50 protein-coding genes and 1 tRNA gene (1 of these 51 running past the window's edge) are annotated in these 57671 nt (G+C 69.3%); 28 read left to right on the top strand and 23 right to left on the bottom strand.

Annotated features, from left to right (window positions below):
• Positions 1-517: the beginning of an MFS transporter gene (locus ACFV8T_RS08110; RefSeq protein ID WP_385325647.1), read on the bottom strand. The gene continues 740 nt to the left of window position 1, outside the view; the window shows 517 of its 1257 coding nt (coding positions 1-517); its start codon is at positions 515-517; its stop codon lies beyond the left edge, outside the window.
• A gap of 57 nt (positions 518-574) precedes the next feature.
• Positions 575-2437, bottom strand: a complete 1863-nt coding sequence (locus tag ACFV8T_RS08105; protein WP_385325645.1) for a YcaO-like family protein — start codon at positions 2435-2437, stop codon at positions 575-577.
• 413 nt (positions 2438-2850) lie between these two features.
• On the opposite strand from ACFV8T_RS08105, the gene ACFV8T_RS08100 reads away from it, so the two are divergent.
• The 4 genes from ACFV8T_RS08100 (at position 2851) to ACFV8T_RS08085 (ending at position 6957) form a co-directional block, all read left to right on the top strand.
• The gene (locus tag ACFV8T_RS08100) at positions 2851-4569 is read left to right on the top strand and encodes an MBL fold metallo-hydrolase (RefSeq protein WP_385325644.1); all 1719 of its coding nucleotides are present in this window, start codon (positions 2851-2853) and stop codon (positions 4567-4569) included.
• 26 nt (positions 4570-4595) lie between these two features.
• Positions 4596-6194, top strand: coding sequence for a DUF692 family multinuclear iron-containing protein (locus ACFV8T_RS08095; protein ID WP_385325643.1), 1599 nt, complete (start codon positions 4596-4598; stop codon positions 6192-6194).
• A 103-nt stretch (positions 6195-6297) separates the two neighbouring features.
• Positions 6298-6462 carry a hypothetical protein gene (locus ACFV8T_RS08090; RefSeq protein ID WP_259930233.1) on the top strand — a complete coding sequence of 55 codons (165 nt, stop codon included), beginning with the start codon at positions 6298-6300 and terminating at the stop codon, positions 6460-6462.
• Between the two features lie 102 nt (positions 6463-6564).
• Positions 6565-6957: an SgcJ/EcaC family oxidoreductase gene (locus ACFV8T_RS08085; protein ID WP_385325641.1), complete on the top strand. Its 393-nt coding sequence runs from the start codon at positions 6565-6567 to the stop codon at positions 6955-6957.
• Between the two features lie 79 nt (positions 6958-7036).
• Here ACFV8T_RS08085 and ACFV8T_RS08080 read toward each other — a convergent pair whose 3' ends face one another.
• The 4 genes from ACFV8T_RS08080 to pdhA (ACFV8T_RS08065) all read right to left on the bottom strand — a co-directional run bounded on the left by ACFV8T_RS08080 (position 7037) and on the right by pdhA (ACFV8T_RS08065) (position 10925).
• Complete coding sequence (locus ACFV8T_RS08080) at positions 7037-7258, bottom strand: DUF397 domain-containing protein (protein WP_385325639.1); 222 nt, start codon at positions 7256-7258, stop codon at positions 7037-7039.
• Between the two features lie 73 nt (positions 7259-7331).
• On the bottom strand, positions 7332-8750 hold the full coding sequence (locus ACFV8T_RS08075; RefSeq protein WP_385325637.1) for a dihydrolipoamide acetyltransferase family protein: 1419 nt from the start codon (positions 8748-8750) through the stop codon (positions 7332-7334).
• A 10-nt stretch (positions 8751-8760) separates the two neighbouring features.
• On the bottom strand, positions 8761-9741 hold the full coding sequence (locus tag ACFV8T_RS08070; protein ID WP_385325636.1) for an alpha-ketoacid dehydrogenase subunit beta: 981 nt from the start codon (positions 9739-9741) through the stop codon (positions 8761-8763).
• 2 nt (positions 9742-9743) lie between these two features.
• Entirely contained in the window at positions 9744-10925 is a 1182-nt protein-coding gene (gene pdhA / locus ACFV8T_RS08065; RefSeq protein WP_385325634.1) for a pyruvate dehydrogenase (acetyl-transferring) E1 component subunit alpha, read from the bottom strand.
• 341 nt (positions 10926-11266) lie between these two features.
• On the opposite strand from pdhA (ACFV8T_RS08065), the gene ACFV8T_RS08060 reads away from it, so the two are divergent.
• The 3 genes from ACFV8T_RS08060 (at position 11267) to ACFV8T_RS08050 (ending at position 13711) form a co-directional block, all read left to right on the top strand.
• Complete coding sequence (locus ACFV8T_RS08060; protein ID WP_266425659.1) at positions 11267-11926, top strand: response regulator transcription factor; 660 nt, start codon at positions 11267-11269, stop codon at positions 11924-11926.
• Between the two features lie 143 nt (positions 11927-12069).
• Complete coding sequence (locus tag ACFV8T_RS08055; protein WP_385325632.1) at positions 12070-12516, top strand: pyridoxamine 5'-phosphate oxidase family protein; 447 nt, start codon at positions 12070-12072, stop codon at positions 12514-12516.
• Positions 12517-12718: 202 nt separating this feature from the next.
• Positions 12719-13711 carry a phosphotransferase gene (locus ACFV8T_RS08050; protein WP_385326232.1) on the top strand — a complete coding sequence of 331 codons (993 nt, stop codon included), beginning with the start codon at positions 12719-12721 and terminating at the stop codon, positions 13709-13711.
• A gap of 90 nt (positions 13712-13801) precedes the next feature.
• Here the strand turns inward: ACFV8T_RS08050 and ACFV8T_RS08045 are convergent, their stop codons facing one another.
• A complete protein-coding gene (locus ACFV8T_RS08045; RefSeq protein WP_385325631.1) occupies positions 13802-15433 on the bottom strand; it encodes a protein kinase in 1632 nt (543 codons plus the stop codon).
• A gap of 294 nt (positions 15434-15727) precedes the next feature.
• Between ACFV8T_RS08045 and ACFV8T_RS08040 the strand changes: the two genes are divergently transcribed.
• The 6 genes from ACFV8T_RS08040 to ACFV8T_RS08015 all read left to right on the top strand — a co-directional run bounded on the left by ACFV8T_RS08040 (position 15728) and on the right by ACFV8T_RS08015 (position 23713).
• The gene (locus ACFV8T_RS08040; protein WP_385325630.1) at positions 15728-17380 is read left to right on the top strand and encodes a protein kinase; all 1653 of its coding nucleotides are present in this window, start codon (positions 15728-15730) and stop codon (positions 17378-17380) included.
• A 241-nt stretch (positions 17381-17621) separates the two neighbouring features.
• The gene (locus ACFV8T_RS08035) at positions 17622-18458 is read left to right on the top strand and encodes a hypothetical protein (protein WP_385325628.1); all 837 of its coding nucleotides are present in this window, start codon (positions 17622-17624) and stop codon (positions 18456-18458) included.
• A 117-nt stretch (positions 18459-18575) separates the two neighbouring features.
• Positions 18576-19190 (top strand): PadR family transcriptional regulator, encoded by a 615-nt coding sequence (locus ACFV8T_RS08030; RefSeq protein WP_385325626.1) that lies wholly within the window; start codon positions 18576-18578, stop codon positions 19188-19190.
• A 172-nt stretch (positions 19191-19362) separates the two neighbouring features.
• Positions 19363-20148 (top strand): ABC transporter ATP-binding protein, encoded by a 786-nt coding sequence (locus ACFV8T_RS08025; RefSeq protein ID WP_385325625.1) that lies wholly within the window; start codon positions 19363-19365, stop codon positions 20146-20148.
• A complete protein-coding gene (locus ACFV8T_RS08020; protein ID WP_385325624.1) occupies positions 20145-22991 on the top strand; it encodes an FtsX-like permease family protein in 2847 nt (948 codons plus the stop codon). Before ACFV8T_RS08025 ends, ACFV8T_RS08020 begins: the two co-directional genes overlap by 4 nt.
• A gap of 173 nt (positions 22992-23164) precedes the next feature.
• Entirely contained in the window at positions 23165-23713 is a 549-nt protein-coding gene (locus ACFV8T_RS08015) for a bacterial proteasome activator family protein (RefSeq protein WP_323180131.1), read from the top strand.
• Between the two features lie 171 nt (positions 23714-23884).
• On the opposite strand, the gene ACFV8T_RS08010 is transcribed toward ACFV8T_RS08015, so the two are convergent.
• The 7 genes from ACFV8T_RS08010 to pdhA (ACFV8T_RS07980) form a co-directional block, all read right to left on the bottom strand.
• Positions 23885-24871 (bottom strand): NAD(P)H-quinone oxidoreductase, encoded by a 987-nt coding sequence (locus tag ACFV8T_RS08010; RefSeq protein ID WP_385325623.1) that lies wholly within the window; start codon positions 24869-24871, stop codon positions 23885-23887.
• A 133-nt stretch (positions 24872-25004) separates the two neighbouring features.
• Positions 25005-26147, bottom strand: a complete 1143-nt coding sequence (locus tag ACFV8T_RS08005) for a potassium channel family protein (protein ID WP_385325621.1) — start codon at positions 26145-26147, stop codon at positions 25005-25007.
• Positions 26105-28090, bottom strand: coding sequence for a molybdopterin molybdotransferase MoeA (locus ACFV8T_RS08000; RefSeq protein WP_385326230.1), 1986 nt, complete (start codon positions 28088-28090; stop codon positions 26105-26107). Before ACFV8T_RS08000 ends, ACFV8T_RS08005 begins: the two co-directional genes overlap by 43 nt.
• A 50-nt stretch (positions 28091-28140) precedes the next feature.
• A complete protein-coding gene (locus tag ACFV8T_RS07995) occupies positions 28141-29001 on the bottom strand; it encodes an NTP transferase domain-containing protein (RefSeq protein ID WP_385325619.1) in 861 nt (286 codons plus the stop codon).
• Positions 29002-29110: 109 nt separating this feature from the next.
• Complete coding sequence (locus tag ACFV8T_RS07990; protein WP_385325617.1) at positions 29111-30601, bottom strand: dihydrolipoamide acetyltransferase family protein; 1491 nt, start codon at positions 30599-30601, stop codon at positions 29111-29113.
• Positions 30601-31632 carry an alpha-ketoacid dehydrogenase subunit beta gene (locus ACFV8T_RS07985; protein WP_385325616.1) on the bottom strand — a complete coding sequence of 344 codons (1032 nt, stop codon included), beginning with the start codon at positions 31630-31632 and terminating at the stop codon, positions 30601-30603. Before ACFV8T_RS07985 ends, ACFV8T_RS07990 begins: the two co-directional genes overlap by 1 nt.
• Positions 31629-32792, bottom strand: coding sequence for a pyruvate dehydrogenase (acetyl-transferring) E1 component subunit alpha (gene pdhA, locus ACFV8T_RS07980; protein ID WP_385325614.1), 1164 nt, complete (start codon positions 32790-32792; stop codon positions 31629-31631). Before pdhA (ACFV8T_RS07980) ends, ACFV8T_RS07985 begins: the two co-directional genes overlap by 4 nt.
• Positions 32793-33055: 263 nt before the next feature.
• On the opposite strand from pdhA (ACFV8T_RS07980), the gene ACFV8T_RS07975 reads away from it, so the two are divergent.
• Entirely contained in the window at positions 33056-33562 is a 507-nt protein-coding gene (locus ACFV8T_RS07975) for an Lrp/AsnC family transcriptional regulator (protein WP_385326228.1), read from the top strand.
• A 67-nt stretch (positions 33563-33629) separates the two neighbouring features.
• Here the strand turns inward: ACFV8T_RS07975 and ACFV8T_RS07970 are convergent, their stop codons facing one another.
• Entirely contained in the window at positions 33630-34223 is a 594-nt protein-coding gene (locus tag ACFV8T_RS07970; RefSeq protein ID WP_356477364.1) for a TetR/AcrR family transcriptional regulator, read from the bottom strand.
• Between the two features lie 123 nt (positions 34224-34346).
• Between ACFV8T_RS07970 and paaN the strand changes: the two genes are divergently transcribed.
• A complete protein-coding gene (gene paaN, locus ACFV8T_RS07965) occupies positions 34347-36047 on the top strand; it encodes a phenylacetic acid degradation protein PaaN (RefSeq protein ID WP_385325612.1) in 1701 nt (566 codons plus the stop codon).
• Between the two features lie 50 nt (positions 36048-36097).
• On the opposite strand, the gene ACFV8T_RS07960 is transcribed toward paaN, so the two are convergent.
• The 3 genes from ACFV8T_RS07960 to ACFV8T_RS07950 form a co-directional block, all read right to left on the bottom strand.
• A complete protein-coding gene (locus tag ACFV8T_RS07960; protein ID WP_385326226.1) occupies positions 36098-36736 on the bottom strand; it encodes a TrmH family RNA methyltransferase in 639 nt (212 codons plus the stop codon).
• Positions 36737-36885: 149 nt separating this feature from the next.
• Positions 36886-38121 (bottom strand): HTTM domain-containing protein, encoded by a 1236-nt coding sequence (locus ACFV8T_RS07955; protein WP_385326225.1) that lies wholly within the window; start codon positions 38119-38121, stop codon positions 36886-36888.
• Positions 38122-38123: 2 nt separating this feature from the next.
• The gene (locus ACFV8T_RS07950) at positions 38124-38885 is read right to left on the bottom strand and encodes a DUF5819 family protein (protein ID WP_385325611.1); all 762 of its coding nucleotides are present in this window, start codon (positions 38883-38885) and stop codon (positions 38124-38126) included.
• Positions 38886-39000: 115 nt separating this feature from the next.
• On the opposite strand from ACFV8T_RS07950, the gene paaA reads away from it, so the two are divergent.
• The 6 genes from paaA (at position 39001) to ACFV8T_RS07920 (ending at position 43927) form a co-directional block, all read left to right on the top strand.
• Complete coding sequence (paaA, locus tag ACFV8T_RS07945) at positions 39001-40035, top strand: 1,2-phenylacetyl-CoA epoxidase subunit PaaA (RefSeq protein ID WP_385325609.1); 1035 nt, start codon at positions 39001-39003, stop codon at positions 40033-40035.
• Complete coding sequence (gene paaB / locus ACFV8T_RS07940) at positions 40032-40322, top strand: 1,2-phenylacetyl-CoA epoxidase subunit PaaB (RefSeq protein ID WP_093548044.1); 291 nt, start codon at positions 40032-40034, stop codon at positions 40320-40322. Before paaA ends, paaB begins: the two co-directional genes overlap by 4 nt.
• Positions 40319-41020, top strand: a complete 702-nt coding sequence (gene paaC, locus ACFV8T_RS07935; RefSeq protein ID WP_385325607.1) for a 1,2-phenylacetyl-CoA epoxidase subunit PaaC — start codon at positions 40319-40321, stop codon at positions 41018-41020. The genes paaB and paaC overlap by 4 nt, the downstream gene beginning before the upstream one ends.
• Entirely contained in the window at positions 41014-41520 is a 507-nt protein-coding gene (paaD, locus tag ACFV8T_RS07930; RefSeq protein ID WP_385325605.1) for a 1,2-phenylacetyl-CoA epoxidase subunit PaaD, read from the top strand. Before paaC ends, paaD begins: the two co-directional genes overlap by 7 nt.
• Positions 41521-42579 (top strand): 2Fe-2S iron-sulfur cluster-binding protein, encoded by a 1059-nt coding sequence (locus tag ACFV8T_RS07925; protein ID WP_385325603.1) that lies wholly within the window; start codon positions 41521-41523, stop codon positions 42577-42579.
• A 148-nt stretch (positions 42580-42727) separates the two neighbouring features.
• The gene (locus ACFV8T_RS07920) at positions 42728-43927 is read left to right on the top strand and encodes an acyl-CoA dehydrogenase family protein (RefSeq protein WP_385325601.1); all 1200 of its coding nucleotides are present in this window, start codon (positions 42728-42730) and stop codon (positions 43925-43927) included.
• Positions 43928-44013: 86 nt separating this feature from the next.
• Here ACFV8T_RS07920 and ACFV8T_RS07915 read toward each other — a convergent pair whose 3' ends face one another.
• From ACFV8T_RS07915 to ACFV8T_RS07900, 4 genes are all read right to left on the bottom strand, one after another.
• Positions 44014-44358, bottom strand: a complete 345-nt coding sequence (locus tag ACFV8T_RS07915; protein ID WP_385325599.1) for a rhodanese-like domain-containing protein — start codon at positions 44356-44358, stop codon at positions 44014-44016.
• A gap of 46 nt (positions 44359-44404) precedes the next feature.
• A complete protein-coding gene (locus tag ACFV8T_RS07910) occupies positions 44405-45460 on the bottom strand; it encodes a J domain-containing protein (protein ID WP_385325598.1) in 1056 nt (351 codons plus the stop codon).
• A gap of 58 nt (positions 45461-45518) precedes the next feature.
• Positions 45519-46970, bottom strand: coding sequence for a DUF2252 domain-containing protein (locus ACFV8T_RS07905; RefSeq protein WP_385325596.1), 1452 nt, complete (start codon positions 46968-46970; stop codon positions 45519-45521).
• Positions 46971-47118: 148 nt separating this feature from the next.
• On the bottom strand, positions 47119-48273 hold the full coding sequence (locus ACFV8T_RS07900) for a hypothetical protein (protein ID WP_385325594.1): 1155 nt from the start codon (positions 48271-48273) through the stop codon (positions 47119-47121).
• A 90-nt stretch (positions 48274-48363) separates the two neighbouring features.
• Between ACFV8T_RS07900 and ACFV8T_RS07895 the strand changes: the two genes are divergently transcribed.
• Positions 48364-48834, top strand: a complete 471-nt coding sequence (locus ACFV8T_RS07895) for a MarR family winged helix-turn-helix transcriptional regulator (RefSeq protein WP_385325592.1) — start codon at positions 48364-48366, stop codon at positions 48832-48834.
• A gap of 243 nt (positions 48835-49077) precedes the next feature.
• Here the strand turns inward: ACFV8T_RS07895 and ACFV8T_RS07890 are convergent.
• A tRNA-Leu gene (locus ACFV8T_RS07890) sits at positions 49078-49160 on the bottom strand.
• Positions 49161-49477: 317 nt separating this feature from the next.
• On the opposite strand from ACFV8T_RS07890, the gene ACFV8T_RS07885 reads away from it, so the two are divergent.
• The 6 genes from ACFV8T_RS07885 (at position 49478) to pknB (ending at position 57539) form a co-directional block, all read left to right on the top strand.
• Positions 49478-50347 (top strand): FhaA domain-containing protein, encoded by an 870-nt coding sequence (locus ACFV8T_RS07885; protein ID WP_385325590.1) that lies wholly within the window; start codon positions 49478-49480, stop codon positions 50345-50347.
• 10 nt (positions 50348-50357) lie between these two features.
• A complete protein-coding gene (locus ACFV8T_RS07880) occupies positions 50358-50873 on the top strand; it encodes an FHA domain-containing protein (protein ID WP_072487556.1) in 516 nt (171 codons plus the stop codon).
• A 129-nt stretch (positions 50874-51002) separates the two neighbouring features.
• On the top strand, positions 51003-52511 hold the full coding sequence (locus ACFV8T_RS07875; RefSeq protein WP_385325589.1) for a Stp1/IreP family PP2C-type Ser/Thr phosphatase: 1509 nt from the start codon (positions 51003-51005) through the stop codon (positions 52509-52511).
• 23 nt (positions 52512-52534) lie between these two features.
• Complete coding sequence (locus ACFV8T_RS07870; RefSeq protein WP_385325588.1) at positions 52535-53935, top strand: FtsW/RodA/SpoVE family cell cycle protein; 1401 nt, start codon at positions 52535-52537, stop codon at positions 53933-53935.
• A complete protein-coding gene (locus tag ACFV8T_RS07865) occupies positions 53932-55389 on the top strand; it encodes a peptidoglycan D,D-transpeptidase FtsI family protein (RefSeq protein WP_385325586.1) in 1458 nt (485 codons plus the stop codon). Before ACFV8T_RS07870 ends, ACFV8T_RS07865 begins: the two co-directional genes overlap by 4 nt.
• A 167-nt stretch (positions 55390-55556) precedes the next feature.
• Positions 55557-57539, top strand: coding sequence for a Stk1 family PASTA domain-containing Ser/Thr kinase (gene pknB / locus ACFV8T_RS07860; RefSeq protein ID WP_385325584.1), 1983 nt, complete (start codon positions 55557-55559; stop codon positions 57537-57539).
• The last annotated feature ends 132 nt before the right edge of the window (positions 57540-57671 follow it).

The following is a 57671-nucleotide window of genomic DNA, read 5'->3' as shown; positions in this document are numbered from 1 at the left end:
TGGCGATGTCCACCAGAAGGGTCTTCGGCGGTGAGATCCCGGCGAGCATGACCCCTGCCAGCAGGGCCCCGGCCATCGAGCCGATCCGCTTGGTGGACACGTCCAGGGCGTACGCCTGCTGACGCAGGTCCTCCGGCACCACCTGAGTGAGGGCCGCACGATGAGCCGGCTCGTACAGCGCTGCGCCCGCTCCGGTCATCGCCGCGGCGGCCAGCAGCAGCGCAAGCGGCCCCTGCGAGGCGAAGAAGAAGAAGCCGCCGATCCCGGCCAGGCGGAGGACATCCGCGACGGCCATCACGAGGCTGCGGGAATATCTGTCGGCGACCACCCCGCCGGCCAGCAGCAGGACACCCATGACGGCGGACTCCACTGCCAGTAGCAGACCGAAGGTGCCGGGGCCGCGGTCCGGCACGACCAGGGCCGCGAGCACCACGACGGTGAGCTGGTTGCCCACCGTGCTCGTCACCTGCCCGAGCCAGAAGGCCAGGTATCGCCGGCTACGTAAGAGAGCGCGCATTTCAGGTTGCGACATAGTCTTTCTCACCAGAATGGAGGGAGAGCGAGGCTACGGCCATCACCCGAGGGGATGTGGCCACCGTGCGTCGACATCGAGTTCGGGCCCCAACACCTCGGCCGCACGGCTTCGGAAGGCCGGCGTCGCAGTACCGAAGTCGACGACGAGCAACCGTTCGGATGTGGCTCGGGCAATCTTCCATCGCCGTTCATCCGGTCCTTCCACCGAGAGGTCCTCGACAGTGATCGCCGACCTCAGAGTCTCGATGCCTGTGCTGCCGCATCGCAAGGCGCGTGGGGAACCGGCGCTGAGCAGGAAACGCGTCTGATCCACCGGGACCCGTCGATGTGCGAACCACGCCTCGTGCTCCCATGGTTGACTCAACGTACTGGTGACGGGGTTCTCCTCGCTGAAGACCGAAGTCTTTCGCAACACCAAGCGGTACACCAGCGCTTTGGCAATCTCCCGCAACGCCCGGGCCGCAGCCTCGGGCTCGTCGGCGCCGGCCCCGGAGGACGTGATGATTCCTCCGTGCCCCTCGGCATGGACCACGGCCATTACCGCTGGAACACCATAGACCGGGTCAGCGATGTCCAGCAGGCTCAACTCCACGCCCCCCGAGCGGCAAAGGGACAGAACAGCGTCGGTGAGCGGGCTGCTCGGCGGCTGCAGTCCCGGTGGCGTCTGCTGCGTCAGCCAGGTACGCAGGAAGCAATGGCGCTCGTACAACTCATACATCGCCGCATCGGCCGCCGCCGAGTAACGGGTGTGCGCGGCCATGCCGTTGCTGTTGCCGAGTCGGCGGCGAGAGCCCAAGAGGGCAAGCCGTTCGGCGAGTTCCCCCTTGGCTCGAAGGCGCGCACCGTCAGCACTGGTGTCCACCCCGAAGCCGCATTCCCGGCCGCCATCGGTCTTCGGCCCGTAGGCGTTGGCGTAGTACAAGGACTGACCGTTGGCCAGGATGCACTTGACCTCTTCGGCCTTGACCCAGTCAGTGCCGGAGGAGCTGCTGTCCGCAGGAACTGCACCCACGGCATAGAGGGGTACGGTGCCTTCGCCCAGGTCGAGATGGTGTGCCACCGCACGGTCGTCGAAGCCGCCGAAAGGCCGGCAGTCCATACCAGCGGTCCCCAGCACCTGGATCAGCGCCTGCGCTGCATGGCCGGCTTCGATCAAGGCATATCGGTACCCGCGAGGGCCGTACTTGGCTGTGGCATCGGCCAGATCCGCCACCAGCCAGAACCTCGTCGCCACGGCAGCGAGAGTCGGGTCCAGTCCCAACTCATCGGTACAAGACGCAGCTTGGCGCGAGACAAGTCGTCCTGACGAAGGATCGAACGCGATCAACTTGCCCCTGGCCCCGGCTGCACCGCTTTGCTCGGCGACCAGGTGTACGGGATAGAGGGCACCGGCGGACGGATAGAGCCGACTGTCCGGATCGTGCAGGGTCTGCATGACGGACCAAAGCCGCCCCTGGTCCACCGCCTTCGCACGAGGGCCGCCGAAAGGCGCGAAGCTCGGCGCGCGACGTAAGGAGAGCGGCAGGTCAAGGCCGTCGGAGACGCCCCCGGGCAGGAAGCGCCTTGCGTGACCGCGCTTTTGATACTGCATCAGTTCATCGGGCGTGTAAGCGAGACCACGATTGATCGGAACCGATGATTCGGCATGCATGCGCAGGGCCTGCAGGTGCGCCGCATGGGCGCCCCGCGTGACAAGGCCGTACTCGCTCAGGGACAGGGCGACGTCTCGGGGAATCTCGCTCGCCGATACCGGGTTCTCGGTCATTTTCAGCAGACGGCTTCGGAGCTCCGAATCCGGAACACGGACTCTCATCCGAAGTTTCGGCGAACGGAATGTAATCAGCGCGTCCTCAGCGGTAACCGAAACACCGGGCGAGTACTCAAACCATCCATCCTGGTCCATGGGGGGCACCCTCCGGGTTTGCAGTAGTGGTATAGCCACGGGGCCCGCTGTGGCACCAGAGAACTGGGGCCACAGCGGGCAGAGCCCGTTTCTCCGATTACTGGCAGCGAGAGTTGGCCGGCATCAGGAACTCGGCGTCGAACTCCTCGATCTCTTCGATGACGATCTCGGTGTTCGAGTTCTCGTTGACCTTCGGCTCCATGATTTTCCTCCTATTGATGGAGAGCGATCCCGACGAGGTTCCCGACGAGACTCCGGTACGAACCGGATGGCATGACTTGACCACGCCCGACAGCCCTCGGTCAATAGACTCAGACGTCTTCGGCTGTACCCGGATCAGGGGACTGGTGGACCTTGATATCGAGGTCGACAATGGTCTGGAAACTGCTGCTTCCGAAGGTATGAGGTGAACCATGCGGGTCACGAGGGTCCAGCACACGTGCTTCGTCTTCGATACCGAAGACGGACGGCTCGCCGTTGATCCCGCGTTGGATTACTTCGGAAACCTCTGGAGTCCCAGAGGCAGGAACAGGATGGCAAGTCAACTGCTTGCGGACGTCTCGGCCGTGGTCATCACCCATTCCCACAGTGATCACTTCCATCTGCCGACACTGTTGCACTTCGACCGAGACACTCCGGTCGCCGTACCCTCCAGCGACCGGTCGTCGGATTTCCCGATGGCAGCGGAACTTGCCGAGTACGGGTTCACGAACGTCATTGAAATAGAGCCGATGCAGACTGTTCGGCTTGCTGGTATTGACGTGACCTCTGTCCCAGCACCCGACTCGATCGAGGGCGTACCTCAGCAGTCCCTTTTGCTGGAGAGGGAAGATCTACGAATACTGCACGGCGCGGACACGTTGGAAGATTTTGAGACTCTCGAAAAAATCGCACGCGATCGGCCCGTACGCATCGCCATGCTCCCCTTGAATTGCAGCCTGAACTACCAGAATCTGCGAAATCAGATGTCACCCGGCACTTTCCTGGAGGCCGCAAGAATTCTCCGGCCCGAGGCAATGGTCCCGCTCGGCGTGAACGAAGGTCCACGACGTGGCATCACGGCGACGGACGTGCCGTGGTTCCCGCACGGCGAAGCGTTGTACCGGGACCGCGCCTTTCTCGCCGCCCACCCCGAGGGCTCCCGGCTACTGGCGATCGAGGACGGCCAGTCCCTGCACGTGCACGAAAGCGCTCCGCTGGAATCCGTCGAAAGCCTGGTCGAAGCGGCGGACAACGGTTCCAGCGACGTAGAGATCGTCCTGGGCAGGTTCTGGTCGCTCCTGATCGACGTGCATGTCCGTGACCGGCACTACTTCGGACTGGTCCTGGACCGGGAACACGGACAGTGGCGCGATGCCTGGCTGGAGTGTCGCTCACGGCTGGAGGAACTGCTGGCGGACTGGGACAAGGTTCTGCTCGGCGCGGTCGAGGGCCTTCCCGAAGGACGCGTCAAAGCACCGGTACTGCGCTACTTTCCGCGCACCGTCGGCAGGTTGACCTCCCAGGGCGACAGTCTCGCGCAGCTCGTTCTCGACAGCCTGTGGCTGCTGGAACCCGGCCTCAGCGAGCAGGACTACGTACAGGCGCTGTACGGCCTGCTGGCGGCGCGGGTCAGGTCCGACCCTTCGGACCTGTGGCACTGCCGCAGGGAGTACTCCGGCTGGCTCCAGGGACGTCAGGAGCGGAAGCGGCCGGCATTGCCGCGGGGATTCGACGAGAACGCCGCGGACCAATGGCTGCGCCGCCAGGCAGCTGCTGATCGCCGTTCGGCGGACTATGTCCATCCTCGGATCAATCCGATCTTCGGTCCCTTCGACGTGTCCGGAGTGCCCAGCCTCAACGGCGAGCCGTCGCAGGACGGACCTGTACTGGCGCTGCACACCACGAGGCGCCAGAACGGGCGCGCCAAATCAGTCGCCACCGTGCTGCGGGGGGCGGAGGCGCGGCTGGCCGAGGCCGTCGTCCAGGCCGACGGAACCGCCTCGATCGCCGAACTCTGCGACCGGCTGGACCTGTCCACCTCGGACTTCGAACAGTTTCAGCTGCGGCTGGGAGGTTTCGATCCGTACTGCCTCGAAGGCCACTGGTACCCGAGCGAAGCACTGGCCTGGCGACCCGACTTCCGGGCGTGAACTCCGCTAGCAGGAAGGCTGATCCGATGTCCTTCGGACCCGAATACTTCTCCACCCTGCCCCGCTACGGAGTGGGCTTGGGGGTCAATCCGTCCGATATGCACGAGAACTACCTCGATCGCGCCCGGATCGATCTGGACTTCTTCGAGGTCACGTCACCGGCTGTGCGACACCAGGGCCCGGTGAACTACCGGGAGATCCAGCGCAGGCGGACGGCGCCGGCGGGCTTCCGGCATCTGCGTATCCCCGAGTTGGCCGCGGACCATCGCGTTCTGGTGCACAGCACGGATCTCAACCCCGTCTATCCGCAGGCCCCCGAGCAGGATGGCCTGGACAGCCTGCGTTCGCTCGTCGCCGTCGCCGACGCCCCATGGGTGACGGAGGATCTCGGCGTGTGGCTGATGAGTGAGCGGCACGTCTACCCGTACTTCATGCAGTTCCCGGTCACGGACACCACCCTGGCAGTGACCGTGGACAACGTCCATCGCATCCATCAGGGCCTCGGTGTCCCGTTCAACGCCGAGTTCCCGCCGATGACGATGGAAGTCGGGGACATGCACGCGTTCGACTTCTTCCGGACGCTGGTGAGCGAGACCGGCGCGGGAATGTGCCTGGACATCGGGCATGTGCTCAGCTACCAGATCGCCCGGGGCGCGTCTCCCACCGCAGATTTCCACCGTCTGCCCTGGGACCACATCACCGAGATCCATCTCGCGGGTGGCGGAATCGATCTGCATTCGCATGGTTACCAGTACGACGACAGCCATGGTGATGCCCCCGTCATCTCTGTCTGCTTCGACATGCTGGACGAGATCGTCAAGGCCGCGCCCAACCTCCGCGCCATCACACTGGAGGTCTTCGGAGCCAAGGTGCCCAGGAAGGCCTTGGCCAGTTTGCGGACCATCCGAGAACGCCCCTCCGTCGCAGCCTGGTTGGAAGGCCTGAACGAACCTGCCACGCCTCTGCCCCCGCTTGCCGAAGCACGTGCCCGTACGCGCGAGGCGGTCGTCGGCATGTACGACCTCCTGCACGGCGGTGAGAAGGTGTCCGGCAAAACCCTCGCTGCTGCGGGCGAGCCGGTGCTTCAGTCCTTCGCACAAGCCGAACAGAAGCGGTGGGAGTACGACCGGATACAGCGTCTGCGGATGCACGGAACGAACGTGTCGAGCTACTTTCCGCTGACTGCCGGCTGGCTGATGCACCGCGAGCAGATCGAGGAGATAGAGCTGTTCGAACGCCTTGTTCCTCGCCTGGGAGGTTCCGAGGTCACCATGTGGGACAAGGTCAATACGACGTTCGAGGCGCTGGTCACAGAACGGCCGGACGACCGGGTCGGGCCTGAACTGTTCCGTGCCGAACAGTGGATGAACGCATGCGCCGCCGCTCGGAGCAAGGACGAGACAGCAGAGTTCACCGTGCGTGTCCAGCGCGTCATCACGGGCTTGAAGACGGGCTGTCTCGCACCGAACCGGCTCCTGTCGGACGAGCCAGTCACCATGCGGCACCTGGGCGAATGCCGCTTCGAGATGGTCGGGGGCGAGTCCGACCTGCATGACGTTCCAGCCGTCGGCACCGCACCCCACCCCACTGAGCCCGGCCGTGCTGCCTGCTGCAGTGGTCAGTGACAGGGGAGTTGACGGCGTTCGTACGATGGTGAGGAAACGCATCAACGCCCGCCCCGAGCCGTGAGCCGGGCGGGCCGAGCGGGGGAAGAAAGGTGCGTGCCCGGTGTCTGTCGGGCTCCTCTCCACGATTGCCGCCGTGTTCTACGGGGGCACGGTCTCCGTCCTCGCTCTCACCGCGACCTTCGCCCGGCGTCGCACACTGCGACGTGAAGCGCGCAGCACGCTCGCCCTGTTGGTACCGGGGAGGGCGGTGGAGTCGGAGCGTTAGCCGGCCCGGCCGGGTCGGTCCGACGACCGGACCAGCCCGGCCCGAACAATCTCGCAGCCGGGCCTTGACCTCAAGTCCGCTTGAGATCCCAGAGTCGTCCGCATGAACACCGAAACCGCAGACATCAAAGCCATCGAACAGGTCGTCGCCACCGTCGAGCGCGCTCAGCGCGCCAAGGACGTCGAGGGCTTCCTCGCGCTCTTCCACCCCGACGCCCTCTGGACGACCGGCCACGGCAAGGTCCTGATCGGCTTCGACGCGATCGCCGAGTTCACCCGCACCGTGCTGCCCGCAGCCAGCTGGGAAGGGGAGATCACCTACGAGGCCGTGCACACGCAATTCCTGCGGCCCGACGTGGTGGCCGTCAAGGTCCGGCAGGTCTACCACTCACCGGAGGGCGAAACGGAAGGCGCTCCGCTCTACGTCATGACGAAGCAGGATGACGGAAGGTGGCTGCTGCACGCCTGCCAGAACACGGCGGTGTGGGCCGGATAGACATCCCGGAGCCACGGACGGCGGCGGCGCGGAGGATGTCGCAGGCACCCTCCTCGCCCTCACCGTTCCACCGCCGCGCCTACGGTTGCCGGCGCAGGTCCGCCGTGAAGGTGTCCCACGCGGCGGGAGCGAGCACGAGAAGCGGGCCGTCGGGGCGCTTGGAGTCGCGGACCTGCGCGCGGCCGGGGACGACGAGTGCTACGGGCGGGGGCTCGTCATCGTCGCGGGGATCGCGGACCACTGGGGCGTCGAGCCGCGCACCGTCGGCAAGACCGTGTTCGCCGAACTCGCCGTGCGGCAAAGGCCGGACATGCCGATGGGCCCGCGCGAAGTCGTTCGCGCGGGCCCATCTCGTACAGGTACCGAAGTGACTGCTACGCCCAGGTGATCAGGCGCTTCGGCTGTTCCAGGATCGCGGCGACATCCGCCAGGACCTTGGAGCCGAGCTCGCCGTCGACCAGGCGGTGGTCGAACGACAGGGCCAGCGTGGTGACCTGACGGGGCTTCACCTTGCCCTTGTGGACCCACGGCTGGAGCTTGATCGCACCGACCGCGAGGATCGCGGACTCGCCCGGGTTCAGGATCGGCGTGCCCGTGTCGACGCCGAAGACACCGACGTTGGTGATGGTCACCGTGCCACCCGCCATCGCGGCGGGGGACGTCCGGCCCTCGCGGGCCGTGGAGACCAGCTCGCCCAGGGACGCGGCCAGCTGCGGGAGCGTCTGCTCGTGCGCGTCCTTGATGTTCGGCACGATCAATCCGCGCGGGGTGGCGGCGGCGATGCCCAGGTTCACATAGTGCTTCTGGACGATCTCCTGGTTGGCCTCGTCCCAGGCGGCGTTGACGCCCGGGTTCCGCTTGATCGCGACCAGGAGCGCCTTGGCGATGATCAGGAGCGGGTTGACCCGCACCCCCGCCATCTCCTTGTCCTCCTTGAGCTCCGCCACCAGCTTCATCGTGCGCGTCACGTCGACGGTCACGAACTCGGTGACATGCGGAGCCGTGAAGGCGCTGCCGACCATCGCCTGGGCGATGGCCTTCCGTACGCCCTTGACCGGGATGCGGGTCTCGCGGGCGCCCGCCGTGGCGACGACGGCCGGAGCCGGGGCCTCGGCCTCGGCCGCCACCGGAGCGGCGGCGATGGGCGCCGGGGCCTGCGCGGGTACGGGCTTGGCCGCCGCGTGCACGTCCTCGCGGGTGATGATCCCGCCCTCGCCGGTCGGGACGACCGTGGCCAGGTCGATGCCCAGGTCCTTGGCCAGCTTGCGGACCGGCGGCTTGGCCAGCGGCCGGCTCTCCGGGACCACGGCGCCGTGGCCGTTCATCTCGCCCTGGATCGCCGCCGCGGCGGCCGGTACGGAAGCGGCCGTACCCTTGCGGGCCCGCCGCTTGGTCGAGCTCTCGGCCACGCCGTACCCGACCAGGACCGGCTGACGGCCCTTGGGAGCCTCCGGCTCCGGTTCGGCCGCGGCGACCGGCGCGGGAACGGCAACCGGCGCCGGGGCCGCGTCACCGCTGCCCGGTGCCACGTCCACCGCGATGATCACCTGGCCGACGTCGACCGTCGTGCCCTCGGGGAAGCGCAGCTCGTGCACCACGCCGTCGAACGGGATCGGCAGCTCCACGGCCGCCTTCGCCGTCTCGACCTCGCACACGACCTGGCCGTCGGTGACGGTGTCGCCGGGCTGGACGTACCACTTGAGGATCTCGGCCTCGGTCAGTCCCTCGCCCACGTCGGGCATCTTGAACTCACGGAAGCGAGCAGCGTTGGAAGTGTCGGTCATCGTTGTCACGTCCCAGTCCTCAGTACGCCAGCGAGCGGTCGACGGCGTCGAGCACACGGTCGAGACCCGGCAGGTACTCGTCCTCCAGCCGCGCCGGCGGGTACGGGGCGTGGTAGCCGCCGACCCTCAGCACCGGTGCTTCCAGATGGTAGAAGCAGCGCTCGGTGATCCGGGCGGCGATCTCGGCCCCGGAGCCGTAGAACACCGGCGCCTCGTGGACCACGACGAGCCGGCCGGTCTTCTCGACCGAGGTCTGGATGGCGTCGAAGTCGATCGGGGACATCGAGCGCAGGTCGAGGACCTCGATCGACTTGCCCTCCTCCTCGGCGGCCGCGGCGGCTTCCAGGCAGACCTTCACCATCGGGCCGTACGCGACGAGCGTGAGGTCGGTGCCGGTACGCGCCACCGAGGCCTTGTGCAGCGGGCCGGGGATGGAGTCGGTCTCGACCTCGCCCTTGTCCCAGTAGCGGCGCTTCGGCTCGAAGAAGATGATCGGGTCGTCGCTCTGGACGGCCTGCTGCATCATCCAGTAGGCATCGCTCGCGTTCGACGGCGAGACCACCTTCAACCCCGCGACGTGCGCGAACAGGGCCTCGGGCGACTCGCTGTGGTGCTCGACGGCACCGATGCCGCCGCCGTACGGGATCCGGACGACGACCGGCAGCTTGATCTTGCCGAGCGCGCGGGCGTGCATCTTGGCGAGCTGCGTGACGATCTGGTCGTACGCGGGGAAGACGAAGCCGTCGAACTGGATCTCCACGACGGGCCGGTAGCCGCGCAGGGCCAGGCCGATCGCCGTACCGACGATGCCGGACTCGGCGAGCGGGGTGTCGATCACCCGGTCCTCGCCGAAGTCCTTCTGGAGTCCGTCGGTGATCCGGAAGACCCCGCCGAGCTTGCCGACGTCCTCACCCATGATGAGGACCTTGGGGTCGGTGTCGAGAGCCTTGCGCAGCGACTCGTTGAGAGCCTTCGCAATGGACATCTTTTCCATGGCCATGGCTACTTGCTCTCCTCGGCGGTGTCGGCGAACGATGCCTGGTAGGCGGCGAACTGGGCGCGCTCCTCGTCGACGAGCGGGTTCCCGTCGGCGTAGGCGTGGTCGAAGATCGCGATCGGGTCGGGATCGGGCATCGCCCGTACCGCCTCGCGCACCCGCTTGCCGAGCGCTTCGCTCTCCTCGTCCAGCGCCGTGAAGAACGCCTCGTCGGCGGCGCCCTCCTTCTCCAGGTACGCGCGCAGCCGCAGGATCGGGTCCTTGGCCTCCCAGGAGGCCCGCTCCTCGTCCGCCCGGTACTTCGTCGGGTCGTCGGAGGTGGTGTGCGCGCCCATCCGGTAGGTGAACGCCTCGACCAGGGTGGGCCCCTCCCCCCGGCGGGCCCGCTCCAGCGCCGACCTGGTGACGGCCAGGCAGGCGAGTACGTCGTTGCCGTCGACCCGGACGCCGGGGAAGCCGAAGCCCTGCGCGCGCTGGTAGAGCGGGACGCGGGTCTGCTTCTCGGTCGGCTCGGAGATCGCCCACTGGTTGTTCTGGCAGAAGAAGACGACCGGGGCGTTGTAGACCGCGGAGAAGGTGAAGGACTCGGCGACGTCCCCCTGGCTGGAGGCGCCGTCGCCGAAGTACGCGATCACGGCCGAGTCCGCGCCGTCCTTGGCGACGCCCATGGCGTAGCCGGTGGCGTGCAGGGTCTGCGAGCCGATGACGATCGTGTACAGGTGGAAGTTGTTGCTGTTCGGGTCCCAGCCGCCGTGGTTCACGCCGCGGAACATCCCGAGCAGATTGGTCGGGTCGACACCCCGGCACCAGGCGACACCGTGCTCGCGGTACGTCGGGAAGACGTAGTCGTCGTCGCGCAGGGCCCGGCCGGAGCCGATCTGCGCGGCCTCCTGGCCGAGCAGCGAGGCCCACAGACCCAGCTCGCCCTGGCGCTGGAGGGCGGTGGCCTCGGCGTCGAAGCGACGGGTCAGGACCATGTCCCGGTACAGACCGCGCAGCTCGTCCGCGGTCAGGTCGATCGAATAGTCCGGATGCTCCACGCGCTCGCCCTCGGGCGTCAGCAGCTGTACGAGCTCGGGCTCGGAACTCTGTGGCGTCTTCGCGGACGTCTTCGCGGTCGTTTTCACGGCGCTGGTCCGCTTGCTGCTGCGTCGCGGCTTGCGCGCGGCAGTGCTCTCCACGGTCACGTGCGTGCTCCTCCGTCGGTCCGGCCCCCGGGGTCTGCCGGGAAAGCCAGTGCGGCTCGCCTGTGTCCGTACCCGTGCACGGGGTGGGTGCCGCTCGGTCCGGGAACAGGCGTGACAGGTGCCCCGGCGAGCGCCCTGCCAAAAGCACGTTACCCAGTACGCCGCATAACTGCGAAACCCTATCTGACCTGCGATTTTGCTTGGATTTCCAAGTAAATCGAAAAAGTCGGGAACTCTCGCTGGTCACAGCACTGGTAACAGCCTTGCAGGCCGCCGGAACAACGGCACGTTATCCCGCCGTTCGGCGGCAGGGAAGAGGTGAGTGTGTGAGACTGCGTTTTGTGCGCGAACAAGGAAAAATCACCGTTTTTCTGTTGGACGACCACGAAGTCGTCCGACGCGGAGTCCATGAATTGCTCTCGTCCGAGGACGACATCGAGGTCGTCGGCGAGGCCGGCACCGCGGCGGACGCGCTGGTCCGTATCCCCGCGACCCGGCCCGATGTGGCGGTGCTCGACGTACGGCTGCCGGACGGGAGCGGGGTGGAGGTCTGCCGGGAGGTCCGTTCCCAGGACGACAACATCAAATGCCTGATGCTCACCTCGTACGCCGACGACGAGGCACTCTTCGACGCGATCATGGCGGGTGCGTCGGGCTATGTGCTGAAGGCGATCCGGGGCAACGAACTGCTGAACGCGGTACGCGACGTGGCGGCCGGGAAGTCGCTGCTGGATCCCGTGGCGACCGCCCGGGTGCTGGAGCGGCTGCGCGACGGCAAGAAGGGCCGGGGCGAGGACAAGCTCGCCGGTCTCACCGACCAGGAACGCAAGATCCTCGATCTGATCGGCGAGGGGCTGACGAACCGGGTGATCGGCGAGCGGCTGCATCTCGCCGAGAAGACGATCAAGAACTATGTCTCCAGTCTGCTCTCCAAGCTGGGCATGGAGCGGCGTTCGCAGGCCGCCGCGTACGTGGCCAGGCTCCAGGCGGAGAAGCGCTGAGCACCACGCCCCGGGCGGCCGGGACGACCCAGGCGCAGAGCCCGAGGGGCCGCGCGCCCCGGTGATCTTCGGGACTTTGGTCCCGGACCAACCGGGGCCGCGGCCTCTTTCTGCGAGCTCCCGGGTGGCGGAGAGTGGAGGCCATGTCCTCCGAGGAACTCCAGGCGATCGAACTGCTCGGCCGCGTCCGCTACGGCCGGCTGGCGACGAGCATGCGTGCCCTCCCGTTTCTGTCGGTGGCCCGCCACGTCGTGATCGACGGCCGTGTGGTCCTGCGGATGCACAGCGGTTTCGGGTACCACAACGCATGCGACGGCACGGTCGTGGCGTACGGCGCGGACAACTTCGACGCCGCCGGTCCGGGGAGCGGTCCGGGGAGCGACGGCGGTCTGTGGGCCGTGCAGTTCACCGGCACCGCCGAGATCGTGCGCCCGGCGCCCGGCCAGCGCGAGCTCTTCGGCGACGGTCCCGCCCGGGTGAACGGGGAACCCTTCGACCCGGCGTACCTCAGGATCGAACCGCACTTCGTCTCCGTGCACACTCTGGGCTTCGACGCAAGTCAGCCGATTCAGCCACACAGCGTGATCTAACATCTGGTGAGTGCCGCGCTCATTTGTCACCCTTCCGCCCGCTCCGTCGGCCGGCGAGGTGCTGTTCCCGTCCGTGCCCGCTCAGCCCGTGTCCCCGGTGGACAAGGCGCTGTTCCGGTCCGTGCCCGCTCCACCGGTGTCCCCGGTGGACAGGGTGCTGTTCCCGTCCGTGCCACGGCCGCCCGTGCCCCCGGTGAACGAGGTGCTGCGCCACTATCCGGACGCCGGTGAACCCCTGAGCTGCAAGCCCATCACCAAGGGTCTGCTCAACCACGGCTACCGCGTCTCCACCACCCGCGGCTCCTACTTCCTCAAGCACCACCTCGACGACTCCACCGGTGACCGCGCCACGATCGTCCGCCAGCACCGCGCCACCCAGCGGCTGCAGTCGCTGGGCGTGCCCGTCGCCCCGCCCGTGCAGGACACCGAGGGCGACACGGTCACGGAGATCGGTGGCCGGTGCTACGCCCTGCACCCGTGGGTGGACGGGCTGCACCGGGCGGGCGCCCAGCTCAGCACCGCCCAGTCGGAGCGGCTCGGGGCGCTGCTCGGGGCCGTGCACACCGGGCTCGAACAGGTCATGGGGGCGGGCACGGGGCTCGCGCACCGGTCGGTCGGGTACCGGAGCCCCGACCCCGCCGACACCTTCGCGCTGATCGACGACCTGCTGACGGCCGCGCGCGGGCGCCGCCCCCGGGACTCCTTCGACGAACTGGCCGAGCACCGCCTCCTGGAGCGGCGCACCCTGCTGGAACAGCACGCCGACCGCAGGCCCCCCACCCCCGACGCCCCGGCCACCGGGTGGGTGCACGGCGACTTCCACCCGCTGAACGTCCTGTACCGGGGCACGGACCCGGTCGCGATCCTCGACTGGGACCGGCTGGGCGTCCAGCCACGGGCGGAGGAGGCGGTTCGGGCCGCAGCGATCTTCTTCGTACTGCCGGCCGGGAAGCTGGAGCTGGAGAAGGTGCGGGCGTACGCGCGGGCCTACCGGCAGGCGGCCGGGGCGGGGGCGGCGGAACTGGCCGCGGCGGTGCACCGGGTGTGGTGGGAGCGGCTCAACGACTTCTGGATACTGCGCTGGCGGTACTGCCTGCACGACCGGAGGGCCGACCCGCAGTTCCCTGCGGTGTCGGCCCTGGCGGTCTGGTGGACGCGCGAGTACGAGACGGTGCGCGAGGCGTTCACGGGGTGATTCCGCCCGTGGACGGCCGGGCCGGTGCGCGAGGCGTTCACGGGCCGGGGCCCGGTCATCGCCGGGGCGGTGGCTTGGCCGTCGGTCGGGTCAGGACGTGGTGCCCGTACCGGGCCCGGCCGCCGCGGATGTACCGGTGGTGGCGCCGCTGCCGCCCTCCGTACCCGTACTGCCGCCCTCCGTACCCGTGCTGCCGCCCTCCGTACCGGTGCCGCCGGTGTCCGTGGTACTGCCGGTGTCCGTACCCGTGCTACCGCCGTCCGTACCGGTGCCGCCGGTGTCCGTGGTGCCGCCGGTGTCCGTACCGGTGCTGCCGTTGGCCGGGGTGGACGGTTCCTTCGACGGTGGTTCGGACGGCTGGGTCGGGGTGGTCGACGGGGAGTAGCTCTGCCGCGGCGGCGTGTCCTGCTGGTTGCCGGTGGAGTTCTCCGGCGCCTGGGTCTCCTGGCTCTTCTCGTCGCTCGGCCCGGACGACGTCTTCGACGGGGACGGCGAACTGGTGGTCTTGTCAGGCTTCTTCTCGTGGGTCGGACCGGTGTCGTTCGCGGCGTTGACCGCGATGGCGACACCCGCCCCGATCGCGATCAGCGCGAGCACGACGAACAGCCACAGCTTGCCGCGACCGCCGCCGCCCTGGTGCCCGCCCTCGTAACCGCCGTCGTCGGGGTTCATCGGCGGCAGGATCGGACCCTGCGAGGTGTCCCCGTGATGCGGGTGGCCCATCGCCATCGTGGCCCCGGCGACACCCATGGACGGGGTGTTCCCGCCTTCGTGCATGGCGACCGCACCGGTGTTCCACGTACCCGTGTGGCCGCCCTGCACCTGAAGCATCTGGAGGCTGTACTGGATGAGGCCGCGCATCTCCTCGGCGCTCTGGAACCGGTCGTCCGGGTCCTTCGCGAGGGAGCGCATGACCAGCCCGTCCAGCTCCGGCGGCACCGCGTCCAGGACCTCGGACGGCGGGACCGGAATGTCCTGGACGTGCTGGTACACGACGGACAGCGGCGTCTCCCCCGTGAACGGGGGCCGCAGCGCCAGGAGTTCGTACAGCAGGCAGCCGGTGGCGTAGAGGTCGGAGCGGTGGTCGACGGCCTTGCCCAGCGCCTGCTCGGGGGAGAGGTACTGCGGCGTGCCCATGACCATGCCGGTCTGGGTCATCGTCGACTGCGCGCCGTGCAGCGCACGGGCGATGCCGAAGTCCATCACCTTGACCGCACCGGAGTTGGTGATGATCACGTTGGCCGGCTTGATGTCGCGGTGCACGATGCCGTGCTGGTGCGAGTACGCGAGTGCTTCGAGCACGCCGGAGACGATGATCAGCGCCTGCTCGGGCGGCGGGGCCTCGGCGCTGATCAGCAGATCGCGGATGGTGCGGCCCTCGACCAGCTCCATCACGATGTAGGGGACGGTCTGCCCGCCCACGACGTCCTCGCCGGAGTCGTACACGGCGACGATCGCGTGGTGGTTGAGTCCGGCGACCGACTGCGCCTCGCGCGTGAACCGGGCCTTGGAGACCGGGTCCTCGGCGAGATCGGAGCGCAGGAGCTTCACGGCGACCGTGCGTCCCAGCCTGACGTCCTCGGCCGCGAACACCTCGGCCATGCCGCCCCGGCCGAGGCGGTGGGTCATCCGGTAACGTCCGTCACCGACGACACCGCCGATGCCCCAGGAGTCGGTGCCATCCGAAACTCCGCCGCCGTTTGCTTCGGAATCGGGTGCCATCAGTCCTCGCCGTCGTATCTGTCCGCGCGTCCGCGGGTTCTCACGGTGTCTAGCTGCATTGCCACGTCACGCTACAGCCTCTTTCGGACGCACCGTTTCCGAGAGGGACCGGTTATCCAACCGCCCGGCGTGCCGTCCACGCAAATTTCATGCGGTTCCTGTAACGCTTCCGAGACGCTTCTTGTGCGTAGGGTCACGGAACGGGCACCTGGCTTGACGTGTCGTACCCCTCGGGCAGACTTGGCGCGTAATAGGGATGATCGCGTGAGTCGCGCGCCGAGGGGGAAGCTAGTCATGAGCCAGGACGGCGCACACGGCGCTCAGGGTCGCTACGCGGGCGGTTCCGTCGCCGGCGGGCGCTACCAGCTTCGCGACCTGCTCGGCGAGGGCGGGATGGCGTCCGTATACCTGGCGTACGACACCGCCCTGGACCGACAGGTCGCAATCAAGACATTGCATACGGAGCTGGGCCGCGAGCAGTCCTTCCGCGAACGCTTCCGGCGCGAGGCGCAAGCCGTTGCCAAACTGCAGCACACCAACATCGTCTCGGTCTTCGACACCGGCGAGGACGAGCTCGGCGGCGCGCTGATGCCGTACATCGTCATGGAGTACGTGGAGGGGCAGCCGCTCGGCTCCGTGCTCCAGGCGGACATCCAGCACCACGGCGCGATGCCGGCCGACCGGGCGCTGAAGGTGACGTCCGACGTACTGGCCGCGCTGGACACCAGCCACGAAATGGGTCTGGTCCACCGCGACATCAAGCCCGGCAACGTGATGATGACCAAGCGCGGTGTCGTGAAGGTCATGGACTTCGGCATCGCCCGCGCCATGCAGTCGGGCGTCACGTCGATGACGCAGACCGGCATGGTCGTCGGCACCCCGCAGTACCTCTCCCCCGAGCAGGCCCTGGGCCGCGGCGTGGACGCCCGCTCCGATCTGTACTCGGTCGGCATCATGCTGTTCCAGCTGCTGACCGGGCGGATCCCCTTCGACGCGGACTCCCCGCTGGCCATCGCGTACGCGCACGTGCAGGAGGAGCCGGTCGCGCCCTCCACCATCAACCGGTCGATCACCCCGGCGATGGACGCGCTGGTCGCCCGCGCGCTGAAGAAGAACCCGAACGAACGCTTCCCGAGCGCGGCGGCGATGCAGGACGAGATCGCCCGCGTGCTGGCCGCGAGCGGCTCCACGGGCGCGCCGGTGATCATCGCGGGCGGCGGCGCCCCGGCGAACAGCGGCTCGGGCGTCGGCTCGGCGGTCTTCCCGCCGGTCGACCAGTCCGGCGGGATGCCCCAGAGCGTCCAGACGCCGTACCAGCCGGGCCCGTACCAGCCGGGCGCCCAGCCGGGCCCGTACGGTCCGGCGACCCAGGCCCCCACGCCGGCACCGTCGTACGGCTACCCGCAGTCGGCCCAGGCGTACCAGAGCCAGGCCCCGATGCAGCAGCAGACGCCGCCGCCCTACACGGTCTCGCCCCAGACCCGGACGCAGTCGCACTCCGGCTCGGGCGGGGGCGGCTCCAAGCGGAACATGCCGGTGATCGTGGGCTCGATCGTGGTCGCGCTGATCGCGATCGGCGGGCTGATCACGGTGCTCTCGCTGAAGAACGACGACTCGAAGGGCGGCACGACCGCGAACGAGTCACCGGCCGCGGGCGAGCACAAGGATCCGGAGCGGAACCGGACGATGGACACGGAGGACTGCACGGACGCGATGGAGGACGGCGACGACCCGAAGAAGGTGGACGCGCCGAAGTTCTTGTACAAGGACTACCTCTCCGCGAAGGCGTGCGCGGACGCGGCCGGCTGGACCGTCAAGAAGGTCAAGGTCCCCGGGAACGCGTACGCGGAGGATCAGGTCATCGACCAGTTCCCGTCGTCCGGCACCGCCGTGGACAAGACCGGCGCTCACTTCGAACTGCGCGTCGCGACGGGCGACCCTGCCTGAGTCCAGACCTGCCCGGCCTCGTGCGGCTCGTACTTCGGCGGCCCGTACCCGCACGGCTCGTGCGGCGGCTGAGGTGACGGGCCGGTGCGTGCGCGGGTTGGATGACGGGCCGTCGCACGCGGGTGAGGCACGAGTGAGGGCGGCGCCCGGAGCGCCATGCGTCCGAGATGCCGGACATACCGTCACATGTGACGCTGCCCCCATGGCTCCAGGACTTCTCCCCTCACGACCCACGAGGCGCGTGGCCTGCCTGATATTGACGGCGGGTGCGGCGCTGGGGACTGCGGCAGGCGGGACGCAGGCCGTCCAGCGCGCGCTCGACCGGCCAATAGGCCCGTTCAGCACCCCGATAACACCGCCCCCGCACACCTCGGCCGGAGCCTCCGCCCGGCCTTCCGGTATACCCGGTGCCGATCCGTCGGACGAGGAGCCGGTCACCCCTACGGCCGCCCCCTCGGCCATACCGACGGCCGTTCCCTCGGACGGCGGAACGGCCGCCCCCGCACCTCCCGGATCCCCGGCCCCCTCCTCTCCGGCCTCCAGCTCCCCCTCCGGCCCGGCATCGGCCTCGCCCTCCGGCTCCCCGGCCACCTCCGACTCCGACTCCGACTCCGACTCCGACTCCGACCCCGACCCCGAGTCCGAGTCCGAGTCCGACTCCGACCCCGAGTCCGCTTCGGACCCCGACCCCGAGTCCGCTTCGGACTCCGACCCCGACTCCGCTTCGGACCCCGGCTCCGACGAGGAGCCGCCGCAGCCCGAGGTGCAGCCCCCGCTCGCCGGGCGCGAGGCCGGGGAGGGGCGGTTGCGCCCCGGACGGCAGCTCTTGCCGTGGGAGCTCGCGCGCGCGGACAGTTCGCGCCCGCGGCCCGACCCGCCCCCCGCGGCGACCGATCCGGGGCCCGCGCCGGCCGCGATACCCGCGGCGAGCACGTCCCCCGGGACCGGCCCGCTCTCGCCGCAGGCCCTGAACGCGCCAGCCGTTCAACAGATGAAGCGGGTGTCGCTGGGTGCGGGAATCACACTGATCGGGCTGGGACTGGGCTTTCTGGCGTTCCGTATGCGCCGCCCGGACTGAGCCGCCCACGCCTTCCACGGATCCTCCACGGATCTCCCACAAACTGGGCCTCTCACCGCCTCCCACACGCCCGGCGGAGATTTGCACCGAGCAACATACTCGGTATACATACTGAGTATGTCGATCCGTCACGGGCTGCTGGCCCTTCTGGAACGGGGCCCCCGATACGGCTCCCAGCTCCGTACCGAATTCGAATCGCGCACCGGCTCCACCTGGCCGCTCAACGTCGGCCAGGTGTACACGACGCTGAGCCGGCTGGAGCGTGACGGTCTGGTCGTCCAGGACGACGAGGACGACCAGGGGCACGCCCTGTACGCGATCACCGACGACGGACGCACCGAACTGCGGAACTGGTTCGAGACGCCCGTCGACCGCAGCAACCCGCCCCGTGACGAGCTGGCCATCAAGCTCGCCATGGCGGTCGGCGCACCGGGGGTCGACATCCGTGCCGTCATCCAGTCCCAGCGGCACCACACCCTGAAGGCGATGCAGGACTACACCCGCCTCAAGGCGCGGTCGCTCAGCGACGTACCGGCCAACCGCGACGAGGTCGCCTGGCTGCTCGTACTGGAGCAGCTGATCTTCCAGGCGGAGGCCGAGACACGCTGGCTGGATCACTGCGAGACCCGGCTGGTCCGCCTCGCCGAGGCCGCCGCCACGGAGCCGGAACCCGAGGTCCGTACGACCGGCCGCACCGCGCCCCGCACCGCCCGCCCGCGCAGCCGGCACTGACGCGAACCGCAGCCGGCGAACCGCTGGCCGCAGACGCCAAGCCGCTGACCGCGAACCGCAGACGGCGAACCGCTGGCCGGGAACCGCGAACCGCAGACGGCGAACCGCTGGCCGGGAACCACAGACCGCGGGCCCATCGACTCACACCCGTTCCGAGGGGGAACCACTCACCATGTCCTCGCACGCCCCGTCCCGATCCGCGGCACCGGCCGGCTCGCCGACACCGGCCGGTGAACCGGTGCTCGAACTCCGGGCGCTCACCCGCACCCATGGCTCCGGCATAGCCGAGGTGCACGCCCTGCGCGGCATCGACCTCTCCGTGCGCGCCGGCGAACTCGTCGCCGTGATGGGCCCGTCCGGCTCCGGCAAGTCCACCCTGCTGACCATCGCGGGCGGTCTCGACACCGCGACCAGCGGCCAGGTCGTCATCGAGGGCCAGGACATCGCCGGGCTCGGCCGCAAGGGCATCGCCGCCCTGCGCCGCCGCAGCGTCGGCTACGTCTTCCAGGACTACAACCTCATCCCCGCCCTCACCGCCGCCGAGAACATCGCCCTGCCGCGCGAGCTCGACGGTATCTCCGTCCGCAAGGCCCGCAAGGAGGCTCGGGCGGCGCTTGAGGAGATGAGGCTTCTGGAGGTCGCCGACCGGTTCCCGGACGAGATGTCCGGCGGCCAGCAGCAGCGTGTCGCGATAGCCCGCGCGCTGGTGGGGGACCGGCGCCTGGTGCTCGCCGACGAACCGACCGGAGCGCTCGACTCCGAGACCGGCGAGACGGTGCTCGCCCTGCTGCGCAGCCGCTGCGACCAGGGCGCGGCCGGTGTGATGGTGACGCACGAGCCGCGGTACGCGGCCTGGGCGGACCGGGTCGTGTTCCTGCGGGACGGTTCGATCGTCGACCAGACGCTCACCGACAACGCCGACGTCCACTCGCTCCTCGCCGCCGAGGCCGCCGAGTGAGCGTCTTCACCGGCTGGCGCGCCGCCCTCCGGATAGCCCGGCGCGACGCGATGCGGTCCAAGGGCCGCAGCGCACTGGTGATCGCGATGATCGCCGCCCCCGTGGTCGGCGTCACCGCCCTCGACGTGACGTACCGCAGCGTGACATCGACCACGGCCGAGCAGCTGACCGCCGCGATGGGTTCCGCCGACGCGCTCTTCAGCGATCAGCAGATCGGCCCCATCGAGCAGATGCCCGAAGCGGAGAGGTACGACCGGGTCGACGAGAACGCGCCGGTGGACGACACCGGCCCGTCGATCGACATCAGCACCACGTTCCCCAAGGGCTCGCGGGCGATCAGCATCCAGTCCGTCCCGGCGAGCGTCACCACCGGCTACGGCATCGCCAACACCGAGATCTACGAGTTCCGGACATCGGACAAGCTGGCCCGCGGCAAGATCGACCTCGTACGCGGTGACTACCCGCACGGCCCGGACGAGATAGCCGCCACCGAGCCGTTCCTGAAGTCGACCGGCCTGCACATCGGTTCGGCCACCACCGTGCGCAACTCCGGCGAGAAGTACACGATCACCGGCGTGGTCGAGCAGCCGGACATGCTGAACACCGAGGCGCTGTACGCCGATCCGGGAGCGGTCATCGCCCCGTGGCAGGCCAGGGCCGACCACGACAAGAACGTGCTGCCGCCGAACGTCGGCTCCAAGAACTGGCTGGTCAAGGGCCCCGAAGGGGTAGGGGTGACCTGGCCGGACGTCATGGCGGCCAATAAGTCGGGCATCCTCGTCAAGTCCCGTCAGGTCGTCCTCGACCCGCCGCCGCTCTCCGAGGTCCCGCTGGCCAGGAAGAACCGCGAGACGTATTCGGAGGACTCCGGGTCGCTGAGCGCTGCGCTCGTCACCGTGGTCGCCATGGCGGTCCTGGAGATCGTGCTGCTCGCCGGACCGGCCTTCGCGGTCGGCGCGCGCCGCTCCCGCCGCCAGCTCGGCCTCCTCGGCACCTGCGGCGGGGACAGACGCCACGTCCGGGCCGTGGTGCTCGGCGGCGGTCTGGTGCTCGGCGGCATCGGAGCCGCGACCGGTGTGGTGCTCGGGCTGGGAGCCACCGCTGTGTTCCGCCCCGTGATCGAGGAGTGGGCCGGGCAGCGCTTCGTCTCTCTTGCCCTGAACCCGAAGGAACTGCTGGCCATCGCCGTGATCGGCCTGATCACCGGTCTCCTGGCGGCGTTCGCCCCGGCGATCGTGGCAAGCAGGCAGTCCGTGCTGGAGTCGCTCACCGGCCGCCGCGGCGTCCGCCGCTCCTCCCGGGTGCTGCCCGTTCTGGGCGCCTGCGTACTGGCCATCGGTATCGCCGTCGCCATCTACGGCGGCACCGACGGGGACTCGACGCTGGTCGCCGGCGGCTCGGTGACCGCCGAGCTCGGGCTGCTCGCCTGCATCCCGGTGATCGTCGGCTTCCTCGGGCGGCTCGCCCGCTGGCTACCGCTCTCGCCCCGGCTGGCGCTGCGCGACGCGGCCCGCAACCGCGGCCGTACCGCTCCCGCGGTCGCGGCCGTGATGGCGGCCGTCGCCGGTTCGGTGGCCATCGCCACGTACATGTCCAGCGCCACGGCCGAGGCCGAGTTCAACTACGTCCCCTCGCTGAACGAGGGGACCGTCGTCCTCTCCTCCTCCGATGCCGAGGCTGCCGCCCGGCTCCCGCTGGCACGGGCCGCCGTCGAGCGGAACATGGCCGTCACCGGGGGGCACGCCGACTTCCGACGGGTCTGGGCGGGCAGCGACTGCGGCATCTACGGCGACGAGGAGAACCACTGCGGCTCGCTCGAACTGGTCAAGCCCGCCGACCGGGCCAGCTCCTGCCCGCTCACCGGCAAGGGAGCCAAGAAACTCGCCGCGCGGCTCACCGCCGACGAGCACAAGAAGCTGATGCATTCCCCCGCCTGCCTGGTCGAGCTGATGTCGTCGGGCCTCTTCAACACCGAGGCGAGCAGCATCGTCGTGGCGGACGAGGCCATGCTCAGCACCTATGTGAAGCTCGACGACCCCGCGGCCGCCAAGGCACTGGCGGCCGGCACACCGGTACTGCTCAACAAGGTGTTCGCGAAGAACGGCGAGGTCACCGTCAAGGCGGTCCACCGCTACAGCAAGAAGGACAAGCAGAACCGGAAGCTGCACCCGGGCAGCACCCGCACCGCCACGGACAGGCTGAAGGTGTACGTGGCACCTGAGAAGTACGCCGCCACCCCCGGGATCAACATGATCCTGCCGCAGCGGACCGCGGAACGGCTCGGCCTGCACACCGAAGCGGGAGGAAGCGTGTACGCGGTGACCCACACGCCGACGGGCGCCGAGGAACAGCGGACCTACGGCGCGATCGAGCAGGCCGGCGGCGGCATCTGGACGCAGTACGAATCCGGCCCCGGCCGAACCGACGACTCCATGCTGCTGATCCTGACCCTGTTCGCCGGAATGGTGACGCTGGGCGCCGCCGCGATCACGACGGGCCTCGCCAAGGCGGACGCGGAGGCCGATCTCAACACGCTCAGCGCGGTGGGTGCGCCCCCGAGCGTGCGGCGGAAGCTGTCCGGCTTCCAGTGCGTGGTGGTGGCACTCACGGGTGTGGTGCTCGGCACTCTGGCGGGACTGGTGCCCGCCGTGGCACTGCGGATGGTCGATCTGAGCGAGGCGCTGCACATGATGCGGCTGGAACCCACGGAGTCGGCGTACACACCGATCGTGCTGCCCTGGACGACCCTCGGCCTGCTCGTCGTGGGCGTCCCGCTGCTGGCCGGTCTGCTCGCGACGGCACTCACCCGCTCCCGCCTCGCGCTGGCCCGGAGGGCCGAGTGATGTCGCCGTCGGCGGGGGCGGTACGGGCGTAGTCGCCGGTGCGGTCGATGTCGGCGGTGCGGTCGATGTCGGCGGTGGGCTGACCGGCTGACTCGGTGCCCTCGGAAACGGTGGATCAACCGTTTGCGGGGGCACCACGGTGTTGTACGGCAGGTGTGCGAGACAATGGCGCCATGGAGATGCCGAGGAATGAACGGTCGCAGGAGCACCCCCAAGTCCTCGTGGTGGGGCAGGACGGCATGGCGATCGGCGGCGGTGGCACTGACGACGAATCGCGTGAGGTCCCGGTGACGGAGATGGTCGAGCAGCCCGCAAAGGTCATGCGCATCGGCAGCATGATCAAGCAGCTCCTGGAGGAGGTCAGGGCGGCTCCTCTCGACGAGGCGAGCCGGGTCAGGCTCAAGGAGATCCACGCCAGTTCCGTGAAGGAGCTGGAGGACGGCCTCGCGCCGGAGCTGGTGGAGGAGCTGGAGCGCCTTTCCCTGCCGTTCACCGAGGAGTCGGTGCCCTCCGAGGCGGAACTCCGGATCGCGCAAGCCCAGTTGGTGGGCTGGCTGGAGGGCCTTTTCCACGGCATCCAGACGGCGCTCTTCGCCCAGCAGATGGCCGCTCGGGCCCAGCTGGAGCAGATGCGCCGCGCCCTTCCGCCGGGCAGCGCGCACGAGGACGAGGACGGCAGCGGGGACCCGCACGGGGCCATCAGGTCGGGCCCGTACCTCTAGTCGCCCGGTCCTTCCGGTCCCTCGGTCCCGCACCTCCGATATCCCTGGTGTGTACGCCCCTGACCACGAAAAACACCGAGGCCCGGCACACATGGTCCACGACCTGTGCGCCGGGCCTCTCCGCGTGGTGGGTCGGGCAGGGGCGAGGCGGGCAGGGGCCGGGCCGGGGCGTCAGCCCGCAGGAGCCTGCAGCAGCACCTTCCCGATGTGCGCGCTGGACTCCAGTACCCGGTGGGCCTCGGCGGCGTCCGGCATCGGCACCGTGCGGTCCACGATCGGCCGCACCACGCCATCGGCGATCAGCGGCCAGACATGCTCGCGCACGGCGGCGACGATGGCGGCCTTCTCGGCGAGCGGGCGGCCGCGCAGCGAGGTCGCGGTGATGGCGGCCCGCTTGTTCAGCAGGGCGCTCAGATTCAGCTCGCCCTTGACGCCCCCCTGAAGGCCGATGATGGCCAGCCTGCCGTTGACTGCGAGCGCCTTCACGTTCCGGTCCAGGTACTTCGCGCCGACGATGTCGAGAATGACATCCGCACCGGCCCCGTCGGTCGCCTTGCGCAGTTCCTCGACGAAGTCCTGCTCCCGGTAGTCGATCAGGATGTCGGCCCCGAGCTCCGCGCAGCGCGCCAGCTTCTCCGGCCCCCCGGCGGTGACCGCGACCCGCGCGCCCACGGCCTTGGCGAGCTGGATCGCCATCGTGCCGATGCCGCTGGACCCGCCGTGCACCAGCAGCGTCTCGCCGGGGCGCAGATGGGCCACCATGAAGACGTTGGACCAGACCGTGGCCGTCACCTCGGGCAGCGCCGCGGCCAGAACCGGCTCGACGCCGTCCGGCACGGGCAGCAGCTGCCCGGCGGGCACGACGACCTTCTCCGCGTATCCGCCGCCCGCGAGCAGCGCGCACACCTCGTCGCCGACCGACCAGCCGGTGACACCGGGCCCGATCGCCGAGATCCGGCCCGAGCATTCGAGGCCGGGGTACGGGGACGCGCCGGGCGGCGGGCTGTAGAACCCCTGCCGCTGCAACACATCGGCGCGATTGACCGCGCTGGACACGACATCGACTAGGACCTCGCCCTCACCGGCTACCGGATCGGGCACCTCGGCCCAGACAAGTGCCTCGGGACCGCCAGGCTCAGGGATCGTGATCGCATACATGGCGGCGAGGCTACTCCGTGGCAGATGAAGGACCATGAAGGACGCCGCCCGGGATCGGATCAGCCGCGCGGAAGCCCCTGACACCAGCCGCGCGGGCGCTGCGTGGGACCGGCCGTGCGAGTACCGCCCTGGATCAGTCGCGCAGGCGCGGGGTGCCCATGGACGGGGTGTCCGGCGGCAACTCGTTCGAGGCGCGCACGATGGTGATCAAACGGTCCGTCAACTGGAGCGGACTGGCCGCCGGATCGTCGTAACCCAGCAGTCGATGTCCCCGCAGCACGCTGACCACGAGATCATCGGTCTCCCGGACGCTCTTGCCCACCTCGGCCTTTATCACCGGCCGTTCGACGAGATCGAGTCCGCTGCCCTGCTGGATCAGGTCCTCCATCACCGTGCCCGCGCTGGGGCTGAGGACAGAGAGGCCCAGCAGCCGGCCCGCCGCACTGGCACTGGTGATCACCGCGTCGGCGCCGGACTGCCGGAGCAACGGGGCGTTCTCCTCCTCGCGCACCGCCGCGACGATCTTCGCCCCGCGATTGAGCTGCCGGGCCGTCAGCGCCACCAGAACCGCCGTGTCGTCCCGCTGGGTGGCAATGATGATCTGACGCGCCTTCTGGAGCTCGGCCCGCAACAGCACCTCGCTGCGCGTCGCATCACCGACCACGCCGACGAACCCCTCGGCGTTGGCGATCTCGATCACCTTGGTCGCCGGGTCGACGATGACGATCTGTTCCTTCTTCAGGCCGGTGGCACACAAGGTCTGGATGGCCGAACGGCCCTTCGTCCCGAAGCCGACGACAACGGTGTGATCACGCAAGTTGGCTCTCCAACGCTTCAGTCGAAAGTCCTCCCGGGTCCGTTCGGTAAGGACCTCAAGAGTGGTGCCGACCAGGATGATCAGGAAGAGCACCCGCAGTGGTGTCACGAGCACCACATTGGTGAGCCGGGCGCCGTCCCCGTACGGGGTGATGTCTCCGTAGCCGGTGGTGGAGAGGGTGACCGTCGCGTAGTACACCGCGTCCAGCAGATCGACCCGGCCATCGGCGGCATCGTGGTATCCGCCGCGGTCCAACCAGACGATCAACACCGTTGCGGCCAGCACCAGAAGCGCCATCATCAGCCGCTTGGCGACCTGCCGCGCCGGACCGTTGACCACCCTGCGCGGGAGCAGCACCCGTGTGGGTAGGACATGCTCGTCCGCGCGCCTGGCCATCGCATCGTGGCCGGGAAGTTTCACGTGAAACACCCTTCCGTCCACGGCATCGCCGAGGCCCACGGTAGATCGAGGATCTCCACCTCGGTGCCGGACCGTACCCCGCCCGGCGGTACGACGGCCAGCCCGTCAGCGGCAGCGATCCCGCGGAGCATCGCCGGACCGTTGTAATGCAGCGGTACGACGCGCTCGGCACCGCTACCGGTTCCCCCACTGCCGTCGCTGTATCCGCTGCCGTCCCCGTACCCGCTGTATCCGCCGCCTGGCCTCTCGGCAGCGCCGCCCGCTCGGTGGATGACGGGCACCAGACGGGTGTCATGCGGGTGCCCGTGCACCTCGTCGCGTACGAGGGCCCGGTACGGCGCCTCCGGCTCCCGGCCCGCCAGCCCGCGGAGCAGAGGCTCGGCGAGTGTGAGGAGCCCGGAGACGGCGGCCAGGGGATTGCCCGGCAGCCCGACGAGATACGGGCCCTCGCCCCGCGCCTCACCCCGGCGCTCCGATGACCTCGCCGCCGAGTCCGCCTTCCTGAGCCGGGCCAGCAGCATCGGGTGGCCGGGTCGGACGGCGACTCCGTCGACCAGCAGCTCGGCGCCGATCTCGGCAAGGACCGGGTGGACATGATCGACGGGGCCCGCAGCCGTTCCACCGGTGGTGATGACCAGATCGGCATCGGAGGTGGTGAGCGCGCGCCGCAAGGCCGCCGCGTCGTCGCCGAGGCGCTGCGGGGCCGAGACCTCGGCACCCAGCGTGCGCAGCCAGGGGCCGATCATCGGGCCGAGCGCGTCACGGATCAGCCCGTCGTGCGGCAGACCGCCGGTCAGCAGTTCGTCACCGAGAACGAGGACGTCGACACGAGGACGAGGCACCACGGCGAGCGTGTCGTACCCGGCCGCGGCGCCCAGACCGAGAACGGCGGGCGTCACCAGCGCTCCGGCGGGCACGAGCTGATCGCCGGCACGGCACTCCTGACCACGGGGCCTGATGTCCTGGCCGGGCAGCACCCGATGCTTCGCGTGGAGCAGCCCCCTGGCCTCGTCCACGCGAGCGTGCTCGCTGCGGATCACGGCGTTGGCATCCACCGGGATGCGGGCGCCGGTGGCGATCCGTACGGCATCTCCGTCGGCAAGCGTGGCGGGGGCGCTCCGCCCGGCGAGGATGCCCGGATCCCGGGTTGAGCCGGCATCGGCCCTCTTCTTGTCTCCGGCCCCGGTGGCCTCGCGGATGTTCCACGGCCCCGGTCCGGAGACGACCCAGCCGTCCATGGCAGAGGTGTCGAAGGACGGCAGATCGGTGAGCGCGACGAGCGGCTCGGCGAGTACGTGCCCGAGCGCCTGGTCGAGGGAGAGACGGCTGGCCCGGACCGCAACGGCACGCCCGGACCGAACGGCGAGCGCACGCGCCTCCCGCCAGGAGGCTGCATGCCTGTGCCGATGCCTGCCCATGTCCGTGCCCGTGTGCTTGTCCGTGTCTGTGTGCGTGTGCTTGTCCGTGTCTGCGTGCGTGTGCTTGTCCGTGTGCCGGTCATGCCCGGGGGCCGCGTCGGGGCTCCGGTCCAGGGTCAGCGAACGGGGTGCTGCCGCGGGTTCGTCCGCGAGGCGAGGCCGGCCCATGGAGTGCGGCTGCCTCTCGGCATGGGACCCACTCACGGGGTGAGGTTCACCGGACGACTGTCGCCCGACCAGAGCGGGGGCCTGCTCAACGGCCCGGTCCTCCTCGGCCGCCCGCACCTCTCCCGGAGTCGGACACCGCTCCCCGCTCCGGGGAAGGTCGTCCTCCGAACGCGAGCCGACGGGCGGACGCGATCCGACGGGCGAGGACGGACCAACAACCGAAGACGAACCAACAACCGAAGACGCGCCGACGACCGAAGGCGAGCCGACGGGTGACTCATGCTCGACGTCCACAGACGAGTCGGCCGAGTGTGCGCCGACCGCCAAACGTGCGCCGGCCTCCGAACGTGCGCCGGCCGCCGAGGGCGATCCGGCCGCCGAGGCCCCGACGCCCATCGATGCGGTATTCGCAGCCGGAGGCCGATCGGACTCGCCGTTACGGATGGTCATTGCGTCTCGTTCTCGTCCGCCCAGCGAAGGGCGAGCGCAGCAGCCTTCCGGGCGGCCTCGGCCACCGCCGTGGCACCGTCGCCGTCGCCGCCTCCTTCACTGCTTGCCTTGGCCGCCGCGTACCCGACCAGGAAGGTCGTCAGCGGCGCGGCGGGCCGGGCGACGCCGTGGGCGGCGTCACGGGCGAGATCGAGCAGGACATCGGTGTCGACGTCGAGTTCGATGCCGAGTTCGTTCTTGACTGCGGTGATCCATTCATCCAGCACGGTCCCATGCTCTCTGATACGGGCTCGGGCCGACGCAATGTCCTCCCAGGTGTCGCAGTCGAAGGAGGCGAGAGGATCGGCCTCCACCCGGGCAAGGTCGAGTTCCTGTGCCAGCAGACGCAGGGGGAGCCCGGACAGACCGCCGTGCTCGGCGGCGAGCAGCGCGAGCTCACGGCGCAGTGGTTCGGCACGGTAGACGGCGACGAGAGGCTGGTCGCGACCCTGCTGATCGATGCACAGAGCCCCGTCCCGCTGCCCTTCCCCGGCGGCGGCCAGGAGCGCTTCGACAGTGCCCGCCCCGAGAAACGGCAGGTCGGCGGAGAGCACGAGAACCCGTTCCGCCGTGGTCCGCCGAACCCCGGCGTCGAGCGCGGCCAACGGACCGCCGCCCCGAGGCTCTTCGCGCGTCCAGATCACCGGCCGCACGGTGGACCGGCGCCCGCCCACCACCACCGTCACCGAGGCGTCGGCGCAGGCCGCGAGCACCCGGTCGATCAGCGCACGGCCACCGACCCGGATCCCGGGCTTGTCGGCACCGCCGAGCCGCTTGGCGGCCCCTCCGGCCAGGACGATGGCTTCATACGCGGTCATGCATCCGAGTATGCGGGCCGCGGGCTCCCGTTGATCCTCCCGGTCGGTGATCGAGCCGATCGGCCGGATCGAGCGAGGGGAGGAAACGGGAGCCCACGCCTGTTCTCGCCTACAACGAGCGCAGCAGCACCGCCGGTTGTTCCACGCAGTCGGCTATGTAGCGCAGGAAGCCGCCCGCCGTGCCGCCGTCGCAGACCCGGTGGTCGAAGGTCAACGAGAGCTGGACCACCTGGCGCACGGCCAGCTCTCCCCGGTGCACCCAGGGCTTGGGCACGATCCGGCCGACGCCCAGCATCGCCGCCTCGGGGTGGTTGATGATCGGGGTCGATCCGTCGACTCCGAACACCCCGTAGTTGTTCAGTGTGAACGTGCCCCCGGTCAGCTCCGCCGGGGTCAGCCGCCCGGCCCGCGCCGCCTCGGTCAGCCGGAGGATCTCGGCCCCGATCGACTCGGCGTTCCTGGCCTGTGCGTCCCGCACGACGGGGACGACCAGGCCCCGCTCGGTCTGCGCCGCGAACCCGAGATGGACCTCCGGCAACCGCACGATCTCCCGCGCCTCCAGGTCCACCGTGGAGTTGAGCTCGGGGAACCGGGCCAGCGCCGCGGTGCAGATACGAGCCAGCAGGGCCAGCACCGACACCTTGGGGCCGGCAGCCGAACCACCGGCGCTGTTCATCGCGGATCTGGCCGCCATCAGCTCGGTGGCATCGGCATCGACCCAGCACGTGGCGTCGGGGATCTCCCGCCGGCTGCGCGCCAGCTTGTCGGCCACCGCGCCCCGTACACCGCGCAACGGAATCCGATGTGCGGCCGGTCTCGCCGCCGTCAGCGACTGCCCCACCACCCCGGAAGCCGATCCCCGCACCAATCCCGAAACCGACTCCGGAACCGACTCCGTTACCGCCACGGACTCCGCCACGGCCCCCGGCGTCGGGACCGGGGCCACCAGGGGAGCGGCCCTTCCCTCTGCCAGCGCCCTGATCGCGGATTCGACATCGGCCCGCAGGATCAGCCCGTCCGGTCCGGAGCCCGCCAGCTGCCGCAGATCAAGCTCATGCTGCCGCGCCAGCTTCCGTACCAGCGGGGAGACGACCGCCACCGGCCCCGGCACCGCATCCGGCACGGGATCGGGAACCGGCGCCGGAGCCACAGGTGCCCGTGCGGGAACAGTCGCGGTCACGGCTGCGGGACGGACCCGCCGACGGCGCGCCACCGGCGCACCCGTCCCGTATCCGACCAGCACATTGCCGGACGCCTCCACCTCACCGGCCCCGGACCCACGCGAAGCGGACCCTGCTCCCTCGTCCGCCCCCTCGTCCGCGCCTTCGACCGACCCCACCGGCTGCGCCGATCCCACCGCGACCGCCACCGTCAACAGAGGTGCACCGACCGGTAGTTCCGAGCCTTCTTCGCCGAACCGTGCGGTCACCACGCCCCCGTACGGGCACGGCACCTCCACCATCGCCTTGGCCGTCTCGACCTCGACGACCGGCTGGTCGATGGCGACGACATCGCCGACCTCCACCAGCCAGCGCACGATCTCCGCCTCGGTGAGCCCCTCGCCGAGGTCCGGCAACTTGAATTCGAGTACCTGGGGCATCAGCTCTCCGCCTCCCACTGCAAGCGGGCGACCGCGTCCAGCACCCGGTCCACGCCCGGGAGGTGGTGCTTCTCCTGCATCGGCGGCGGATACGGAATGTCGAACCCGGCGACCCGCAGCACCGGCGCCTCCAGGTGGTGGAAGCAGCGCTCGGTGACCCGGGCCGCGATCTCACCGCCCGGACCGCCGAAACCGGAGGACTCATGGACGACGACGGCACGCCCCGTACGCCGGACGGAAGCGGCAACGGTCTCGTCGTCGAACGGCACCAACGAGCGCAGGTCCACGACCTCCAGGTCCCAGCCCTCTTCGACGGCCGCTTCCGCCGCCTCCATACAGACGGGCAGCGAAGGCCCGTACGTGATCAGCGTGGCGCTGCGGCCGGGCCGGCGGACGACGGCCCGGCCGATCGGCTCCACCGCCACCGGCGCGTCGGGCGACCAGTCCGACTTCGACCAGTAGAGCCGCTTCGGCTCCAGGAACACCACCGGATCGTCGGAGGCGATCGAGGCCCTCAGCAGCCCGTACGCGTCCTCGACCGTGGCGGGCGTGACGACATGGAGGCCAGGTGTCGCCATGTAGTAGGCCTCCGAGGAGTCGCTGTGGTGCTCGACCCCGCCGATCCCGCCGCCGTACGGCACCCGGACCGTGATCGGCAGCGGCATGGCGCCGGCCGTCCGGTTCCGCATCTTCGCGACATGGCTGATGAGCTGCTCGAACGCCGGATAGGCGAAGGCGTCGAACTGCATCTCCACCACGGGCCGCAGCCCGTACATCGCCATGCCCACGGCCGCCCCGAGGATGCCCGCCTCGGCCAGCGGCGTGTCCGTGCACCGGTCCTCGCCGAACTCCTTCGCCAGCCCGTCGGTGATCCGGAAGACCCCGCCGAGCGTGCCGACGTCCTCGCCGAGAACGTGCACCGTCGGGTCCTGTTCCATCGAGTCGCGCAGCGCGCGCCCGAGTGCCTGCGCCATCGTGGCGGGTTTGGCCTTCGCCGTCCGCTCTCCGGCCGTCGCCGCTGCGGTGGTCATCGCCCTTCCTCCACGTCTTCATGGCCGTGCTGGTCCTGCTCGGCGTCCAGTTCGACACGCAACCGTGCTGCCTGCTCCCGCAGTTGTGCGGTCTGTTCCGCGTAGACATGGGAGAACAGATCCATCGGGTCAAGCACCGGATCGGCGTTCATCCGATCGCGCAGAGCGGCTGCCATCCGCTCCGCGGCCACGCGCGCCTCCTCGATCCCGTCGTCGCCGAGCAGCCCCCGCCCGGTCAGCTCCCGCTCAAGAAGCTGGATCGGGTCATGCGCACGCCAGGCCTCCACCTCGCTGTCGACGCGGTAGCGAGTGGCGTCGTCGGCGTTCGTATGGGCATCCATGCGGTACGTCACCGCCTCGACGAGCGTCGGCCCGCCACCGCGGCGGGCCCGCGCCACCGCCTCGCCCAGGACCTGGTGCACCGCGGCCGCGTCGTTCCCGTCCACCAGCCGGCCCGGCATCCCGTACCCCACGGCCTTGTGCGCCAGGGACGGCGCGGCAGTCTGCTTCGCCAGCGGTACGGAGATGGCGAAGCCGTTGTTCTGCACGAGAAAGACGACCGGGGCACGCCAGACGGCCGCGAAGTTCAGCGCCTCGTGGAAATCGCCCTCGCTGGTCCCGCCGTCACCGACCATGGCGAGCGCCACCACGTCGTCGCCCTGGAGGCGCGCCGCGTGTGCCAGCCCGACGGCATGCGGCAACTGGGTGGCGAGGGGGGTACAGAGCGGTGCGATGCGGTGCTCACGCGGGTCGTAACCGGTGTGCCGGTCGCCACGCAGCAGGGTCAGTGCCTCGACCGGGTCCAGGCCTCGCGCCACCGCCGCGAGCGTGTCCCGGTAGCTGGGAAAGAGCCAGTCCCGCTCCTCCAGCACCAGCGCGGCCGCTATCTCGCAGGCCTCCTGGCCCGTGCTCGACGGGTAGACGGCGAGCCGGCCCTGCTTGGTGAGGGCGGTGGCCTGCGCGTTGTACCTCCGGCCGCGGACCAGCTCCGCATAGAGCCGCAGCAGCAGCTCGGGGTCGGCATCGGCCACGGCATCCGTACCGAGCACGCGGTACGGCTCGGGGTCCGGGAGCAGCGGCGCGGGATCGGTGAGCGGCTTCCAGGCCGGGGGCGGCGTGGGCCGGTAAGCGGCCGCGCCGGGCAGCTCTTGGACCGTCATGACAAGCACCTCCTGGCATCGAGGGGTTTCGAGCGGCGTCTGTCGGCATCGGGGGATCGTCCGGTGCCGAGGGGTGTCGAAATACATCGAAATGTCGAGCGCTGCCGAGGCACGGATGTGGTGTGCCTCACCTACCGATTGTTCGGTCGTGAGCGCATTTTGGCTACAGGCACCTTCAGCCTGTGGACAAACGGTTCTCCACAGCCTGGGATGGAGACAGGTCGTCCAGGACAGGGAGGCGGGGGCACATGTCAGCTGAACAAATGGCCGACGGGGGCGAGGACCCGGGCCAGGTTCTGCCCGCGCGCCCGCTCGACGCCATCGATCGCCGCATCCTGCGACTGCTCCAGACGGACGGCCGCGCCTCGATACGGTCGGTGGCCGATCGGGTCCATGTGTCCCGGGCCAACGCCTATGCCCGGATCAACCGGCTCATCGACGACGGCGTGATCCGTGGCTTCAGCGCGCGGGTGGACCACGAGCGGGCGGGGCAGGGAGCCTCCGCGTACATCACTCTCAAGATCGTCCAGAATTCCTGGCGCACGGTGCGCGAGCAGCTCCAGGCATTGCCAGGGGCGACTCATATCGCGCTGGTCAGCGGCGACTTCGACGTCCTGCTGCTGGTGCACACCCGGGACAACAGGTCGTTGCGCGAGCTGGTACTGACGAGGATCCAGGCCATCCCGGAGGTGCTCTCCACCCGCACGCTCCTGGTGTTCGAGGAGACGGACCTGGCCCCGGGCCCGGACAGGCCCACCGAGCTCACCTGAGGGCTGTCCCGCAGCGGCGCCAGGAATCCGGGTCAGGACCGGGATTCCTTGTGCGGCCGTCAACGGTTCAACGGCTGGACCGCATCCCCTCGAAGGCCACGCGAACGAGCGTGTCCGCCAGCCGCTCCCCGTCGACTCCGCCGTCGGGCAGCGGCCGGTACCACTCCACCAGGGAGTTGACCATTCCGAAGAGCAGCCGGGTCACCAGCCGTATGTCCACGTCGGAGCGGAGGTCACCGTCCGCGACCGCCGCCTTGAGCAGATCGGTCACCCGCTGGTCGAACTCGCGCCGCCGCTCCATGGCCCAGCGCTCCGTCTTCGTATTGCCCCGTACGCGCAGCAACAGCGTGACGTAGGGCAGCTCGGCTATCAGCACGTCGACGGTGCGCCGGGTGACGTACTCGACCCGCTCGATCGCACGCCCCCGCGTCGCCCCCGGCTCGTCGAGAATTCCGAAGAGCCCGTCCAGCGCCCGGCTGACCGCGCGGCGCAGGAGCTCCTCCTTGCCCGCGACATGGTGGTAGATGGACGACTTGGAGATGCCCGCCGCCTTGGAAAGGTGCTCCATGGACGTGCCGTCGTAGCCGCGCTCGTTGAAGACACGGACGGCAACGGTGAGCAGAGTCTCCGGGGTGTACGTGTCCCGCTTGGCCGTGGTCATGTCCGCGATCCTCCCCTACGAGTTGTCCACAGGTTTGGCGGGCCCCCTTGTCCCGACCGATCGTTCGGTTACTCTAACTCTGTCCGCCCGTCCCTGCCCAGCTCGATGAGGAGTTGGTCCGTCATGGCCGCCGAGCTCTCCCCGCACCTGCTGTCCGAGAAGCACCGCCCCACGCTCGACCAGGCCCTCGACGCGATCCGTACGCGTGCCTACTGGTCCCCGCACCCCGAGCATCCGAAGGCATACGGCGAGGGCGGCGCCACCGGCAGCCTGAGCGCCGCCGAGGGCAAGGCCGCCTTCGACGCCGTGCTGAACACCCGGCTCGACCTCGGCCAGCCCGGCACCGACGGCTGGACGGGCGGGGAGGTCTCTCCGTACGGGCCGGAGCTCGGCGTCGAATATCCGCACGCCGACCTGGACGTCCTGCTTCCGGCGATGCGCGCGGGCATGCCCGCCTGGCGTGCGGCGGGCCCCGAGACCAGGGCCCTGGTCTGTCTGGAGATCCTCGCGCGGATCAGCGCCAGGACCCACGAGTTCGCTCACGCCGTGATGCACACCAGCGGCCAGGCCTTCATGATGGCGTTCCAGGCGGGCGGCCCGCACGCCCAGGACCGCGGCCTGGAGGCGGTGGCGTACGCGTACGAGGAGCAGATCCGCACCCCGCGGAGCGCCGACTGGTCCAAGCCGCAGGGCAAGCGCGACCCGCTCCAGCTGCAGAAGTCGTTCACCGCGGCGCCACGCGGCCTCTCGCTGCTGATCGGCTGCAACACCTTCCCCACGTGGAACGGCTACCCCGGCCTCTTCGCCTCCCTGGCCACCGGCAATCCCGTCCTGGTCAAGCCGCACCCACGCGCCGTGCTTCCGCTCGCGCTCACGGTGCAGCTGGCCCGCGAGGTGCTCGCCGAAGCCGGCTTCGATCCCAACCTGGTCGCCCTGGCCGCCGAGCGACCGGGCGAAGGCATCGCGAAGACGCTTGCCCTCCGCCCCGAAATCAAGATCATCGACTACACCGGGTCCACCGCCTTCGGCGACTGGCTGGAGACCCACGCCCGCCAGGCCCAGGTCTACACGGAGAAGGCCGGCGTCAACACGATCGTCCTCGACTCCACGGACGACTACCGCGGCATGCTGTCCAACCTGGCGTTCTCCCTCTCCCTGTACAGCGGCCAGATGTGCACGACCCCGCAGAATCTGCTGATCCCCCGGGACGGCATCACCACCGACGCCGGCGAGAAGACGTACGACGAAGTGGTCGCCGACATCGCCGCCGCCGTCACCGGCCTGCTGGGCGACGACACCCGGGCGAACGCACTGCTCGGCGCCCTGGTCAACCCCGATGTGAAGGCCCGTCTGGAAGCCGCCGCGGATCTGGGCGAGGTCGCCCTGCCCTCCCGCGAGGTGGCCAACCCGGAATTCCCCGACGCCGTGGTCCGCACCCCCACCGTCGTCAAGCTGGACGCCACCAAGCCGGACGACGAGGAGCACTTCCTGTCGGAGTGCTTCGGCCCGGTCGCCTTCGCGGTAGCGGTCGACTCGACGGCCGACGCCGTTGAGCTGCTTCGCCGCACGGTGCGCGACCAGGGCGCGATGACGGTCGGCGCGTACACCACCTCACCGGAGGTGGAACGCGCGGTGGAAGACGTCTGCCTGGACGAATCGGCCCAGCTGTCGCTGAATCTGACCGGCGGGGTGTACGTCAACCAGACCGCGGCCTTCTCCGACTTCCACGGCTCGGGCGGCAACCCGGCAGCGAACGCGGCGCTGTGCGACGGAGCCTTCGTGTCCAACCGCTTCCGGATGGTGGAAGTCCGCCGCCAGGCATGACCCGGCGAGGGTTGGGGGCGGAGCCCCGCCCCCAACCCGGACCGGACCGCTTAGCTTCCCGCCTCGGGAATCTCCGCATACCTCTGCACCCATGCGTGCATGGCGATGGCGGCCGCGGCCCCCGCGTTGATCGACCGCGTCGACCCGAACTGCGCGATGGAGCACACCATCGCCGCGTGCTTACGGGCCTCCTCGGTGAGCCCTGGACCTTCCTGCCCGAAGAGCAGTACGCAGCGCCGCGGCAGCTCGGTCCGCTCCAGCGGCACCGCGCCCGGCAGATTGTCGATCCCGATGATCGGCAGGCCCTCGGCCTCGGCCCACGCGGTCAGCGACTCGGTGTCTGGGTGATGCCGCACATGCTGGTAGCGGTCGGTGACCATCGCACCGCGCCGGTTCCAGCGCCGCCGCCCCACGATATGGATCTCCTTGGCGAGAAAGGCGTTCGCCGTGCGCACCACGGAGCCGATGTTGAAGTCGTGGCCCCAGTTCTCGACCGCGACATGGAAGTCGTGCCGCCGTAGATCCAGATCGGCGACGATCGCCTCCCGGGTCCAGTACCGGTAGCCATCACCCACGTTGCGCCGGTCGCCGTGGGCGAGCAGCTCGGGGTCGTACCGCTCGTCCACGGGCCACGGCAGCGGGTGGGGGCCGACGCCGATCTCCGTCCCGAACCCGTCGTCGTACTGCATCGGTTCCGCCGAGGCACCGGGCTCCTCCGGCAGACCGCGCTCCGTCCCCGCTACGGATGCGAGGGGCGCCCCGGGCCCGACGGCCTCCTCGTTCAACGATTCGCCGCCGCTACTGCCCGCGCGGCCCGTGCTGCCACTCTCACTACTGCTCACCCGACGAGCGTATGACCCCCGTCGCCGCTGTGCTGCGGGGCCTCCTCGTCATCGGCGCCACGCCGCTGCCCGGGAACCTCGACCCTGCCCGGGAGCAGCCGCTCCCGGGCGAGGGTCACCCGGCCGCCGAGCCACACCAGGAAGACGGTCGGCAGGAAGACGGAGTCGGCGGCGATCATCGCCAGGGAGAAGAAGGGCAGCCCGAGCAGCAGGGCGATGCCGGCGTGCTCACACATCATCGCGACGAGCAGGACGTTCTTGACCCGCCGGTTGAACAGGGTGAAGGGAAACGCGACCTGAACGATGACCGTGCCGTACGTAAGCAGCATCACCATCACACCGCTGGAGGCGAGGATGTCCGACAGTCCGGGCCAGGGCGTGAAGTAGTCGAGCTTGAGCGGGTAGTACAGCGCCGTACCGTCCTGCCACCGCGAACCCTGGATCTTGTACCACCCCGCGGTGGCGTAGATCAGACAGACCTCGGCCATGATCACGACGAGGGTCGCATTGTGGGCGAGGTTGGCGACGACATCGAGCAGGGTGCGCGATTCGCTGTGCGGTGCGTATCGGTTCACAGCCCACCAGGCGCCCTCGCCGACCCAGAGGATCCAGAGAAGAGTCGGCAGCCACCAGGTGCCGCCGAGCCCATCGGTCATGCCGGCCACGATCAGAACGACGCCGAGCACCACCCAGAGGACCGTCCCGGCCGCATTCCCCCGCACCGGGCGCCGAGGATCGTCCGCTCCCGCACGCGCCCGCCGCGCCGCACGCCGGGCGTCCAACGACCAGACCCGCCCGCAGCGCGTGAGCATCAGGTAGATCGCCATGAGATGGATGACGTTGTCGCCGCCGTCGCCCATGAAGATGCTGCGGTTCTGCAGGGAGAGCACTCCGGCCATGAAGAGGACCGACATGGCGCGGGTGTGCCAGCCGACCATCAGCAGCGCCGCGGAGATCAGCGCGACCGCGTACACGATCTCGAACCAGACCGTGCTGTCCGACCACATGAGTGCGGTGAATGCCTGATTGCCGGATATGAGCTGCTGCGCCATGTCCCAGCGCCACGGGGCGTCGGGTCCGTACATCTCGTGACGGTGCGGCAGTTCGCGCAGCAGGAAGAACAGATAGGTGGCCGAGAAGCCGATCCGGATGACGGCACTCTGATACTGGCCGAAGGACGTGGAGGTGACGCGCTGGATACCGCGGGCGATCTTGCGGTCGACGGCGAACATGCTCACTTGTCCGCCCCCTTGGCGCTTTCGGGAAGGTCCGCGTCAGTTACCGTCCACCACGGCAGTACCCGGTAGGACGGCCTCGTACTGATCTTCTCCTCGCTCCATGCGGGCGCCGCGACGGACCGCACCTCGGAACGGACCTGGATGCGCTCGACGGTGCCGCCGTAGTCGTGTTCGCCGAGGCGCAGCATCACGATGCGGCGGATGTAGCGCTCGGAGAGCTGACCGCGAAGGCCGTTGGCCCGGTTCTCGTTGTCGTGGGAACTGAGGTAGAAGTCCCAGCCGCGTCGGAGTTCGTTCTGATGGACGTGACTGGGGAGAAGACTGCCGCGTATCGCCTTGCCGTCCTCGCCGGAAAGACTCATCCAGGAGGTGGTGCGGCGCCCGTCGGCGCCGGCTATCTCGGCTCGTACGTGAATGGCGATGTTCTGCTGAAGCGGGTTCGGGGCGAAGAGCTTCCAGTTCTGCTCGAACTCGGGATAGATCCACTTGTCGACCGCTTCGCCGTGCTGCTTGGTCATGGTGTTGGAGGGGGCGACGTGCAGAAACACCATGGCCAGCTGTCCACAGGCGACCAGCCCGATGACGGACAGCGCGACCGCGGCAACGATCTGGTACGGAAGCGACAGGGCGGCCATTCCGCCACGAGGACCTGATTCAGGCCCCTGACCAGCGCCGGAAGATATTTCTTCACGCTGATCCGGCCCTGGCTCGGCAGCCCCGTTCCCGCTTTCGGCGCCCCTGTCGTCGTACGAATCCATCCCGCCCCGATCCCCGTCGATCCCCGGTCAGTTATCCACAGGGTTGACACCCTACGGGCCGCCGACTCACCATTGAAGACATTGAACCGAACGATCGGTCGGTAGGGAGCCCGGGATGGCGGCAGTGACTGCGGACCAGACAGCGCAGGCGGGAGCGGACAGGCCCGAAGGGGCGCACGAGGCCCTGGAGGCGGCATTCGACGCCGCGGTGGCCGCGGACGAGCGCATCGAGCCACGCGACTGGATGCCCGATGCGTACCGCGCCTCGCTGGTCAGGCAAATGGCCCAGCATGCCCACTCCGAAATCATCGGCATGCAGCCGGAGGCCAACTGGATCTCGCGGGCGCCCTCGCTGCGCCGCAAGGCGATCCTGATGGCCAAGGTGCAGGACGAGGCGGGCCACGGGCTCTACCTGTACAGCGCGGCGGAGACCCTCGGCACCGGCCGCGAGGAGCTGCTCGACAAGCTTCACGCGGGCCGCCAGAGGTATTCATCGATCTTCAACTACCCGACGCTGACCTGGGCGGACGTCGGCGCGATCGGCTGGCTCGTGGACGGCGCCGCGATCACCAACCAGGTGCCGCTGTGCCGCTGCTCCTACGGCCCGTACGCGCGCGCGATGGTCCGCATCTGCAAGGAGGAGTCCTTCCACCAGCGCCAGGGGTACGAGCTGCTGCTCACCCTCAGCCGCGGTACCCCGGCGCAGCACGAAATGGCGCAGGACGCGGTGAACCGCTGGTGGTGGCCGTCCCTGATGATGTTCGGCCCGCCGGACGACGCATCGGCCCACTCGGCGCAGTCGATGGCCTGGAAGATCAAGCGCCACTCCAACGACGAGCTGCGGCAGCGCTTCGTGGACATCTGTGTCCCGCAGGCCGAGGCGCTGGGTCTCACCCTCCCGGACCCGGACCTCCGGTGGAACGAGGAGCGCGGACAGCACGACTTCGGGGCGATCGACTGGAAGGAGTTCCAGGAGGTCCTCAAGGGCAACGGCCCGTGCAACGAACAGCGCCTCACCCAGCGCCGCCGGGCGCACGAGGAGGGCGCCTGGGTCCGGGACGCGGCGGCTGCCTACGCCGAGAAACACACAGCAGCACAAGCACACGCAGCACCACACACAGCAGCGGGGAACGGGGAGGCGACAGCATGAGCAGCTCGACCGAATGGCCACTGTGGGAGGTGTTCGTGCGTTCGCGCCGCGGCCTTTCCCACACCCACGCGGGCAGCCTGCACGCCCCGGACGCCGAAATGGCCCTGCGCAACGCGCGCGATCTGTACACGCGCCGTTCCGAGGGCGTCTCCATCTGGGTGGTCCCGTCCGCACAGGTCACGGCGTCCTCGCCGGACGAGAAGGACTCCTTCTTCGAACCGGCCGGCGACAAGCCGTACCGGCATCCGACGTTCTACGAGATCCCGGAAGGGGTGAAGCACCTGTGACCGCGGCCCTCGCCCTGGGCGACGACGCGCTGGTGCTCTCGCACCGGCTGGGGGAGTGGGCGGGCCATGCGCCCGTACTGGAAGAGGAAGTGGCCCTGGCCAACATCGCCCTTGACCTGCTGGGGCAGGCCCGGATACTCCTCTCCCTGGTGGGGGACGAGGACGAGCTGGCGTTTCTGCGCGAGGAACGCGCCTTCCGCAATGTCCAGCTGGTCGAGCAGCCCAACGGCGACTTCGCCCACACCATCGCCCGCCAGCTCTACTTCTCCACCTACCAGCGGCTGCTGTACGAGCAGCTGGCATCGGGCGAGAACGCGTTCACCGGCCTGGCGGCGAAGGCCGTCAAGGAGGTCGCGTACCACGAGGACCACGCGGAGCACTGGACACTGCGGCTCGGCGACGGCACGGACGAGAGCCATGACCGGATGCAGCGCGCCGTGGATGCCCTGTGGCGGTTCACCGGCGAGCTGTTCGAGCCCGTCGAGGGGGTGGAGGTCGACTGGCAGTCGCTGCACAGCGGCTGGCTGGAGTCCGTCTCCGCGGTGCTGGAGCGGGCCACGCTGACACTGCCGACCGGTCCGCGGTCCGGGGCGTGGACGGCGGGTGCGGGACGCCAGGGCATCCACACCGAACCCTTCGGCCGCATGATCGCCGAGATGCAGCATCTGCATCGCAGCCACCCGGGGGCGTCATGGTGACCGAGACCGTCCTGGAGAAGGAGCTGCACCGCCTCGCAGGCTCCGTACCCGATCCTGAACTGCCCGTGCTGACCCTTGACGAGCTGGGGGTGCTCCGGGGCGTGGACGTTCTCGCCCCCGGCAAGGTCACCGTGCGTCTCACCCCGACCTACACCGGCTGCCCTGCGATCGAGGCGATGTCCTCCGACATCGAGCGGGTGCTGCACGACCACGGCATACCGGAGGTCTCCGTGGTCACCGTGCTCTCACCGGCCTGGTCCACGGACGACATCAGCGCGGAAGGACGGCGCAAGCTGGCCGAGTTCGGCATAGCGCCCCCGCGCCCGCACGATGCCACAACCGGCGCGGGCGGTCCGGTGCCGCTCACGCTCTCGGTGCGCTGCCCGCACTGCGGCTCGACCGATACGGAGCTGCTGAGCCGGTTCTCCTCCACCGCGTGCAAGGCGCTGCGCCGCTGCGTGACATGCCGCGAACCGTTCGACCACTTCAAGGAGTTGTAGATGTTCCATCCGCTCCGGGTCCGCACGATCGAACGGCTCACGGACGATTCGGTGGCCGTCGCCCTCGCCGTGCCGCCCGAGTTGCGCGAGACCTTCCGCCACAAGCCCGGCCAGCACCTCAATGTGCGGTACACGGTCGACGGCGAGGAGATCCGCCGCTCGTACTCGATCTGCTCCCCGGCCACCGAGGAACCGGACGATCCGGTACTGCGTGTGGGCATTCGGCTCGTCGACGGCGGCGTGTTCTCCACGTACGCCCTGAAGGAACTCGCCGTCGGTGACCTGGTCGAGGCGATGCCTCCGATGGGCCGCTTCGTGCTGGCGCCCCGCGCCGGACATTTCGCGGCGATCGTAGGCGGCAGCGGAATCACGCCGGTCCTGTCCATCGCGGCCACGCTGCTGGCGCGGGAGCCCGATGCCCATTTCTGCCTGATCCGCAGCGACCGGACCGCGCACTCGACGATGTTCCTGGACGAGGTCGCCGACCTCAAGGACCGCTACCCGGAGCGGTTCCAGCTGGTCACGGTGCTCTCCCGGGAGGAGCAGCAGGCAGGTCTCCCCTCCGGCCGGCTGGACCGGGACCGTCTCACCGAACTGCTGCCCGCGCTGCTGCCGGTGACCGAGGTGGACGGCTGGTATCTCTGCGGGCCCTTCGGACTGATCCAGGCCGCAGACCAGGCGCTGCGCTGCCTCGGCATCGACCGGCCCCGCATCCACCAGGAGATCTTCCATGTGGACGACGGGCCGAGCACATCCGACCGCCCCCGGGCCGAAGCACCCGCTCACAGCAGGCTCACCGCCACCCTGGACGGCCGTTCCGGCACCTGGCCGGTGGAGGAGGGCGAATCGCTGCTGGAGACCGTGCTGCGCAGCCGCGCCGACGCACCGTACGCCTGCAAGGGCGGGGTGTGCGGGACCTGCCGGGCGTTCCTGGTCTCGGGCGAGGTGCGGATGGACCGCAACTTCGCGTTGGAGCCCGAAGAGACAGATGCGGGTTATGTACTGGCGTGCCAGTCGCATCCGGCCACCCCGGAGGTGGAGCTCGACTTCGACCGCTGACCGCGCCCCCTCGCCTCTCCCTGCCTCCTGATCCTCCCCTGCTGCTTCTCCCGCTCCTTCTCCTGTTCCCTTCTCATAGAACCTGTTCTATCTTGACGGCCCGTCACATTCGGGCACAGGGACAATCGGTCAGCGGGAGGCCAGGGCAGTGGACTTCACCTTCACCGAGGAACAGCAGGCGGCCACGGAGGCAGCACGGGCGGTCTTCTCGGGAGTCGCACCGGACGGGGTTCCCAGCCCCGCTCTCGTGCCGGGCGCGGTGGCCGAGGACATCGACCGCCCGCTGTGGGCCCGGCTTGCCGCGAGCGATCTGCTGAGCCTGACGCTGTCGCCGGAGCACGGCGGGGCCGGGCTCGATCTCGTCGCGCTCTGCCTGGTGTTGCGCGAGTCGGCCAAGGTGCTCGCGAGAGTGCCGTTGCTGGAGACGTGCGCGGTCGCGATGACGCTCCAGCGGTACGGGGACCCACGGCTGGCCTCCCAGTTGCTGCCCAAGGTCGGCCGAGGGGAGCTGGTCCTCACCGTCGGGGCCAACGGCCGCTCCGGCCACGATCCGGCCGAACTCGCCGTCACTGCCCGCCGGGAAGCGACAGCAGGAATCGTCCCGACGGACGAAGCCCCCGGCACAGCCGTCCGCGGCGGCGCCGGAGATCTTGCCGGCTGGGTGCTCGACGGGACGCAGTCGGCGGTTCCGTGGGCACAGGCCGCGGACTGGATCGCGATTCCGGCCCACACGGACGAGGGCCGGGCAGTGGTCGCCCTGATCCAGACCACCCAGGACGGCGTCACTCCGGCAGAGCAGGTCTCCACCAGTGGTGAACGGTTCGCCGAGGTCCGGCTGGAGTCGGTACGGATCGACGGCAGCGCGCTGATCGACGGAGCCGGGGCCTGGGAGTCGCTGCGCGCCCTCCTCACCGCCGGAACGTGCGCGCTCGCACTCGGCCTGGGTGAGGCCGTGCTCGCCATGACGAGCGAATACACCGGCAAGCGCGAGCAGTTCGGCTTCCCGGTGGCGACCTTCCAGTCCGTCGCGGTACAGGCCGCGGACCGGTACATCGACCTACGGGCCATGGAAGTGACGCTCTGGCAGGCGGCCTGGCGGATCTCCACCGGAGCCGACGGGATGCTGCCTGCCGAGGGCGACATCGCCGTGGCGAAGATCTGGGCCTCGGACGGTGTCCGCCGGGTCGTGCAGACGGCACAGCATCTGCACGGCGGTTTCGGAGCGGACACGGACTATCCGCTGCACCGCTTTCACGCCTGGGCCAAGCAGATCGAGTTGTCCCTCGGTCCGGCAGCGGCACACGAGGAGGCACTGGGCAGCCTTCTGGCCGCACACCTCCTCGGCTGACACCGGTCAAACGGCAAGCGCACCGACCGAACGGCCAAGCCGCCGCACAAGCACGAACCAGCTCCCCGGCGAAGCGGCTCCCCGGCTCAGAGCACGAAGGCCGGGTTGCCGTCGTCCGTGACCATCGGGCGTCCGGCGCCGTCCCAGGCCAGCATCCCGCCGTCGATGTTCACGGCGTCGATGCCCTGCTGCACCAGGTACTGGGTGACCTGGGCCGACCGGCCACCGACCCGGCACATCACATGCACGCGCCGGCCGTCGTCGGCGGCCTCGGTCAGCTCACCGAAGCGGGCCACGAAGTCACTCATCGGGATGTGCAGAGCGCCCTCGACATGCCCGGCCGCCCACTCGTTGTCCTCCCGGACGTCCAGCACAAAGCCGTCCGACGGCACCGCCGCGACATCCACCGAGGGCAGCGGGGCGAAATTCATGGGTCATGCCTTCTCTCGTACGTACGCTCCTGAGTCACCTGAAACGCTACTGCACCATGGCCGCCAGCTCCGCCTCGCGCTGCGCGACCTCGCCCAGCAGCTGCTCGGCGATCTCGTCGAGCAACCGGTCCGGATCGTCCGGCGCCATCCGCAGCATGGCCCCGATGGCGCTCTCCTCCAGCTCCTGGGCAAGCACCGTCAGAAGTTCCTTGCGCTGGGTCAGCCAGTTCAGCCGGGCGTAGAGCTCCTCGCTCTCACTGAGCTCCGCCTCCGGAGCCGCCGGGCCCGCCGCCCATTCCTGCGCCAACTCGATCAGGAGAGCCTCGTCCCCCCGCCCGTACGCGGCGTTCACGCGGGCGATGAACTCGTCCCGGCGGGCCCGCTCCGTCTCGTCCTGCGCCAGGTCCGGGTGGGCCTGGCGTGCCAGGTCGCGGTAGAGCTTGCGCGCCTCCTCGGTCGGCCGGACCCGCTTGGGCGGCCGGACCGGCTGCTCGGTCAGCATCGCCGCGGCCTCGGGGGACAGCCCGTCGGAGTCGATCCAGTCGTGAAACAGCTCGTCGACGCCCGGCATCGGCATGACGATCGCCCGTGCCTCCTGCGCCTTGCGGATGTCCTCCGGATCACCCGTCCTGGCGGCCCGAGCCTCCGCGATCTGCGCATCCAGCTCGTCGAGGCGGGTGTACATGGGCCCGAGCTTCTGGTGATGCAGCCGGGAGAAGTTCTCGACCTCGACCCGGAAGGTCTCCACCGCGATCTCGAACTCGATCAGCGCCTGCTCCGCCACCCGAACCGCCTTCGCGAGCCGGGCCTCGGGCCGCTCCCCCTCCGCACGACCGCCCGTCCCCCCGCCGGCGTCCCCGCCCGCTGCCTCGTCGGGAGCCCCGGCTCCGGCGCTGCCCGCGGCGGTGCCGGAGCCACCTTCGACACCGGCCCCGGGACCGGCGCCGGTGTCCGTACCGGCACCGGCCGGCCGACCGTGCTGCTCTGGCGGCTCGCCCTGCCCGTACTGCTCGTTCCGGGCATGCTGCTCGTGCTGCCGGTCGTTGTCCTGCCGGTCATCGTCGTTCCGGGTGGTCGGCACCCCGGCGGCTTCGTGGGTCACCCGTCCAGCGTATGGCCACGGCCCACGTCCCGAAGACGCACGGCCGGCCCGATGCCCCTCAGACGCCCAGTTCGGCGGCTATCCGCCCCGAACCGATGGCCCGCACCAACTCCGCGTGGTCCGCCTCCGTACGGTCCGCGTAGGTCACCGCGAACGCCGCCACCGCCTCGTCCAGTTCCTCGTTCTTGCCGCAGTAGCCCGCGATCAGTCGCGGATCCGCGCTGTGCGCGTGGGCACGTGCCAGCAGCGCGCCGGTCATCCGGCCGTAGTCGTCGACCTGATCGGCCGCCAGCGCCGCCGGATCCACGCTGCCCTTGCGGTTCCTGAACTGCCGTACCTGGAACGGGCGTCCGTCCACCGTCGCCCAGCCCAGCAGGATGTCGCTGACGACCTGCATCCGCTTCTGCCCGAGCACCACCCGGCGCCCCTCGTGCGCCACCTCCGGCACATCGAAGCCGACAGCCGGCAAGTACGGCGCCAGCACCGAGGGCCGCGCCTCCTTCACCTGCAGCACCAGGGGCTCACCGCGGTGATCGAGCAGAAGCACCACGTACGACCGGGTGCCGACGCTCCCGGTGCCGACCACCCGGAACGCCACGTCGTGGATCGCGTACCGGGCGAGGAGCGGAACCCGGTCCTCCGAGATCGTGCCCAGGTAGTCGCCGAGTCCCGCCGCGACCGCCGCGGCCTCCTCGTCCGGCACCCGTCGCAGCACCGGAGGCGCGTCGATGAAGCGGCGTCCGCCGTCTCCGGAGTCCTCGGTGGACTTGGCCGCGAAGCGGGCGCTGGTGTTGTTGCGGGCCTTCTCCGAGACCCGCTCCAGAGTGCCGAGAAGATCCCGCGCGTCCGTGTGCGAGACCAACTTCTCGTCCGCGATGGCGTTCCAGGCGTCGAGCGCGGGCAGTTTGGCCAGCAGCCGCATCGTCCGCCGGTACGCGCCCACCGTGTCGTACGCGCCCTGCCGGCAGGTCTCCTCGTCCGCCCCGGCCTCACGCCCCGCGAGCACCAGCGAGGTGGCCAGACGCTTGAGGTCCCACTCCCACGGGCCGAACACGGTCTCGTCGAAGTCGTTCAGATCGATGACCAGGCTGCCCCTCGCATCGCCGTACAGCCCGAAATTGGCCGCGTGCGCATCGCCGCAGAGCTGGGCACCCACCCCGCTGACCGGCGTGCCCACCAGATCATGGGCCATCAGCCCGGCCGAGCCGCGCAGAAAGGCAAAGGGGGTGGCCGCCATCCGCCCCACCCGGATCGGGGCGAGGGAGGGCACTCTGCCCAGGCTCGACTCCTCGACCGCCCGCACCGCGTCGGGCCGCCCGGCCGGAAGGTCCAGGAACGCGTGCGAGGCCCTGGGCACCCGCTCCCGCACCGCTTTGCCCGCCTTCCTCGACGGCCGCTCCGCGCCCCCGTCCGCCCCGGCCGCCCTCCGCGCGAATCCGGGCACGACCGGAATACGCGGATCACCCGGCACGGACCGCTGAACCGGCACTGTCGCTTCGATGTCACCCATGGCGCGCAGCCTCCCCCGCCCTCGCCCTGCGCTCCCGGCCCGACGCCCTGTCGCAGATCAATTGCGACGAAGGTACCGCCGTCGGCCGAATCCCGTCTGCCCCTGTGGAAAACGCACCTTGCGACCTGTGGAAAACGATCCGTCCTGGTCAGACGCCGACGGTCTCTTCCATCTCCTCTTCGATCTCCCCCTCGATCTGCGGCTCGGCACCCGCCCCGGTCCGGGTTCCGGCCCCAGTCCTGGCGGCGTGCTTCGGCCCATGGGCTCCGCCGGCCTCGACAGAACCGGCGGCGGCGTCGGTGCCGGCCGCCGCCTCCACCGCGGCCTGCCGCCGCCTCGACTCCGCCAGCCCCGTCAGGGCCAGGCCCGCCACGAACCAGAACGCGAGCACCAGCACATGTCCGCCCAGCGCGTGTCCGCCGAAGTACACATGGCTGCGTACGCCCTCGACGAAGCCCGCGCCGTTCCAGAAGGAGTGCAGCGAGGCGAAGAAGCCGGGCTGCAGTTCGGGCCGGAAGATGCCACCCGAGCTGGTGAAGTTGAGCATCACGAACAGCACCATCAGCCCGAGCGTCGTCCAGTGCTTGAGGAAGGTGTGCAGCCCGACGCCGATCAGCAGGATGCCCGCGGAGTAGAGCCAGGCCATCGCCCACAGACCGCCGAGCCCCTGGTCCACCAGGCCGAACAGCGGCCCCGCGAACACCACTCCGATCACGCTCACCACCAGCGACGCGGCAACAGCCAGTGCGGCCCTGATCCTCAGCGCCAGCACGGCGCCCGCGCCGCCGATGACCGCGACCGAGGCGTACGAGCCGATACTCACCGCGACCAGCAGGAAGAAGATGCCCTGGCCGGTCGGATCGCCCTCCGCGGTCGGTGCCGTGTCCGTCACCTTCAGCGGGTCGCCCTGTTCGGCGGCAACCTTGGTGAACACCTTCTCGACCACCGTGGCGCTGGTGTCGGAGGACGCACTGGCCACGAGCAGCTCGGGGTGCTTGCCCGGCAGGTAGGCGCCGTAACTCGCCTGCGTCCTGAGGTGGTCCACGGCCGCGGCGCGGTCGGGAACGGTACGCACGCTCAGCGCCCCGTCGCTCTTGTCCTGCAGTGTCTGCGCGAGCACCTGCGCGCTGGGCCCGGACCCGACCACGTCCACCCGGAGATCGTGCGGCTCCGGCGCGTGAAAAGCCCCGAGGTAGGCGAGCCCCATGCCGATGCACATCAGCAGCGGCGTGACGAAATGGCCCAGCACATGGCGGAGGGCGGCGGCGGTGGAGCCGGTGGCGGCACTCGGGCCTGCGGACATTCGGAACACTCCAATGGTTGGCTTTTGCAACCTCTAATTCGTTGTACTATACAACTGAAACCCGAGAACCGCGAGACGGAAGGCGAAACCGTGCCAGGCACCCCCGAGGAACGCGAAGAGTCGCTGGACGTCATCCAGCGGGAACTGACCGCCTTCGCGCGCCGCGCGCGGGCCGCGGCAGCCCGCCTCCACCCGGAGCTCCCCCTGGTCTCGTACACGCTGCTGGCACACATCGAAGACCGGCACGGCTGCCGCGCGACCGATCTGGCCGCGCACTACATGCTGGACAAATCGACGGTCAGCCGACAGATCGGCACCCTGGAGAAACTGGGGCTGGTCGAGCGCCACCCGGACCCCGACGACCACCGGATCCAGGTGCTGCACCCCACCGCGGCCGGAACCCAGGCCCTCGCCTCCACACAGGCCAGTCGCCGCACGGCCTACCAGGAGCGCCTCGCGGACTGGACGGAGGAAGATCTCGCCCGGTTCGCGGAATACCTGCTGCGCTACAACTCGGCGGGCAACACCATCACGGCCGCCCCACAGACGCCGACGGCCTGATCCGACCCCCGGCCCCGGACAGCGGCTCGCGGAACCAGGACTCCGCGAGCCCCATCGCCCCTCCTGGGCCCCACCGAGGCGGTCACCCCTCAGCCCCACAAGACCCATACGCCATATGTGGCTCGTACAGCTCGTAAGCCCCACTGTTCCGCAGGACGCCTCGAATCAGACGTTTCACGTGAAACAAGAATTCGGGAACGAAGAAGCCCCACAGACCGTTTGGCCTGTGGGGCTTCTCTCTTGTGCGCGAGGGGGGATTTGAACCCCCACGTCCCTAAGGACACTGGCACCTGAAGCCAGCGCGTCTGCCGTTCCGCCACTCGCGCAAGAGTGGTGTTTCCAGAGACTCTCTCACCGTTTGGTGCGAGTCCCTGGCGACATCCGGAAGATTAGCACGCTGGACAGGGTGGATTCACATCCGTTGTTTCACCGACCGACTGAAGGGAAGCGGGAACGCCGAGCGGTGGCCCCCACTCCTCCTCTGTGCACCCCGGGTGCGGGACACTGTGAGGAGGCCGCCTCTACGATCCGTGTGAGAGGTGACACTCATCCACAGGGCAGACAAGGGGAACCAGCCGATTTCCCGACGCGTGGATACGATCAGTAAGCAGTACAGGGACGACTACAACGGAGGAGGTGCCCCATGGGAGTCATGAAGCGTTTCGAGCAGCGTCTCGAAGGTCTGGTCAACGGCACCTTCGCCAAGGTCTTCAAGTCCGAGGTCCAGCCGGTCGAGATCGCAGGAGCCCTCCAGCGCGAGTGCGACAACAACGCGACGATCTGGAACCGCGAACGGACCGTCGTCCCCAACGACTTCATCGTCGAGCTCAGCACCCCTGACTACGAGCGACTCAGCCCGTACTCCGGCCAGTTGGGCGACGAACTCTCCGGGCTGGTCCGCGACTACGCCAAGCAGCAGCGGTACACCTTCATGGGCCCCATCAAGGTCCACCTGGAGAAGGCCGACGACCTCGACACCGGGCTCTACCGGGTGCGCAGCCGCACCCTGGCGTCGAGTTCGTCACAGCAGGACCCCCAGGGCCACCAAGGACTGCAGGGCCAGCCTCCCTACCCGGGTCCGGGCCGGTCCGCGCAACCCACCGGCGGCTACGGATACCCGCCCAGCTCCGCCCCTCCCATGCCCGCGGCCCCGCCGCCGGGCGCCGGAAGGCCCGGAGCACCCAGCACCGACCGGCACCCGCCGGCCGGGCCCAGCCCCCTGCCGAACGCGCAGGTGCGACGCTGGATCGAGATCAACGGCACCCGCCATCAGATCTCCCGCCCGACGCTGGTGCTGGGACGCAGCACCGACGCCGACGTGCGGATCGACGACCCCGGCGTATCGCGTCGGCACTGTGAGATCCGGACCGGAACGCCCTCGACGATCCAGGATCTCGGGTCTACCAACGGCATCGTGGTAGACGGGCAGCACACCACCCGCGCTACGCTCCGCGACGGCTCGCGAATCGTCGTGGGCAGCACCACCATCGTTTACCGGCAAGCCGAAGGGTGAAGCGGGGGCAATGTCAGAGCTGACCCTGACGGTCATGCGGCTAGGTTTCCTGGCTGTTCTGTGGCTGTTCGTGATCGTGGCCGTCCAGGTCATCCGCAGCGACCTGTTCGGAACGCGCGTCACGCAGCGCGGCTCACGCCGCACTGCGAACGACGCGCGGCCTCCACAGGCACGCCAGAATGCCGCGGCACCGCCGCAGCAACGCCAGCAGCCAGGGCGCCAGCGCCGGGGGGCACCCACAAAGCTGGTCGTCTCCGAAGGCAGCCTCACCGGCACCACGGTGGCGCTCCAGGGGCAGACCATCACGCTGGGCCGGGCGCACGATTCAACGATCGTGCTGGACGACGACTACGCGTCCAGCAGGCATGCCAGGATCTACCCCGACCGTGACGGCCAGTGGATCGTCGAGGATCTCGGGTCCACCAACGGCACGTATCTCGACCGGACCCGACTCACCACCCCGACACCTGTTCCGCTGGGCGCGCCGATCCGGATCGGCAAGACCGTCATCGAGCTGCGGAAGTAGTACGACAATGAGCGAGCGGAGCGAGCGAGCCGCGGCAGTCCGGGCAACGGACCCCGCCCGGCTCCCGACCGGAGGGTGGGCAGTGTGGCTCGAGACCGGCTGTACCCCGAGCCGACGGGCGAGGTGCGCATGAGTCTTTCCCTGCGCTTCGCCGCCGGATCGCACAAGGGCATGATCCGGGAGGGCAACGAGGACTCCGGCTACGCCGGCCCGCGCCTTCTCGCCATCGCCGACGGCATGGGCGGCCAGGCAGCCGGCGAGGTCGCCAGCTCCGAGGTGATCTCCACGCTCGTCCAGCTCGACGACGACGTCCCGGGCTCGGACATCCTCACCTCGCTCGGTACGGCGGTCCAGCGGGCCAACGACCAACTGCGCATGATGGTCGAGGAGGACCCCCAGCTGGAGGGCATGGGCACCACGCTCACCGCCCTGCTCTGGACCGGCCAGCGCCTCGGCCTCGTCCACGTCGGCGACTCCCGCGCGTACCTGCTGCGCGACGGCGTACTCACCCAGATCACCCAGGACCACACCTGGGTGCAGCGGCTGGTCGACGAGGGCCGGATCACCGAGGAAGAGGCCACCACCCACCCGCAGCGCGCCCTGCTGATGCGTGCACTGGGCAGTGGCGACCATGTCGAACCCGATCTCTCCATCCGCGAGGTCCGGGTCGGCGACCGCTATCTGATCTGCTCCGACGGGCTGTCCGGCGTCGTCTCCCACCAGACGATGGAAGAGACGCTCGCCAGCTACCAGGGCCCCCAGGAGACCATCCAGGAGCTGATCCAGCTCGCCCTGCGCGGCGGCGGCCCCGACAACATCACCTGCATCGTCGCCGACGTCCTCGACGTCGACAGCAACGACACCCTGGCCGCGCAGTTCAACGACACCCCGGTCATCGTCGGCGCGGTCGCCGAGAACCAGGCCGCGCAGATGTCCGCCGCCGAGAGCACCGCCGCCATGCAGACCCCCGCCGGACGGGCAGCCGGCCTCGGCCGCCCCGTGCCGCCGCCCGCGGGGGGCTTCGGCCCGCCCGGAAGCGGCGACGTCGACGGCGGCTACGGCGGGATGCCCGACGGCTCCTTCGACTCGTACACCGACGACGACTTCGTGAAGCCCGGCGGCGGCCGCAAGTGGCTCAAGAGGTCCCTCTACTCCGTGCTGGCGCTCGCCGTCATCGGCGGCGGCCTCTACGGCGGCTACCGCTGGACCCAGAACCAGTTCTACGTCGGCGCGAAGAACGAACACGTCGCGCTGTTCCGCGGCATCAGCCAGGACCTGGCCTGGGTCTCGCTCTCGAAGGTCGAGAAGGACCACCCCGAGATCGAACTCAAGTACCTCCCGCCCTACCAGCGCAAGCAGGTCAAGGCGACCATCGCCGAGGGCGACCTGGCCGCCGCCCAGGAGAAGATCGGCGAACTCGCTCTCCAGGCATCCGCCTGCAAGAAGAACGCCGAACGACGTGCCGCCGAGAAGGCCAGCGCCGACGAGGGCCAGGCACCGGGTACGGACGCTACCGAGACATCCAGTGGCGCCAAGACGTCCGATGCCGCCAAGACCAAGCCGACCAAAACTCCCACTCCTGGTCCCAGCCTCTCGGAGGAAGAGAAAAAGCTGGTCCCGCAGTGCGGTAAGCAGTAAAGCCGTAGGGGGCCTTCAGCACCATGAGCGTTGTCACCAATACGACCACGATCGGCGCGATCGACGCACCGAGCCGTCGCAACACCGAACTGATGTTGATGGTCTTCGCCGTCGCCATCTCGGTATTCGCCTACGCCAATGTCGGACTCGCCCTCAACGGCGAACTGCCCTCCGGCATGCTCGGATACGGGCTCGGACTCGCCCTGCTCGGCGGCATCAGCCACCTCGCCGTCCGCAGATTCGCCTCGTACGCGGACCCTCTGCTGCTGCCGCTTGCGACGCTGCTGAACGGGCTGGGACTGGCCATCATCTGGCGTCTGGACCAGTCCGAACGGTTCCAGGCAACCCCGAACTTCGCGCCCGCCGCCTCCAAGCAGCTGATGTTCTCGGCAGTGGGCGTCGCACTGCTGGTCGTCGTTCTGGTGGCCCTCAAGGACCATCGCATTCTGCAGCGCTACACCTACATCTCCATGCTGGTGGCGCTGTTCCTCCTGATCCTCCCGATGTTCTTCCCCGCGGTGAACGGCGCCAAGATCTGGATCAAGATCCCCGGCGTCGGCACGATCCAGCCAGGGGAGTTCGCCAAGATCATCATTGCGGTGTTCTTCGCCGGATATCTCATGGTCAAACGGGACGCGCTGGCCTTGGCCAGCCGCCGTTTCATGGGCCTCTATCTTCCCCGGGGCCGTGACCTCGGCCCCATCCTCATGGTCTGGGCCTTCTCGATCCTGATCCTGGTCTTCGAGACCGACCTGGGCTCGTCCCTGCTGTTCTTCGGCATGTTCGTCGTGATGCTGTACGTGGCCACCGAGCGCACCAGCTGGATCGTCTTCGGTCTGCTGATGTCCGCGGCCGGCGCCGTCGGTGTGGCCACCTTCGAGCCCCACGTGCAGCAGCGTGTCACCGCCTGGCTCGACCCGTTCGACGGATGGGGCAAGCTGGCCGCCAGTGAGCAGATGGCCAAGTCCCTGATGGCCTTCGGCTCCGGCGGCACCCTCGGCACCGGGCTCGGCCAGGGCAACTCCGACCTGATCGGCTTCGCCGCCAACTCCGACTTCATCCTCGCCACCGTCGGCGAGGAGCTGGGCCTGGCCGGAATGATGGCCGTCCTGCTTGTCTACGGCCTGATCGTCGAGCGCGGTGTCCGCACCGCCCTCGCCGCCCGCGACCCCTTCGGCAAGCTCCTCGCGATCGGGCTCTCCGGCTCCTTCGCCATCCAGGTCTTCGTCGTCGCCGGCGGTGTCATGGGACTCATTCCGCTGACCGGCATGACCATGCCGTTCGTCGCAGCGGGCGGGTCGTCGGTGATCGCCAACTGGGCCCTGATCGGCATCCTGCTCCGCATCAGCGACACCGCACGCCGCCCCGCACCGACCCCGGCCCCATCGCCCGACGCCGAGATGACCCAGGTGGTCCGACCGTGAACAAGCCTCTTCGCAGGATTGCGATCTTCTGCGGGCTGCTCGTCCTCGCCCTCCTGGTCCGTGTCAACTGGCTCCAGTACGTTCGCGCCGACGAGCTGAACGGGAACGAGCACAACCGCCGCGTCCAGATCGAGCGGTACGCACACGAGCGCGGCAACATCATCGTCGACGGCAACCCCGTCACCGAATCCGTCGAGACCAAGGGCAGCGACTTCAAGTACAAGCGGGTCTGGAAGAACGGCCCCATGTGGGCCCCCGTCACCGGCTACTCCTCGCAGGCGTTCGACGCCTCGCAGCTGGAGAGCCTCGAGGACGGAATCCTCACCGGCAACAGCGACCAGCTGTTCTTCGACCGCACGCTCTCCCTCTTCACCGGCGAGAAGAAGACCGGCGGCAACATCGTCACCACCCTCAACGGCGCCGCGCAGAAGGCCGCCTTCAAGGGCCTCGGCAGCAAGAAGGGCGCCGTCGCCGCGCTCGACCCCCAGACCGGCGCCATCCTGGCCCTGGTCAGCACCCCTTCGTACGACCCTTCGGTCTTCGCGGGCAACTCCCTCAAGGACGCAGAAGCCCGGCAGCAGCTCCTGAAGGACAAGGACAAGCCGATGCTCAACCGGGCATTGCGCGAGACCTACCCGCCCGGCTCGACCTTCAAGGTCGTCACCGCCGCCGCGGCTCTGGAGAACGGGCTGTACAAGGGGATCGACGACAAGACCAACTCCCCGCTGCCCTGGCGGCTCCCGCTGACCACCGGCAACCTCGCCAACGAGGGCAACATCCCGTGCGAGAACGCCTCGCTCCGGGAAGCGCTGCGGTGGTCCTGCAACACCGTCTTCGGCAAGATCAGTGACGATCTCGGCAACCAGAAGATGATCGACGAGGCCAACAAGTTCGGCTTCAACAAGGAGATCTTCACCCCGGTACGCGCCGACGCCAGCGTCTACCCCAAGGACAACCGGCCGCAGAACGCCATGGCCGGTATCGGCCAGGCGTCCAACCGCGCCACCCCGCTCCAGATGGCGATGGTCGCCTCGGCCGTCGCCAACGACGGCAAGCTGATGCAGCCGTACATGGTCGCCGAGCGCCAGTCCCCCGGCCTCGACCCGATCTACACCCACGAGAAGGAGCAGTTCAGCCAGCCCCTCTCGGGCGAGAACGCGCAGAAGCTCCAGCAGATGATGGAGACCGTCGTCGAGAACGGCACGGGAAAGAACGCCAAGATCCCCGGCGTCACCGTCGGCGGCAAGACGGGTACGGCCCAGCACGGTCTGAACAACAGCGAGAATCCGTACGCCTGGTTCATCTCCTACGCCAAGACCGACAGCGGCTCCCCGGTCGCCGTCGCCGTGGTCGTCGAGGACAGTCAGGCCAACCGCGATGACATCTCCGGCGGCGGCCTGGCCGCCCCGATCGCACGGGCAGTAATGAAGGCGGTCATCGACAGCAAGAAGTGATGCCCATCACATCGGGTGCCATACCTGCACATTGGGATACCGGTCAGATATCAGGTCCGGACTACGGACCGATCAGGTAGTGCGCGGCCGGTAGCGTATGCGCGAGCAGCACACCGCCGGACCGCACACCGGTGCGGTCGGGACTGACGGAGAGGGCTGGAACAGTTATGGAAGAGCCGCGTCGCCTCGGCGGCCGGTACGAGCTGGGCTCGGTGCTCGGCCGTGGTGGCATGGCCGAGGTCTACCTCGCACACGACACCCGGCTCGGCCGCACCGTAGCCGTGAAGACGCTCCGGGCCGATCTGGCCCGCGATCCGTCCTTCCAGGCCCGGTTCCGCCGTGAGGCCCAGTCCGCCGCCTCGCTCAATCACCCGGCGATCGTCGCCGTCTACGACACCGGCGAGGACTACGTCGACGGGGTCTCCATCCCGTACATCGTGATGGAGTACGTCGACGGGTCGACACTCAGGGAACTCCTGCACTCCGGGCGCAAGTTGCTGCCCGAGCGCACCCTTGAGATGACCGTCGGCATCCTCCAGGCGCTGGAGTACTCGCACCGCGCCGGCATCGTCCACCGCGACATCAAGCCGGCGAACGTCATGCTGACGCGCACCGGTCAGGTCAAGGTCATGGACTTCGGCATCGCCCGCGCCATGGGCGACTCCGGAATGACGATGACCCAGACCGCCGCCGTCATCGGCACCGCCCAGTACCTCTCCCCGGAGCAGGCCAAGGGCGAGCAGGTCGACGCGCGATCCGACCTCTACTCGACCGGCTGCCTGCTCTACGAGCTGCTGACGGTCCGGCCGCCCTTCATCGGGGACTCACCGGTCGCGGTCGCCTACCAGCACGTACGGGAAGAGCCGCAGAAGCCCAGCAACTTCGACCCCGAGATCACGCCCGAAATGGACGCGATCGTGTTGAAGGCCCTGGTCAAGGACCCCGACTACCGCTACCAGTCGGCCGACGAGATGCGCGCCGACATCGAGGCCTGCCTCGACGGCCAGCCGGTCGCCGCCACCGCGGCGATGGGTGCGGCCGGTTACGGCGGCTACGACGGATACGGCAACGACCAGCCGACCACCGCACTGCGCGCCGCGGACCAGAACGGCGCACCCACGTCCATGCTGCCCCCGGTCAACCCGGACGACGGCGGCTACGGCTACGACGACCGCCCGGACCGCCGCCGCCAGAAGAAGAGCAACACCTCGACGATCCTGCTGATCGTCGCGGGCGTCCTGGTGCTGATCGGCGCGGTCCTGATCGGCAAGTCGGTCTTCAGCGAGACCAACAGCGACAACGGCAAGGTCGATGCGCCGAACCTGATCGGCTCGACCGTGAAGGAAGCACAGAAGCTCGCGGAGAATCCCGATGTCGTCCTGAAGATCGGCTCCCGCGAACCGTGCGAGGATCAGCCGAAGGGCAAGATCTGCAGCCAGAAGCCGGCAGTCGGCGAGAAGATGGACAAGAAGGACACCGTCACGGTCGTCGTCTCCACCGGCGCCCCGAAGGTCGATGTCCCGGACGTCGTGGAGAAGACCGAGGCGACCGCCCGCAAGGACCTTGAGGACAAGGGCTTCACGGTGAACGTCACCGCGGTCGAGTCCGAGAAGACCGAAGGTACGGTCATCGAGCAGGACCCCGCGGGCAACTCGAAGGCCGAGAAGAACTCCGAAGTCACGATCACGGTCGCCAAGCAGGCCACCCAAAAGGTGCCGAACGTCGCGGACCGGGACTACGACGCCGCCGTGGCTCAGCTCAACGGCCTGGGCTTCAAGAACGTCTCCAGGACCGAGGTCGACTCGGAGAAGCCGGCGAACCAGGTGATCAGCCAGACACCGCTCGCCGACTCGATGCAGCCGCTCACCGCCCAGATCGTGCTGACGGTCTCGAAGGGTCCGCAGCAGCCGGAACAGACCACGGTTCCCGATCTGCAGGGCAAGACACTCGCGGAGGCAAAGGCCCTGCTTGTCGGGGCGGGTCTGCAGCTCGGCCAGGTGCAGGGGCCGAACGACGACAACGCGAAGGTCGTCGCCTTCCAGCCCAACGCCGGTCAGCCGGTCGACAAGAACAGCGCGGTCAACGTCCAGACCATGCCGGGCGGCGGAAACGGCAACATCTTCGGCGGCCCGTTCGGCTCACGCCGCTGACCCGGACACACCGCCCATCGGGCCCCGGCCGCCACACGGCGAATTCCAAGGGTCGTGGCAACACAGGTGATCAACTGGCTGTTGCCAGGAGCTTAGCGAGACGCTCGGCTGGGGTTTCCCAGTCGAGCGTTT

The organism is Streptomyces sp. NPDC059832, from assembly GCF_042731715.1.
Lineage (GTDB): Bacteria > Actinomycetota > Actinomycetes > Streptomycetales > Streptomycetaceae > Streptomyces.
Note: the sequence above shows the minus strand (reverse complement) of the source record. Positions and strands in the feature narration are given on the sequence as shown.

Coding starts and splice junctions, on each gene's coding strand:
- ACFV8T_RS08105 (WP_385325645.1), bottom strand. CDS start 2,437: ATGGACCAGGATGGATGGTTTGAGTACTCGCCCGGTGTTTCGGTTACC.
- ACFV8T_RS08100 (WP_385325644.1), top strand. CDS start 2,851: ATGCGGGTCACGAGGGTCCAGCACACGTGCTTCGTCTTCGATACCGAA.
- ACFV8T_RS08095 (WP_385325643.1), top strand. CDS start 4,596: ATGTCCTTCGGACCCGAATACTTCTCCACCCTGCCCCGCTACGGAGTG.
- ACFV8T_RS08085 (WP_385325641.1), top strand. CDS start 6,565: ATGAACACCGAAACCGCAGACATCAAAGCCATCGAACAGGTCGTCGCC.
- ACFV8T_RS08070 (WP_385325636.1), bottom strand. CDS start 9,741: ATGGCCATGGAAAAGATGTCCATTGCGAAGGCTCTCAACGAGTCGCTG.
- ACFV8T_RS08055 (WP_385325632.1), top strand. CDS start 12,070: ATGTCCTCCGAGGAACTCCAGGCGATCGAACTGCTCGGCCGCGTCCGC.
- ACFV8T_RS08045 (WP_385325631.1), bottom strand. CDS start 15,433: ATGGCACCCGATTCCGAAGCAAACGGCGGCGGAGTTTCGGATGGCACC.
- ACFV8T_RS08040 (WP_385325630.1), top strand. CDS start 15,728: ATGAGCCAGGACGGCGCACACGGCGCTCAGGGTCGCTACGCGGGCGGT.
- ACFV8T_RS08030 (WP_385325626.1), top strand. CDS start 18,576: ATGTCGATCCGTCACGGGCTGCTGGCCCTTCTGGAACGGGGCCCCCGA.
- ACFV8T_RS08025 (WP_385325625.1), top strand. CDS start 19,363: ATGTCCTCGCACGCCCCGTCCCGATCCGCGGCACCGGCCGGCTCGCCG.
- ACFV8T_RS08015 (WP_323180131.1), top strand. CDS start 23,165: ATGGAGATGCCGAGGAATGAACGGTCGCAGGAGCACCCCCAAGTCCTC.
- ACFV8T_RS08010 (WP_385325623.1), bottom strand. CDS start 24,871: ATGTATGCGATCACGATCCCTGAGCCTGGCGGTCCCGAGGCACTTGTC.
- ACFV8T_RS08000 (WP_385326230.1), bottom strand. CDS start 28,090: ATGGGCGTCGGGGCCTCGGCGGCCGGATCGCCCTCGGCGGCCGGCGCA.
- ACFV8T_RS07995 (WP_385325619.1), bottom strand. CDS start 29,001: ATGACCGCGTATGAAGCCATCGTCCTGGCCGGAGGGGCCGCCAAGCGG.
- ACFV8T_RS07990 (WP_385325617.1), bottom strand. CDS start 30,601: ATGCCCCAGGTACTCGAATTCAAGTTGCCGGACCTCGGCGAGGGGCTC.
- ACFV8T_RS07985 (WP_385325616.1), bottom strand. CDS start 31,632: ATGACCACCGCAGCGGCGACGGCCGGAGAGCGGACGGCGAAGGCCAAA.
- pdhA (WP_385325614.1), bottom strand. CDS start 32,792: ATGACGGTCCAAGAGCTGCCCGGCGCGGCCGCTTACCGGCCCACGCCG.
- ACFV8T_RS07975 (WP_385326228.1), top strand. CDS start 33,056: ATGGCCGACGGGGGCGAGGACCCGGGCCAGGTTCTGCCCGCGCGCCCG.
- ACFV8T_RS07970 (WP_356477364.1), bottom strand. CDS start 34,223: ATGACCACGGCCAAGCGGGACACGTACACCCCGGAGACTCTGCTCACC.
- paaN (WP_385325612.1), top strand. CDS start 34,347: ATGGCCGCCGAGCTCTCCCCGCACCTGCTGTCCGAGAAGCACCGCCCC.
- ACFV8T_RS07960 (WP_385326226.1), bottom strand. CDS start 36,736: ATGCAGTACGACGACGGGTTCGGGACGGAGATCGGCGTCGGCCCCCAC.
- ACFV8T_RS07955 (WP_385326225.1), bottom strand. CDS start 38,121: ATGTTCGCCGTCGACCGCAAGATCGCCCGCGGTATCCAGCGCGTCACC.
- ACFV8T_RS07950 (WP_385325611.1), bottom strand. CDS start 38,885: ATGGATTCGTACGACGACAGGGGCGCCGAAAGCGGGAACGGGGCTGCC.
- paaA (WP_385325609.1), top strand. CDS start 39,001: ATGGCGGCAGTGACTGCGGACCAGACAGCGCAGGCGGGAGCGGACAGG.
- paaB (WP_093548044.1), top strand. CDS start 40,032: ATGAGCAGCTCGACCGAATGGCCACTGTGGGAGGTGTTCGTGCGTTCG.
- paaD (WP_385325605.1), top strand. CDS start 41,014: ATGGTGACCGAGACCGTCCTGGAGAAGGAGCTGCACCGCCTCGCAGGC.
- ACFV8T_RS07925 (WP_385325603.1), top strand. CDS start 41,521: ATGTTCCATCCGCTCCGGGTCCGCACGATCGAACGGCTCACGGACGAT.
- ACFV8T_RS07915 (WP_385325599.1), bottom strand. CDS start 44,358: ATGAATTTCGCCCCGCTGCCCTCGGTGGATGTCGCGGCGGTGCCGTCG.
- ACFV8T_RS07905 (WP_385325596.1), bottom strand. CDS start 46,970: ATGGGTGACATCGAAGCGACAGTGCCGGTTCAGCGGTCCGTGCCGGGT.
- ACFV8T_RS07900 (WP_385325594.1), bottom strand. CDS start 48,273: ATGTCCGCAGGCCCGAGTGCCGCCACCGGCTCCACCGCCGCCGCCCTC.
- ACFV8T_RS07885 (WP_385325590.1), top strand. CDS start 49,478: ATGGGAGTCATGAAGCGTTTCGAGCAGCGTCTCGAAGGTCTGGTCAAC.
- ACFV8T_RS07880 (WP_072487556.1), top strand. CDS start 50,358: ATGTCAGAGCTGACCCTGACGGTCATGCGGCTAGGTTTCCTGGCTGTT.
- ACFV8T_RS07875 (WP_385325589.1), top strand. CDS start 51,003: ATGAGTCTTTCCCTGCGCTTCGCCGCCGGATCGCACAAGGGCATGATC.
- ACFV8T_RS07870 (WP_385325588.1), top strand. CDS start 52,535: ATGAGCGTTGTCACCAATACGACCACGATCGGCGCGATCGACGCACCG.
- pknB (WP_385325584.1), top strand. CDS start 55,557: ATGGAAGAGCCGCGTCGCCTCGGCGGCCGGTACGAGCTGGGCTCGGTG.